This window comes from Paucilactobacillus suebicus DSM 5007 = KCTC 3549 (assembly GCF_001434475.1).
Lineage (GTDB): Bacteria > Bacillota > Bacilli > Lactobacillales > Lactobacillaceae > Paucilactobacillus > Paucilactobacillus suebicus.
The window spans coordinates 57,672-115,342 of record NZ_AZGF01000006.1; the positions used below are offsets into that span (position 1 = coordinate 57,672).

42 protein-coding genes and 1 other annotated feature (2 of these 43 cut by a window edge) are annotated in these 57,671 nt (G+C 41.6%); of the genes, 17 read left to right on the forward strand and 25 right to left on the reverse strand.

The window, feature by feature from the left end; all coding sequences use genetic code 11:
- The 8 genes from ssb to dnaA form a co-directional block, all read right to left on the reverse strand.
- On the reverse strand, window positions 1-503 hold the 5' portion of the coding sequence (gene ssb, locus FD16_RS03920) for a single-stranded DNA-binding protein (protein WP_010620994.1). It extends 52 nt beyond the left edge of the window; 503 of the gene's 555 nt are visible here — the first part of the coding sequence; it begins with the start codon at window positions 501-503; its stop codon lies off the left edge, out of view.
- Window positions 504-544: 41 nt separating this feature from the next.
- Entirely contained in the window at window positions 545-841 is a 297-nt protein-coding gene (rpsF, locus tag FD16_RS03925; RefSeq protein ID WP_010620993.1) for a 30S ribosomal protein S6, read from the reverse strand.
- Between the two features lie 198 nt (window positions 842-1,039).
- Window positions 1,040-3,565, reverse strand: coding sequence for a DNA gyrase subunit A (gene gyrA / locus FD16_RS03930; protein WP_010620992.1), 2,526 nt, complete (start codon window positions 3,563-3,565; stop codon window positions 1,040-1,042).
- A gap of 34 nt (window positions 3,566-3,599) precedes the next feature.
- A complete protein-coding gene (gyrB, locus tag FD16_RS03935; RefSeq protein ID WP_010620991.1) occupies window positions 3,600-5,543 on the reverse strand; it encodes a DNA topoisomerase (ATP-hydrolyzing) subunit B in 1,944 nt (647 codons plus the stop codon).
- Window positions 5,540-6,664, reverse strand: coding sequence for a DNA replication/repair protein RecF (gene recF, locus FD16_RS03940; RefSeq protein ID WP_010620990.1), 1,125 nt, complete (start codon window positions 6,662-6,664; stop codon window positions 5,540-5,542). The genes gyrB and recF overlap by 4 nt, the downstream gene beginning before the upstream one ends.
- Window positions 6,665-6,673: 9 nt before the next feature.
- Window positions 6,674-6,898 carry a S4 domain-containing protein YaaA gene (gene yaaA, locus FD16_RS03945; protein WP_010620989.1) on the reverse strand — a complete coding sequence of 75 codons (225 nt, stop codon included), beginning with the start codon at window positions 6,896-6,898 and terminating at the stop codon, window positions 6,674-6,676.
- Window positions 6,899-7,178: 280 nt separating this feature from the next.
- Window positions 7,179-8,318: a DNA polymerase III subunit beta gene (dnaN, locus tag FD16_RS03950; protein WP_010620988.1), complete on the reverse strand. Its 1,140-nt coding sequence runs from the start codon at window positions 8,316-8,318 to the stop codon at window positions 7,179-7,181.
- Window positions 8,319-8,483: 165 nt separating this feature from the next.
- The gene (gene dnaA / locus FD16_RS03955; protein WP_010620987.1) at window positions 8,484-9,809 is read right to left on the reverse strand and encodes a chromosomal replication initiator protein DnaA; all 1,326 of its coding nucleotides are present in this window, start codon (window positions 9,807-9,809) and stop codon (window positions 8,484-8,486) included.
- 494 nt (window positions 9,810-10,303) lie between these two features.
- On the opposite strand from dnaA, the gene rpmH reads away from it, so the two are divergent.
- The 6 genes from rpmH (at window position 10,304) to mnmG (ending at window position 16,278) form a co-directional block, all read left to right on the forward strand.
- Window positions 10,304-10,438 carry a 50S ribosomal protein L34 gene (gene rpmH / locus FD16_RS03960; protein ID WP_010620986.1) on the forward strand — a complete coding sequence of 45 codons (135 nt, stop codon included), beginning with the start codon at window positions 10,304-10,306 and terminating at the stop codon, window positions 10,436-10,438.
- 57 nt (window positions 10,439-10,495) lie between these two features.
- On the forward strand, window positions 10,496-10,852 hold the full coding sequence (gene rnpA, locus FD16_RS03965) for a ribonuclease P protein component (RefSeq protein WP_010620985.1): 357 nt from the start codon (window positions 10,496-10,498) through the stop codon (window positions 10,850-10,852).
- 3 nt (window positions 10,853-10,855) lie between these two features.
- Window positions 10,856-11,689: a membrane protein insertase YidC gene (gene yidC, locus FD16_RS03970; protein ID WP_010620984.1), complete on the forward strand. Its 834-nt coding sequence runs from the start codon at window positions 10,856-10,858 to the stop codon at window positions 11,687-11,689.
- 307 nt (window positions 11,690-11,996) lie between these two features.
- A complete protein-coding gene (jag, locus tag FD16_RS03975) occupies window positions 11,997-12,812 on the forward strand; it encodes an RNA-binding cell elongation regulator Jag/EloR (RefSeq protein WP_010620983.1) in 816 nt (271 codons plus the stop codon).
- Window positions 12,813-12,966: 154 nt separating this feature from the next.
- Complete coding sequence (gene mnmE / locus FD16_RS03980) at window positions 12,967-14,355, forward strand: tRNA uridine-5-carboxymethylaminomethyl(34) synthesis GTPase MnmE (RefSeq protein WP_010620982.1); 1,389 nt, start codon at window positions 12,967-12,969, stop codon at window positions 14,353-14,355.
- A 12-nt stretch (window positions 14,356-14,367) separates the two neighbouring features.
- On the forward strand, window positions 14,368-16,278 hold the full coding sequence (gene mnmG / locus FD16_RS03985) for a tRNA uridine-5-carboxymethylaminomethyl(34) synthesis enzyme MnmG (RefSeq protein ID WP_010620981.1): 1,911 nt from the start codon (window positions 14,368-14,370) through the stop codon (window positions 16,276-16,278).
- A gap of 215 nt (window positions 16,279-16,493) precedes the next feature.
- Here mnmG and FD16_RS03990 read toward each other — a convergent pair whose 3' ends face one another.
- From FD16_RS03990 to FD16_RS04005, 4 genes are all read right to left on the reverse strand, one after another.
- Window positions 16,494-17,141, reverse strand: a complete 648-nt coding sequence (locus FD16_RS03990; RefSeq protein WP_010620980.1) for a nitroreductase — start codon at window positions 17,139-17,141, stop codon at window positions 16,494-16,496.
- A gap of 298 nt (window positions 17,142-17,439) precedes the next feature.
- Window positions 17,440-18,423 (reverse strand): aldo/keto reductase, encoded by a 984-nt coding sequence (locus tag FD16_RS03995; RefSeq protein WP_010620979.1) that lies wholly within the window; start codon window positions 18,421-18,423, stop codon window positions 17,440-17,442.
- Window positions 18,424-18,449: 26 nt separating this feature from the next.
- Window positions 18,450-19,700, reverse strand: a complete 1,251-nt coding sequence (locus FD16_RS04000) for a dicarboxylate/amino acid:cation symporter (RefSeq protein WP_010620978.1) — start codon at window positions 19,698-19,700, stop codon at window positions 18,450-18,452.
- A gap of 24 nt (window positions 19,701-19,724) precedes the next feature.
- The gene (locus FD16_RS04005; protein ID WP_010620977.1) at window positions 19,725-21,206 is read right to left on the reverse strand and encodes a UDP-N-acetylmuramoyl-L-alanyl-D-glutamate--2,6-diaminopimelate ligase; all 1,482 of its coding nucleotides are present in this window, start codon (window positions 21,204-21,206) and stop codon (window positions 19,725-19,727) included.
- Window positions 21,207-21,448: 242 nt separating this feature from the next.
- Between FD16_RS04005 and lepB the strand changes: the two genes are divergently transcribed.
- Window positions 21,449-22,057 carry a signal peptidase I gene (gene lepB, locus FD16_RS04010; RefSeq protein ID WP_010620976.1) on the forward strand — a complete coding sequence of 203 codons (609 nt, stop codon included), beginning with the start codon at window positions 21,449-21,451 and terminating at the stop codon, window positions 22,055-22,057.
- A gap of 415 nt (window positions 22,058-22,472) precedes the next feature.
- Here lepB and FD16_RS04015 read toward each other — a convergent pair whose 3' ends face one another.
- Window positions 22,473-23,192: an aspartate/glutamate racemase family protein gene (locus tag FD16_RS04015; protein WP_010620975.1), complete on the reverse strand. Its 720-nt coding sequence runs from the start codon at window positions 23,190-23,192 to the stop codon at window positions 22,473-22,475.
- Window positions 23,193-23,338: 146 nt separating this feature from the next.
- On the opposite strand from FD16_RS04015, the gene FD16_RS04020 reads away from it, so the two are divergent.
- Both FD16_RS04020 and FD16_RS04025 read left to right on the forward strand, forming a co-directional pair.
- A complete protein-coding gene (locus FD16_RS04020) occupies window positions 23,339-23,815 on the forward strand; it encodes a MarR family winged helix-turn-helix transcriptional regulator (RefSeq protein ID WP_162097668.1) in 477 nt (158 codons plus the stop codon).
- On the forward strand, window positions 23,805-25,127 hold the full coding sequence (locus FD16_RS04025) for a C1 family peptidase (protein WP_010620973.1): 1,323 nt from the start codon (window positions 23,805-23,807) through the stop codon (window positions 25,125-25,127). Before FD16_RS04020 ends, FD16_RS04025 begins: the two co-directional genes overlap by 11 nt.
- Before the next feature lie 187 nt (window positions 25,128-25,314).
- Here FD16_RS04025 and FD16_RS04030 read toward each other — a convergent pair whose 3' ends face one another.
- From FD16_RS04030 to FD16_RS04040, 3 genes are all read right to left on the reverse strand, one after another.
- Window positions 25,315-25,905 carry a hypothetical protein gene (locus FD16_RS04030; protein WP_010620972.1) on the reverse strand — a complete coding sequence of 197 codons (591 nt, stop codon included), beginning with the start codon at window positions 25,903-25,905 and terminating at the stop codon, window positions 25,315-25,317.
- A gap of 404 nt (window positions 25,906-26,309) precedes the next feature.
- Window positions 26,310-26,553, forward strand: a binding site (T-box leader).
- Between the two features lie 406 nt (window positions 26,554-26,959).
- Complete coding sequence (locus FD16_RS04035) at window positions 26,960-27,199, reverse strand: hypothetical protein (RefSeq protein WP_010620971.1); 240 nt, start codon at window positions 27,197-27,199, stop codon at window positions 26,960-26,962.
- 405 nt (window positions 27,200-27,604) lie between these two features.
- A complete protein-coding gene (locus FD16_RS04040) occupies window positions 27,605-29,269 on the reverse strand; it encodes a malolactic enzyme (protein WP_010620970.1) in 1,665 nt (554 codons plus the stop codon).
- Window positions 29,270-29,384: 115 nt separating this feature from the next.
- Between FD16_RS04040 and FD16_RS04045 the strand changes: the two genes are divergently transcribed.
- Window positions 29,385-30,260 carry a LysR family transcriptional regulator gene (locus tag FD16_RS04045; RefSeq protein ID WP_010620969.1) on the forward strand — a complete coding sequence of 292 codons (876 nt, stop codon included), beginning with the start codon at window positions 29,385-29,387 and terminating at the stop codon, window positions 30,258-30,260.
- Window positions 30,261-30,860: 600 nt separating this feature from the next.
- On the opposite strand, the gene FD16_RS04050 is transcribed toward FD16_RS04045, so the two are convergent.
- Entirely contained in the window at window positions 30,861-32,315 is a 1,455-nt protein-coding gene (locus FD16_RS04050) for a branched-chain amino acid transporter BcaP (RefSeq protein ID WP_076625512.1), read from the reverse strand.
- Window positions 32,316-32,444: 129 nt separating this feature from the next.
- Here FD16_RS04050 and FD16_RS04055 point away from each other — a divergent pair, with 129 nt between their 5' ends.
- Both FD16_RS04055 and cls read left to right on the forward strand, forming a co-directional pair.
- On the forward strand, window positions 32,445-34,037 hold the full coding sequence (locus FD16_RS04055; RefSeq protein ID WP_010620967.1) for a helix-turn-helix domain-containing protein: 1,593 nt from the start codon (window positions 32,445-32,447) through the stop codon (window positions 34,035-34,037).
- A 217-nt stretch (window positions 34,038-34,254) separates the two neighbouring features.
- Window positions 34,255-35,715, forward strand: a complete 1,461-nt coding sequence (gene cls, locus FD16_RS04060) for a cardiolipin synthase (protein WP_010620966.1) — start codon at window positions 34,255-34,257, stop codon at window positions 35,713-35,715.
- A gap of 424 nt (window positions 35,716-36,139) precedes the next feature.
- On the opposite strand, the gene FD16_RS04065 is transcribed toward cls, so the two are convergent.
- Window positions 36,140-37,492, reverse strand: a complete 1,353-nt coding sequence (locus FD16_RS04065) for an aspartate aminotransferase family protein (protein ID WP_010620965.1) — start codon at window positions 37,490-37,492, stop codon at window positions 36,140-36,142.
- Window positions 37,493-37,748: 256 nt separating this feature from the next.
- Here FD16_RS04065 and FD16_RS04070 point away from each other — a divergent pair, with 256 nt between their 5' ends.
- From FD16_RS04070 to addA, 3 genes are all read left to right on the forward strand, one after another.
- Entirely contained in the window at window positions 37,749-38,303 is a 555-nt protein-coding gene (locus tag FD16_RS04070; protein ID WP_010620964.1) for a hypothetical protein, read from the forward strand.
- A gap of 242 nt (window positions 38,304-38,545) precedes the next feature.
- Window positions 38,546-42,085, forward strand: coding sequence for a PD-(D/E)XK nuclease family protein (locus tag FD16_RS04075; protein ID WP_010620963.1), 3,540 nt, complete (start codon window positions 38,546-38,548; stop codon window positions 42,083-42,085).
- Entirely contained in the window at window positions 42,078-45,779 is a 3,702-nt protein-coding gene (addA, locus tag FD16_RS04080) for a helicase-exonuclease AddAB subunit AddA (protein WP_010620962.1), read from the forward strand. The genes FD16_RS04075 and addA overlap by 8 nt, the downstream gene beginning before the upstream one ends.
- A 259-nt stretch (window positions 45,780-46,038) precedes the next feature.
- On the opposite strand, the gene FD16_RS04085 is transcribed toward addA, so the two are convergent.
- The 3 genes from FD16_RS04085 to FD16_RS04095 form a co-directional block, all read right to left on the reverse strand.
- Complete coding sequence (locus tag FD16_RS04085) at window positions 46,039-46,977, reverse strand: AEC family transporter (RefSeq protein ID WP_010620961.1); 939 nt, start codon at window positions 46,975-46,977, stop codon at window positions 46,039-46,041.
- 176 nt (window positions 46,978-47,153) lie between these two features.
- Window positions 47,154-50,327: a mucin-binding protein gene (locus tag FD16_RS04090; protein WP_010620960.1), complete on the reverse strand. Its 3,174-nt coding sequence runs from the start codon at window positions 50,325-50,327 to the stop codon at window positions 47,154-47,156.
- A 36-nt stretch (window positions 50,328-50,363) separates the two neighbouring features.
- The gene (locus FD16_RS04095; RefSeq protein ID WP_010620959.1) at window positions 50,364-51,815 is read right to left on the reverse strand and encodes a hypothetical protein; all 1,452 of its coding nucleotides are present in this window, start codon (window positions 51,813-51,815) and stop codon (window positions 50,364-50,366) included.
- A 561-nt stretch (window positions 51,816-52,376) separates the two neighbouring features.
- Here FD16_RS04095 and FD16_RS04100 point away from each other — a divergent pair.
- Window positions 52,377-52,895, forward strand: coding sequence for a hypothetical protein (locus FD16_RS04100; protein WP_010620958.1), 519 nt, complete (start codon window positions 52,377-52,379; stop codon window positions 52,893-52,895).
- 106 nt (window positions 52,896-53,001) lie between these two features.
- Here FD16_RS04100 and FD16_RS04105 read toward each other — a convergent pair whose 3' ends face one another.
- The 4 genes from FD16_RS04105 to FD16_RS04120 form a co-directional block, all read right to left on the reverse strand.
- Window positions 53,002-53,181, reverse strand: coding sequence for a FeoB-associated Cys-rich membrane protein (locus tag FD16_RS04105; protein WP_029508274.1), 180 nt, complete (start codon window positions 53,179-53,181; stop codon window positions 53,002-53,004).
- 21 nt (window positions 53,182-53,202) lie between these two features.
- Window positions 53,203-55,311 (reverse strand): ferrous iron transport protein B, encoded by a 2,109-nt coding sequence (gene feoB, locus FD16_RS04110; protein WP_010620957.1) that lies wholly within the window; start codon window positions 55,309-55,311, stop codon window positions 53,203-53,205.
- Between the two features lie 11 nt (window positions 55,312-55,322).
- Complete coding sequence (locus tag FD16_RS04115; RefSeq protein WP_010620956.1) at window positions 55,323-55,796, reverse strand: FeoA family protein; 474 nt, start codon at window positions 55,794-55,796, stop codon at window positions 55,323-55,325.
- 279 nt (window positions 55,797-56,075) lie between these two features.
- A complete protein-coding gene (locus FD16_RS04120) occupies window positions 56,076-57,185 on the reverse strand; it encodes an LCP family protein (protein WP_010620955.1) in 1,110 nt (369 codons plus the stop codon).
- 226 nt (window positions 57,186-57,411) lie between these two features.
- On the opposite strand from FD16_RS04120, the gene FD16_RS04125 reads away from it, so the two are divergent.
- On the forward strand, window positions 57,412-57,671 hold the 5' end (the start) of the coding sequence (locus FD16_RS04125; protein WP_010620954.1) for a hypothetical protein. Its footprint extends 496 nt past the window's final position; 260 of the gene's 756 nt are visible here — the first part of the coding sequence; its start codon is at window positions 57,412-57,414; its stop codon lies beyond the right edge, outside the window.

Below are 57,671 nucleotides of genomic sequence, written 5' to 3' on the forward strand. Positions count from 1 at the left end.
AACGGATCGTTTGCACTGCTTGCGGCACTATTTGCAGCACTGTTAGCACTATTATTGCCACCATTGTTGCTAGATGATGCTGGCGAACCGAACGGATTAGCCATTGATGATTGAGGAGCAGCTTGATTGTTATCAAAGCTTGGCGCAGCGTTATTTTGCTGAAAACCAGAGTTTTGATTATGTGACCGAGGTTCAAGCAACGAAAAGTTTTCGACAACTACTTCGGTGACATAAACTCGATTTCCCTGCTGGTTTTCGTAATTTCTGGTCTGAATTCGGCCATCAATACCAACTAAGGATCCCTTATGAGTGAAATTACTGAAGTTCTCCGCTGACTTACGCCAAATAACGCAGTTGATAAAATCAGCTTCACGTTCGCCGGCTTGATTAGTAAACTGACGGTTGACGGCAAGTGAGAAGGTGGCCACAGCAGCTCCACTAGTTGTGTATCGCAACTCAGGATCTCTAGTTAAACGCCCAACAAGAATTGCACGATTAATCATAAACTAAAACTCCTCTCTGACAAGTTATATTCGAATTAATATTAGTCTTCGCGCTTAACGATCATGTGACGAAGAATGTCATCGCTGATCTTAGCTAAACGGTCAAATTCGTTTAAAGCTGCGTCGTCTGTCGCAGTTGCATTGATGATATGGTAAGTACCTTCACTGTAGTTACCAATTTCATAAGCAAAACGACGAGTCGACCAGTCTTTAGAATCAACCACTGTAGCACCATTGTCTGTAACGATCTTGTCGAAGCGTTCTACTAAGGCAGTCTTAGCGGCTTCGTCGATGTCAGGACGAATGATATAAGTAATTTCATACTTTTTTGGTTCCATGAACTGTTACACCTCCTTATGGACTTTGGCCCCTATTCCAAATGATAGGAGCAAGGAGAGCACACTTTTTACTGTATACTCACAAGCTAAAATTATAGCATGCCCACCTTGATAAAACAATGATAAATGAGCGAAAAAATAAAAATCCTGAATTACGATACATATATAAAATACGATCGTAATCAGGATTTTCGTTAATTATTCGTCTGTATTAGTACTTTCAGTAGTCTGATCAGAATCAACAGTTGGTTGGTCATCATTACCATCAGCCGCTTCATCTTCAGGCTCTTCTTTATCAACCTTAGCCATTGTTGCAACCTTAGTCTCATCATCCATCTTAATCAGATGAACACCAACAGTTGCACGACCGGTTTGGGAAACAGTTTCGATACCAAAGCGGATGATAACACCCTTATCGGTAACTAACATGATATCTTCTTCGCCTTCCACAGTGGTCAAACCAACCAGTGGTCCGTTCTTTTCAGTCACGTTAGCAGTCTTAATTCCCTTACCGCCACGACCCTTAATTGGGTACTCACTGGCAGACGTCTGCTTACCAAATCCGTGTTCGCTAATCACGAAAACGTTGCTGTTTTCATTAAGCAAATCAACACCGATTACATAATCATTATCGCGTAAACGAATACCACGAACTCCGGAAGCCGAACGACCCATTGAACGAACATCAGCCGCCTTGAAGCTAACTGCGTAGCCAAGATGTGTCCCAATAATCATGTTTTGTTGATCATCGATAATTGATACACCAATCAGCTCGTCGTCTTCTTTTAAGGTAATCGATTTGAGACCGTTACTGCGAATATTAGTAAACTCAGAAACTGCCGTCCGCTTAACGGTGCCATGCAATGTGGTAAAGAACAGGTACTTATCTGAGTAGTCCTGATCATGTTCTACGTTGATGACCGCCGAGATCTTCTCGTCCGAGTCAACGCCAAGCAGGTTAATGACCGGAATTCCCTTGGCAGTCCGTCCGTATTCAGGAACCTCGTAGCCCTTCATCGAATATACCTTACCGGCACTCGTGAAGAACAGCAAGCGGTCATGCGTTGATGTCGAGATCATTTGTTCAATGAAATCATCATCGTGCACGCCCATTCCTTGAACACCACGGCCACCACGGTGTTGTGCTTTGAATTCATCAACTGGCAACCGTTTGATATAGCCATTGTGAGTCAATGAAACAATCACGTTTTCTTCTTCGATCAAATCTTCGTCTTCGATGCTGGTAACATCACCAACTTGTAATTCGGTTCGACGTTCGTCACCAAATTTAGATTGAATCTCCAATAATTCGTCGTAAATGATCTTATTGATCCGTTCACTATGAGCAAGAATATCCTTGTAGTCAGCGATTGAATCGAGTAAGCCATTGTATTCAGACTCGATCTTTTCACGTTCCAAACCAGTTAAACGAACCAGTCGCATATCAAGAATTGCTTGGGCCTGACGGTCAGATAAACCGTAGTTCTCCATCAATTGTTGTTTTGCAATATCGCTGGTCTGTGAACTACGAATAATGTTGATGATCGCATCAATATGATCAAGAGCAATTCGCAAACCTTCTAGAATATGAGCTCGTGCTTGAGCCTTCTTTAATTCAAACTCAGTCCGACGACGGACAACTTCTTCTTGATGTTCGAGGTAGTACTGCAAGATTTCCTTCAAGCTGAGCACTTTAGGCTTGCCCTTCACAATGGCCAGCATGTTAAAGCCAAATGAAGTTTGCATCAATGTCATCTTGTACAAGTTGTTCAAAATAACTTCTGCACTAGCATCACGACGCACATCAACAACAATCCGCATTCCATCACGATCAGATTCATCATTGACGTCGGTAATACCCTCAATCCGCTTATCACGGGCCAACTCAGCAATCCGTTCAATCAGTTTTGCTTTGTTAACCATGTATGGAATTTCTGTGGCGATAATTCGTTGCTTGCCGTTCTTAGATTCTTCAATATCAACCTTCGCCCTGATAATAATTGAACCACGGCCGGTTTCGTAAGCTTTCCGAATGCCAGATTTTCCCATGACAATTCCACCGGTTGGGAAATCTGGTCCAGGAATTGCTTCCATCAAATCAGCGGTTGTTGCTTCAGGATTATCCATCAAAATATGGATCGCACTGATTACTTCCGCTAAGTTATGCGTCGGAATGCTGGTAGCCATCCCAACGGCAATCCCTGATGCTCCGTTAACAAGCAAGTTTGGGAAACGTGCTGGTAATACTTCAGGTTCTTTTTCAGTTCCATCATAGTTATCGGTGAAATTAACAGTGTCCTTGTTAATATCCCGCAGCATTTCCACGGCAATCTTGCTCATTCGAGCTTCGGTGTAACGCATGGCGGCAGCGCCATCACCATCGACAGAACCAAAGTTTCCGTGTCCATCAACTAACATGTAGCGGTAACTAAAGTCCTGGGCCATCCGCACCATTGACTCGTAAATTGCTGAGTCACCATGGGGATGGAATTTACCCATAACATCCCCAACAATTCTGGCAGACTTCTTGTATGGCTTATCAGGTGTCACGCCTAATTCACTCATGCCGTATAAAATCCGTCGGTGAACTGGTTTCAGTCCATCACGAACATCAGGCAGAGCCCGTGAGACAATAACACTCATGGCATAATCTAGAAACGATGTCCGCATTTGCCTACTCAAATTGACATCGGTAATACGACTTGGCAAGTCTTGTTCAGCCACAGTGATTCCTCCATTTCTTTTCTACTAATAATTTTTATAGATCAAGGTTTTCAACGAACGTTGCGTTTTCTTCAATGAAATTACGACGAGGCATAACTTTGTCACCCATCAGCATTGAGAATACTTGATCTGCTTCAATTGCATCATCCAAGTTAACTCTTAGTAAACGACGCTTCTCTGGATCCATCGTGGTTTCCCAGAGTTGTTCAGCATCCATTTCGCCAAGTCCCTTGTACCGTTGAATAGCAGGTTTTGGACTTGGTTGCAGTGAACTTAGCACTTCATCAAGCTCTTCGTCTGAATCAATGTAGCGAACGTACTTGCCTTGGCGCACTTGATACAGAGGTGGCTGGGCGATATATACGTAGCCTGACTCAATCATTGGCCGCATGAAGCGATAGAACAATGTCAGTAACAATGTTCGAATGTGAGCACCATCGACATCGGCATCAGTCATGATGATCAGCTTGTGGTAGTTAGCTTTAGAAACATCAAAGTCATTGCCAAAACCGGTACCTAAGGCAGTAAATAATGATCGAATTTCTTCGTTGGCCAAAATCTTATCGATGCTGGCCTTTTCAACGTTCAAAATCTTACCACGAATTGGCAGGATTGCTTGAGTCAGACGCGAACGGCCCTGCTTGGCAGAACCACCGGCTGAATCACCCTCGACGATGAATAATTCGGAAATAGCTGGATCTTTACTGGTGTTATCGGCTAACTTACCAGGCAAGTTACTGATATCCAAACCACTCTTCTTACGAGTCACTTCACGCGCACGTTTAGCAGCGATGCGAGCCTTGGAAGCCAACAGCCCCTTATCGACAATCTTGCGGGCAACATCTGGATTTTCCATCATAAACCGGCCAAATGTTTCACTGAAGAGGTGATCAGTAACGGTCCGTGCGTCTGAGTTACCAAGTTTAGTCTTAGTTTGTCCTTCGAATTGTGGATCTGGATGCTTGATTGAGACAACTGCGGTCATTCCTTCACGTACATCATCCCCAGATAGAGCATCTTCGTTAGCCTTAATTTGACCGTTTTTACGCGCATAATCGTTAATCACACGGGTCAAAGCAGTCTTAAACCCAGTTTCGTGAGTTCCACCTTCATACGTGTGAATGTTATTAGTAAAGGTTAAAAGGTTACTGTGGAAGTCATCAGTATATTGCAGCGAAACTTCGACAGTAATGCCCTTTTCCTGGCCTTCAACGTAAACTGGTTCATCAAATAAAACATCTTTATTTTGGTTTAAATACTCAACGTAGTGACGAATTCCGCCTTCGTAGTGGAATTCTTCGTGCGTTGGGGTCTCAGGACGACGATCTTCAATTGTGATCCGTAATCCCTTGTTTAAAAATGACAATTCACGAATTCTCGTTGTCAGAACCTTAATATCGTATTCCGTTGTTTCACGGAAAATATCCGGATCCGGCTTAAAATGAACAATCGTACCATGTTGGCCCTCCGGACGATCACCAATCACCTTCATTGGTGTCTTAACGTGACCGCGGGTGAAGTCCATGTAATATTCCTTGCCACCACGAATAACGTGAACGTCTAATTCGGTGGACAAAGCATTGACGACTGAAGCACCAACACCGTGCAATCCACCAGAAACCTTGTATCCGCCGCCGCCAAACTTACCACCGGCATGGAGGATCGTAAAGACAGTTTCTAGTGCTGGCTTACCGGTCTTTTGTTGAATATCAACTGGGATACCACGACCATTATCGGTAACCGTGACACTATTGTCCTTTTCAACAATCACGTTGATTTCGTCACAAAAACCAGCTAATGCTTCATCAATGCCGTTATCGACAATTTCCCAAACTAAATGGTGGAGGCCTTGTGAACTGGTCGTACCAATATACATTCCGGGACGTTTACGGACAGCTTCAAGACCTTCGAGGACTTGAATTTGGCTGGCATTATATTCTTTTGCCCGCTCTGCTTTTGTTTCGTTTTCTTCGCTCACTTTGTTTCCTCCCTTTCCAAGGTTCCGTGTGCAATGTTAAATATCGTTGGTTCGTTAATCAGTTGGCGTGCAATGCCACTTAAACTAGTGGTGGTTAGAAATGTTTGCACCTTATCTTGGATTGCCGTTAGAAGGTGGGTCTGTCGATCATCATCTAGTTCCGACAACACATCATCAAGCAACAGCACTGGATATTCACCAGTCTGCTCCTTCATCAAATCGATCTCAGCCAGTTTCACAGATAGAGCTGTCGTTCGCTGCTGACCCTGTGATCCATAGGTTTGAACGTTCTTACCATTAACTAAAAAAATCAGATCATCACGATGCGGTCCATACAGGGTTGAACCATGGTCGATTTCTCGATCTTCGTTTTTAGTTAACAATGCGAGTAACGCTTGATATACATCTTCTACGGAAGACAAGGTATCCTCACTAACCTGCGTATCATACTTGAACTTAAGCTCTTCTTTATCGGTCGAAATGTTGCTATGAATGACCTGCGCCCATTTTTCCAATTGTTGTAGAAATCCTGCGCGCGCAACAATCATTTCGGCACCACTGGCAGCAACCTGATCGGACAGTACCTGTAAAAACACACGATCAGACTGCTTACGGGCTCGTAACTGTTTCAAGTACTCGTTACGCTGCCGCAAAGCAGTCCGATACTGTCCAGAGTTATAAAGATACTTACTACTCATCTGACCAAATTCCAGATCCATAAAGTGCCGCCGAACGGCTGGACCGGATTTTACCAATGCTAAGTCTTCTGGCGCAAAGACAATCACGTTCAACTGACCAACATACGATGACAGCTTACTTTGCTCCAAATGATTAACTTTTGCTCGTTTACCCTTCGGTGTGAAGCGCAGCTCTAATGGAATTAGATCCGTTTTTGTCTGTACTTTGCCCGAGAGCAAGGCCTCATGCTGTTTCCAGTTAATTAATTCCCGATCGTTAGATGTTCTGTGACTGCGAGTCAGTGCCAGTGCGTAGACCGCTTCAAGCATATTCGTCTTGCCTTGAGCATTCTCACCGATTAAAACGTTCACGCCTGGTGCAAACTCCACCGTCAAATCCTCATAATTGCGAAAATTATGTAAATGAAGTTCTTTTAGAATCATCTAATATACCTACTTACTTTGAATAACGAAGTCGCCAACGTCAGTCACGGTAATGCGATCATTTGGATACAGTTTTCTACCACGTCGCTGATCCACTTCATCGTTCACCAAAACTTCGTTGTCCTTTAAGAACCATTTGGCAGCTCCACCTGATGGAATAATTGCTTCTTCTTTCAACAATTGTCCGATGGTCATAAACGGGCCACTAATCTGGACAATTTTGGGGTCTTGCATCTCATCACCTACTCTCACTTACCTATCTATTATACCTTTATAGCGATCGAAAAACAAATAAATAGCGCATATATAACCGTTTTTAGGCTTAATTATGTATTTTGACATTTTTATCGAAAATACGTAAAACACGCTTAAAATTTAATTTTTAAAGTTTTAAGCGATTTTAGGCCTTTTTTTATCGTTTGACGAAAATGGAGACGCTTTCACTAAAAATCTGCATAAAAATACCTGACAACACGGTGTGTGAGTCAGGTATTTTGTGTTAATTTACTGATTTCTAATAAGTTCTAACTGGGGTAATTAACTGGACAAAGTTATCTTCGTTTTCAGTTGGTACCAAGATGAATGGACGTAGCGCAGAAGTGAAGGAAATTTTAATTTCACTTTGACCAAATGAACGTAGTGCATCCTTCATATAGTCAGGGTTAAATGAAATTTCAAGTTCTTCGCCGTCTAAACTAGACACAGCAATATCTTCTTCAACATTACCAACGTCGGGTGAATTACCACTGATCTTGGCAACGTTGTCGGCTGGATTCAAACTTAGCTTGACCACATTGTTGCGACTTTCGTGAGACAACAGTGAAGCACGTTCAATTGATGATAGAAATGCTGAGGCATTTAATTCAGCCGTCGTTTCTGAAGAATCTGGGATCAGACGACTAGTTTCCGGATAGTTACCTTCTAGTAATCGTGAATAGAACCAAGTATCACCTAAATTAAACAAGACTTGGTTTTCAGAAATCCGCAATTCGACTGGATCACTGCTATCACCAATCATGCGCGACAATTCAGTTAAACTCTTACCTGGAATAATGACGTCATAACGTTGCTCGATAGCGTCTGGTAATTCAACCTTACGTTGTGCAAGACGGTGACTATCAGTGGCAACTGATAACAGATGGTTGCCTTCCAACACAAAATGAACACCAGTTAGAATTGGACGACTTTCTTGACTTGATACAGCAATGACTGTTTGACCAATGATCTCTTTAAAAACATCGCCAGCCAATTTAACAGTATCAGTCGTTTCAATTTCTGGTAGCCGGGGATAGTTGTTAGCATCCTGACCATTAATAGTAAATGAAGCAGAACCAGAAGTGATTTGTGCCTGGAATCCATCACTGATTTCAATGGTAACTTGATCGTCTGGCAATTTTTTAACAATTTCACTGAAAAAACGAGCTGGTAAAACAATTTCACCAGGTTGTTCGACAGTCAATCCAAACGTATCGTCATTAGAAGAAAGAACTGTCTGAATGGTAATGTCTGCATCACTACCGGTTAACGTAACATCTTGTGGTGTTACAACAATCTTTAGTCCAGTTAATATTGGAATCGTAGTTTTTGAAGAAATAGCACGTAATACATCGTTTAATTTAGCAATGAATGCTGATCGATTAATTGTAAATTTCATCTTGGCAAAAGCTCCTTAGGGGTTATTAATTATTAAGAAATAAAAGTCGTAGTAGTAGGGCCTGTGGATATTGTTAACAAGTGGATAAAATGCTTACGGTAATAAAGTTTTCCACCTGTGGATATCTTGTGGATAACTAGACCAAAAGTATGCCACTTATCCACATCAAGGCTTTAGTTCCATTTTAAGGTTTTGCACATCTTCTTGCAAATGTTGGTCAGAATCGAGTGATTTTTCAATCTTGTCGATCGAATGCAAAACGGTAGTGTGGTCTTTACCGCCAAATTCAGTACCAATCTTAGGCAAAGAATTATCAGTGAGTTCACGCGATAGATACATAGCAACTTGACGCGGGACGACAATCTGCTTAATTCGTTTCTTGCCCTTAAGATCGGATTGAGAAATATGATAATAGGCTGCGACTTTTTCTTGAATCAGGGGGATGGTTAGAGCAGTTGAACCTGATAACTTCAGTCCCTTCAAGGCATCGGAAGCTAGGCTGGTTGTAATTGTTGAACCAGTCAGGCGGTGATACGCTTGAACGCGCGAAAGCGCTCCCTCCAGTTCACGGACATTAGAATCAATCTGGCCCGCGATGTAGGTGAGAGTGTCATTAGGGATGTCAATGCTATCTGCCTGAGCCTTGCTACGCAAAATGGCGATCCTAGTCTCTAAATCTGGTGGGGTGATGTCGACTGATAATCCCCACTTAAACCGTGATACTAAACGATCCTGTAGCTTAGGTATTTCATTAGGTAAGCGATCGGACGTGAGGACAATTTGCTTGTTTTCTTCATATAATGCATTAAAAGTATGGAAGAATTCTTCTTGGGTTCCTTCTTTGTCCGCAAAGAATTGGATATCATCTACCAGTAATAAATCAAGATTACGATATTCTTGCCGGAACTGTTCTTGAGTCCCGGTTTGGATTGCATTAATAAAATCATTGGTAAAAGCTTCACTGGTAACATATTTAACGCGAGTGTCTGGGTTAGTCATCAGCATCTTGTTACCAATAGCATGCATCAAGTGGGTCTTGCCTAGGCCAACGCCACCATAGAAAAACAATGGGTTGTACATATTTCCTGGTTCTTCTGAGACTACTAATGCAGCGGCGTGTGCCATTTGGTTACCCTTGCCAATAACAAAGGTATCAAAGGTATAGCGCTGGTTTAATGCGGTATTAACCTTGAATGAAGGCTTGACTGGGATCGATTCTGGTTCAGGTTGTTCATCTTGTTCCTCTGACTCTACGATAAAACGTGGTTCAATTTTCGTTTGCGTTGCTTCGTAAGCGTATAAACGAAATTTATCAGTCAGCGAATTATTCCAATAGTCCTTGTGAAACTGCGTCGGTAATTCAATCGTCATCTGATTATTGGCAAGCGAAACTGCTTTTGCCTGATCAATCATTGTTGAATAAGTTACCGGAGAAGCTTCTGCTTTAAAGGATTCTTTAATAATTCGCCAAAGTGCTTCTAGATCACTCACAATTACTCCTCCTACAAAATAAATACTTTCATAATTCTAGCATGTTGTTATAGAGTTTTCCACAGGGTGTAAAAAAATTAATCCACAATAAAAACAACTCTGTGTGGAAACAATCCACAAGCTTGTGTAAAAATCTTGTACCACGGGGACTTTCGGAGTTTTCCACACAATAGCGTTTAAAACTAAGCCTATTATGTCGGGGATCATCACAGTTATCCACAGCTAAAGCTGTACTTGTGGATAACATTTTAAACACCCTGTTTCTTTGTGTAAAATCGCGGAAAAACGCTGTGGATAATTTCTGAGCAAAATTTCAAAATAAACAACGCTGTGGATTATTTCGCAAAATTGTGGAAAACTAAAAAAATTTTATTTAAAATTTCTTCTTTATTATCTAGAGTCGGTGTGCTAAAATTTGTAGGTATTGTTTGGAAAGAACGGACTTTTCGACTATAAAAAAATAAATCAATTCTAAATAGGAGGTGCTATATTCAATGAAGCGTACATTTCAACCAAAGAAACGGCATCGTTCACGCGTCCATGGTTTCCGCAAACGCATGAGCACAAGTAACGGCCGTAAAGTATTAGCACGTAGACGTTCAAAGGGCAGAAAAGTATTATCTGCATAAAAAAGGCCACTGACTAAGGTGGTCTTTTTTTCTGAAAAGTTTTGGAGAAAACAGACTATGAGAAAATCATATCGGGTGAAGAAGGAAAGCGAGTTCCAGCGAGTGTTTGAGACTCATAATTCCATCGCCAACCGCAAATTTATCATATATACAATGGACAAGCCTGGGCAAAAACATTTTCGTGTCGGCATTTCTGTCGGTAAGAAGATTGGTAATGCAGTTCATCGTAACTGGGTTAAGCGACGGATCCGTCAAACATTGTTGGAGGTTAAACCGCAACTTAAACCAGATTGCGATTTTCTGGTCATTGCCCGGCCCGCGGCCGATCAAATGAGTATGGCAGATACTAAGAAACATTTGATCCATGCGTTGAAATTGGCCCAAGTTTTAAATGAAGAACAAAGCGAGGAATAAGGTTTGAAAAAACATATCAAGAAGTACCTCTCACTAGCAGGCGTTCTATCACTGGGTCTCTTTTTAGCGGCCTGTTCAAATAAACCAATTAACAGTCATAGTACTGGTCTTTGGGATCACACAATCGTTTATAACTTCTCACGCGCAATTATCTGGCTGTCTCATACCTTTGGCGGGTACGGGATGGGGATTATCATCTTCACGATTATTATCCGAATCATTATTCTTCCATTGATGGTGTATCAAACACGTTCAATGCGTAAGACACAGGAATTGCAGCCAAAGCTGAAGGCTTTACAGAAGAAGTATTCTTCACGGGATATGGAAACTGTTCAGAAGCTACAGGCTGAACAAAAGAAGCTGTATTCTGAAGCTGGTGTTAATCCTTGGGCTTCAATGTTGCCAATGATTGTTCAATTACCAATTATCTATGCACTGTATGCCGCAATTTGGCGGACAGATGTTTTGCGTCACGGATCATTCCTCTGGTTGGAACTTGGTCAGCGTGATCCTTATTACATCTTGCCATTGCTGGCTGCTATCTTCACGTTCTTTAGTTCTTGGTTAGCGATGGCTTCACAGCCGGAAAAGAATGCAATGACAACATCGATGACATACATCATGCCAGTCTTCATTTTCTTCATGGCGATGAATATTTCATCAGCCATCTCGCTGTACTGGGCGGTTACCAACTTGTTCCAAGTAGGACAAACCCTATTAATTCAAAACCCATTCAAGATCAATCGTGAACGTCGTGAAAAAGAAGCAGCAGAAAAAGCACGACAGAAGAAGATCGACAAGGCCAAGCGAAAAGCGGTTAAGAGTAAAAGAAAATAGAGTGATCAAAGGCGCGTTAAGGTGCCGATAAATAAGAGTCCCATGTACGTTGTCTGCGGGTTATGCAGGCGATGGACATGGGACTTTTATTTATTGAGCACCTGCGCCTTTGATCACGTTTAATCCAGAAAAATAAAAAAATCCAAATCATCCAATGTATTGGCTTCATAATTTATCTAGCAATTACGTTGTTAAAGCTAATAATATCAAAAAATTATTAAGCCTCTACCAATATAACCTGACAAATTCAATGGTTCATTGGATCTATGTTATAATCATTTTCGACAAGATAAGAGGAGGCCGCAACATGGCAATATATACGGGTAAAACAATTGATGAGGCGATTCAAAATGCGTTAAATACCCTTCATTTAACCCGAAAAGAAGTCAATATCAACGTTATTAAAGAACCTAGAAAGGGAATTTTAGGGATTAGCCGACGTGAGGCAGAGGTTGAAGTGAAATCCATTTTGCCCCAACATACCGGTGGTGCGTTGCAACATCCAGAATTGGTCAAACAGATTAATGAGCAGGCTGAAGAACAGGTGACAGAGGAAAACGATGGCGTTGAACCTGACAAACCAACTGATGAATTGGAAGATGAGAATGAGGACCAAATTAGTCCGGCTGAGATTCAACGACGTCAAGAGGCTAACCAGGAAAAGATGAGTCGTATGGCAGAGATGGTCGCATATTATTTAAGGGATATCTTAAACAGTATGCAGCTACCAGTTGAAGCTAACTTTAGTGTGACGGGTCGTACCATCACGGTTGATATCATCACAGACAAGCCAGCTAAGGTGATTGGCCGTCATGGGATGACAATTAATGCGTTGCAAACTATGGGATTAACGTTTTTGAACCTGAATGGATTAACTAAGGTGGCCTTTGTGTTGGACACAAATGATTATCGTTCAAAGCGGGCCGAGGTACTGGTTGGGGTTGCTAAGAATGCGGCGACTGAGGTTATTGCTTCTGGTACGGCGGTTTATCTGGATGCAATGCCAGCCAATGAACGTAAACAGATTCACCAGTCACTAGAGGATAATCAGTTCGTGAAGACCTATTCTCACGGTCGTGAACCGCGACGTAGTGTGGTTGTGGCACCGGCCAACGAAATATAATGTTTGACATTTAGGGTGTTAATTTTTATAATGGTGTTCGTTTAAAAGTAAAGACGGGTAAAGTAGTGAAAGTGCTTTGACCACGCTAATTCTTTTGTGAATTAGGCGTGGAGTGGCGCTTTTTTTATTTGTTTGAAGCGAAAGGAGAGCTAACGTGGCAAATTCAGAGTTTGATACAATTGCGGCGATTTCGACCCCGGTTGGTGAAGGCGGCATTTCAATTGTCAGAATCAGTGGTGAAGGAGCACTGGCTGTGGCTAGTGAAATCTACCATGGTAAGGACTTGAACAAGGTTGCAACCCACACAATCAACTACGGTCACATCATTGATCCGGAAACTAATAATGAGGTTGATGAAGTGATGGTGTCAGTGATGAGGGCGCCCAAAACATACACACTCGAAGATGTGATTGAGATTAACTGTCATGGTGGATTAGTAGCCACTAACAGGATATTACAGCTAGCACTTAGTTATGGAGCGCGCCTGGCCGAACCTGGTGAATTTACCAAACGGGCCTTTCTGAATGGCCGCATTGATCTATCTCAGGCTGAAGCCGTGATGGACCTGATTCGTGCCAAGACCGATCGTTCAATGAAGGTGGCGTTGAACCAACTAGATGGCGATTTGTCGCGCTTGATTAAGAGTTTGCGCCAAGATATTTTGGACGTGTTAGCTCAAGTAGAGGTCAACATTGATTACCCAGAGTATGATGCGGTAGAAGAGATGACAACTAAGCTGTTAAAGGAAAAGAGTGCTGAACTGAAGACTCAGATTGACGCACTACTCAAAACAGCTAAACAAGGCAAGGTCCTGCGTGATGGCTTAGCTACTGCGATTATTGGCCGTCCTAACGTTGGTAAGTCCAGCCTATTGAACAATTTATTGCATGAAGATAAGGCAATTGTGACTAACATTGCCGGTACCACTCGAGATGTGATTGAAGAATACGTGAATGTGAATGGCGTACCACTGAAATTAATTGATACGGCGGGGATTCGTAAGACTAATGACCAAATCGAACAAATCGGGGTTGAACGCAGTCATCAAGCGATCGAAACCGCTGATTTAGTCCTGTTACTGTTGGATAACAGCGAGGCATTAACTCAAGAAGACCAAGAATTACTAGGTGAAACCGAAGATAGTCAGCGAATTATTTTATTGAATAAGACCGATTTACCAGCCCAGCTTGATCGTGATCAGTTGCGGCAGTTTGTTAGTGATGATGAGATCATTGAGACCTCAATTGTGCATAACGACGGCATGGATCAATTAGCTGATAAGATCAACCACCTTTTCTTTGAGGAAGGAATTGAGAGTAACCAGAATAATGTAATGGTCACCAATGCACGGCATATTGCATTGTTGCATCAGGCTAGTGATGCACTAAAAGACGTTCAAACGGGGATTGCTGCGGGGATGCCGGTTGATCTGGTTCAGATTGATATGACCAGATGCTGGGATCTACTCGGTGAAATCACCGGTGATAGTTACCAAGATGAGCTGCTCGATCAGCTCTTTAGTCAATTTTGTTTAGGGAAATAGGAGACGAAAAACATGGATCAGGCTTTACCTTATAAGGGAAGAGATTATGACGTAATTGTGGTTGGTGCTGGTCATGCCGGCAGTGAGGCCGCTTTAGCAGCAGCTCGAATGGGCAATAAAACTCTATTAATCACGATTAGTTTGGAAATGGTGGCGTTCATGCCATGTAACCCATCAATTGGTGGACCCGCAAAGGGGATCGTTGTACGTGAAATTGACGCGCTTGGCGGTGAAATGGGTAAAAACATCGACAAGACCTACGTGCAAATGCGGATGCTTAACACGGGTAAAGGTCCGGCCGTTCGCGCTTTGCGCGCTCAGGCAGACAAGCACGCTTACCATGCCGAAATGAAGCATACAATTGAAAAGGAACCTAATTTAACCCTGCGTCAGGGCGTTGTTGATTCACTGATCGTGGAAGATGGTGTCTGCAAGGGCGTTGTTACCAACACCGGTGCGCACTATTCGGCCAAGTCAGTTGTTTTGACTGTCGGGACCGCTGCTCGCGGTAAGATTATTATTGGCGAGCTGCAATATGAATCAGGTCCTAACAATTCGAAGGCGGCCATGAAGTTATCAGGTAACCTCGAGGACCTCGGATTTGAACTGAAGCGTTTCAAGACGGGGACTCCACCACGAGTTGATGGCACCACGATTAACTATGATGAAACAGAAGAGCAGTTGGGGGATGAAGAGCCTAACCACTTTAGTTTTACCACCCCAGACAGCGACTATTTACTGCTTAAGGATCAGCTGTCATGCTGGTTAACTTACACTAACGAAGATACGCATAAGTTGATCCGCGATAATTTGGGACGAGCACCAATGTTTTCCGGCACAATTAAAGGTGTTGGACCTCGTTATTGTCCATCCATTGAAGACAAGATCGTTCGCTTTGCGGATAAGCCACGTCATCAGTTGTTCCTTGAACCAGAAGGTCGTAACACTGAGGAATGGTACGTCCAAGGTTTGTCGACTTCATTACCCGAAGAAATTCAACAGCAGATTGTCCATTCGATTAAGGGACTGGAAAACGCCGAAATGATGCGTCCTGGTTACGCTATCGAATATGATGTTGTTTCACCATATCAATTACGACCAACGCTAGAAACCAAGATTGTTAAGAACCTGTACACTGCTGGTCAAACTAACGGAACTTCAGGCTACGAAGAGGCTGCCGGCCAAGGAATTATTGCCGGTATTAATGCAGGATTGCGTGCCCTTGATCGCGGTCAGTTCACGCTTAAGCGTTCAGATGCGTATATTGGTGTCATGATTGATGATTTGGTCACGAAGGGGACTAACGAACCATACCGTTTGTTAACCAGTCGTGCTGAATACCGTTTGATTTTGCGTCATGATAATGCAGACTTGCGGTTGACCGAAATGGGCCACGAAATTGGTCTGATTAGTGATGAGCGTTTCGAAACTATGAAAGCTAAGAAACAAGCTGTGTCTGATGAAGAAGCTCGGTTAGCAAGCTTGCGGATTAAGCCTAACGACGAAGTAAACGCCTTTCTTGCCAGCAAGGGTCAAAAGCCGTTGAAAGATGGTGTATTGGCCAGCGAATTTTTGCGTCGTCCAGAAGTTAAATACGCTGACTTATTGAAGTTTGTACCAGCACCCGATGTTGAACTTGATCACCGGATCATCGAGCAGGTCGAAATTCAGATTAAGTATGCCGGTTATATTAAAAAGGCCGAAGAAAAAGTTGAGCGTCTGAAGAGGATGGAAGCCAAAAAGATCCCAGATAAGATTGACTATGACGCAATTGATGGTCTAGCAACAGAAGCTCATCAGAAGCTAGACAAAATCAGACCAGAAACGATTGCGCAGGCATCACGGATTAGTGGTGTTAACCCAGCTGATATTGCGATTTTAAGTGTCTACATTCAGCAGGGGCGGATTGCAAAAATAAGCTAGAGAGAATCTGGCTTGCGGAGCTCATTTCGACTAGATTGACTAAGAGGCTAGGTCTAAAAATATTATGGTTCACTTTTCCATCCGTATAGATAGGGACGGCCCCGAAAGTACTGAGACCTAATGTGTAATAAACTATTATGAATCAATCGCCAAAACCGCGGTTAATCCCTAAAAATTGCTTACACACCAGTCTCAAACCGGACTTCCTCCGTTCACTAGTCCTTAATAGTTAAAATACTACTCAAATCCGATCTATTCGAACGATACTGATTTAAAATTGAATCCGATTGGTATCCCAAAGCGATACCGATAAAAATGGTTTCATCTGTCGGAATATCTAATGCTACGCGGGATAATTCTGGGTATTTTACCAATGAATACGATGGAATTGAATCAATACCTTTGTCTGAAGCTGCCAGCATTAACGTTGAGGCAAACATGCCAAGATCAAATTTTGACCAGTCAGTTGAATCCTTGGCGATGGTTAAATAGGCGACTGCTGGTGCGTTATATAGATATTTTTGATAGCGATCGTAATCGTCATTATGCTCGGTGGCCCAGTCAGCCTTACGGACTGAATTTTCAGCCATGTTTGCGCGAGGCATTTTTGCCCAGTCGTCACGGTGACGAACCGGAATTTCTGGATGACTGGCAGTGCCCTTATCTTCGAGATCGGCTTGTTGTTGGGCTAGCTTTTTAACTATTTCTCCCGTGGCAATGTAAATTTTCCACGGCTGTGAATCTACCCATGATGGGCTTTTTTGAGCCTTAGTGACGATATCTTTGAGATCGTCAATTGAAATTGGCTTGTCGCTGTACGACCTGATCGAGTGGCGACGTGTTAGTGCTTTGTTGAATTCCATTTTTAGTTGCCTTCTTTTTGGTTGTTTATTGGATAGTATAGCATTGTGGGTGATAGGGGGGGTGGTTTTTTTGCTGAAACGTGCCAAAACATGCAGGCATCCATGATATAACGAATAACTGGTTTTCTCGTTATATCACAATGCCTGGGCGTGTTGTTGGGGCACTCTGATTTGAAACGTGTAGAAATGCACAGATATCCATGACATAAGAAAACGGCACGCCAATCGTAAAATTCAACGATTAACGCGCCGTTCTCTTATGTCACCGATATCTAACCGTGCATTTCTACACTCTGATCTACCATTCATACTTAACCACTGGTTCAAAGTACTTCTGGTAAATATCCTTGCAAATGCCCATCTGTTCATTGTTGAGTGCTGGTAAATCGGCCGCTCCCGTGTTTGATGCGATTTGATTGGCGTTGCTTGCTCCGGGGATGATTGTTGATACCTCATCGAACATTAAAATCCAACGGAGTGCTGTTTGGGCTAAGTTGTCACTGCCGAGTTTTTCCTTGAGTTCATTAGCAGCCTTGACACCCGTTTCGTAGTCGACACCGGCAAATGTTTCACCCTTGTCGAATGCTTCGCCATGACGGTTGAAGTTACGGTGATCATTCTTGCCAAATTTCGTGTCTAACGTGTACTTACCGGTTAATAGACCACTGGCTAGTGGTACCCGAATGATGGTGCCAACGTTATGTTCCTTAGCTAGCTTGAAGAACAGATCAGCTGGTTTCTGACGGAAAATGTTGAAGATAATTTCAACGGCAGAAATATCGTAATCAAGTGCTTTGATGGCTTCTTCAATCCGTTCAACACTGACACCGTAATTCTTAATCTTACCCTGCGCCTTCAGTTCATCAAGAGTATCAAAGATCTCCTTGTGATAGTATGCCTGCATTGGTGGACAATGTAACAAGATCAGATCTAGACTGTCGGTACCCAGGTTTTTCAGTGATGAATTAACAAAGTTGATCAAGTTTTCTTTTGTGTAGTTTTCGATAGTATGAGGTTCCAAGCCACGACCACACTTAGTTGATACGTAGATTTGACGATCTGGGTGTTCCTTTAAAAAACGACCGATTGCTTTTTCGCTGTTACCATCTTGGTAGATATCAGCGGTATCAAAGAAGTTAACACCAGCCTGGTAGGCTGCTTCAAGAGTTTGTTGAGCGTCATCTTCGTCAAATGGATCTCCCCATTTTGAACCTAGTTGCCAAGTACCTAGTGAAACTTCACTAATTTTAAAACCTGTTTTTCCCAATGTTCTGTATTCCATTATTCAATCACTCCTCATAATTAAATCTATGCTGATAAATGACCCTGTAACCAATTTTTACCTTCTACAAACCGTGAAACAAGCATGGCGGAGGTTGTGTTACTTGATGAATTTAGTAATGTTGCCGGAATATCAATAATTTCACTGATGATCAAAATGAGCGGTAACGCCGTCATCGGAAAACCAAAGACAGTAATAATGACAGTTTCGGCAACGAAGCCACCACCAGGGATGGCGCTCATCACAACACCAACGAGAAAGCCGACACAGATAATCAAAACGGCATTTTCGAATGTGGCGATGTTTCTACCAAATAACACAAACAAAAAGGTTGCCTTCATGATACCACCAACTACGGAACCATCCTTATGAGTGTTAGCACCCAAAGGGATCACCGTTTCGGCGATATCGTCTTTTACACCCATTTTTTTCGTGTATTCAATGTTAACAGGAATAGAGGCCGCCGAAGAGCTGGTGGCAATAGCTGTAATTGCTGGAGCACCAATGTTCTTCCAAAAAATCTTTAGACCAGCTCTTCCACCAGCAATGAGTGCGTAACAGCTCATCACGATGAAGAAGTAGAAGATTGAGTACCCAAGGTAGACCAGCCAAGTTCTAAGGTAAGTTGCGACCATTTGAGATCCCAGATTACCAATGATGTTCGCGAAGAAACAACCAAGACCGATGGGAGCATAATACATTATAATGCGGACAATTTTCATGACCACGATATTTCCCGCCGCTAAGACTTTGGCAAATGGTTGAGCATCTTTACCGGATAACGACGTTGCAATCCCGGTTAAAATAGCGACCACAATTAGTGAAAGCATATTATCCTTAGTCAATATCTTGTTAAAATCATCGACCGTAAAAGTTTTGACTAGCTGATCGAGCCAATACGTACTTTTACCTCCAGCACCTTTAACATGGCCCATAAGGTGCTGAACACTAGCCATATCAACATTATTAATTGGTCGAAAGATTAGAATGGCTAGATAGCCCAAAATGGCTGAGATGAGTGACGTTGCCAAAAAGACTAGCAACGTTGTGACTAGGATTTTTCCCAGTCGTTTCATTTCCGTCATATTGGCAATGGCTGAAGAAATGCTGAAAAAAACCAACGGAATCAGAATCATGTACATCAAGTTTAAGAATAAATCACCAAGTGGTTTTACGACGGCAACTTTTGGTCCATAAACAACACCGGCAATACCACCAATAATTAGGCCGGTTAGTAAGAAGATCGTTCCTCGGTAGTTATACCAAAAAGAGCGCATATGCTGAGTTGCACCTCCTATATGTTACTTTTCGTCATCGGCGTAGAAATCGTTGACAACCTCGACGTCATCGAAATGATGTTTAGTAGTGCCAATGATTTGATAGTCTTCGTGGCCTTTGCCCGCGATTAACACAACGTCACCTGCTTGTGCTTTTGATAGCGCATAGTAGATGGCTTCACGACGATCTGAGTTACGAGTGTAAGAATCCTTTGGCACTTTTGCGACCATTTCATCGAGGATTGCCTCGGGGTCTTCAGTTCGAGGGTTGTCAGAGGTAAAGATCGCATCAGTTGAATTATTTAAGGCAATATCTGCCATAATTGGGCGTTTCTCGGTTTCACGATCGCCACCACAACCAACAACACAGAAGACACGTTTTTCTGCGAAGGCATTAATCGTGTTCAAGACGTTCTTCAATCCATCCGGAGTATGTGCGTAGTCAACAATGACGGTAACATCTTGGTCATTAGGAACTACTTGGAAACGTCCGCGAACCCCTTCAACAGATTCGAGAGACTTAATAATTTCCTCAGGCTCAAGACCATGCTCGTAAGTTGCACCAAATGCAGACAGTGCGTTATAAACGTTAAAATCACCCATCAACTTCAAATGAACCGGGTATTCATGGCCGTAAATGCTAAGGTCAAACTTAGTGCCATGACTAGTTACTTGAATGTTTTTAGCTTGCAACAGTCCTTGACCATGAGTGCCATATGTCAAAACGTTAGCGGCAGTTTTGTCGATCAGACGGCGGCCATAAGGATCATCAATGTTGATAACGGCAGTTTTGGGCTTGCTAGTCTTGTGATAGCTGTTGCCCAATTGAGAAAACAGCAATGCTTTAGCATCAAAGTAGTTTTCGACCGTCTTATGGAAATCGAGGTGATCTTCCGTAAGATTGGTGAAAACAGCCGTATCAAAATCGATTCCCCAGGCGCGTCCCTGCACTAGCGCAATAGAAGAGACCTCCATTGCACATTCCATTACATCTTCATCATCCATTTGACGAAGCAGTTTTTGAACGGTATGTGGGTCAGGAGTAGTGTTAATGGTTGGTAACTTTTTATCACCAATCTTGTTGTACATGGTACCGATAATGCCAGTCTTACTACCATGGTCGTCTAGAATCTTGCTGATGAGGTGGGTAATGGTAGTTTTACCATTAGTCCCGGTAACACCAAACATGGTCATTTCGGCACTGGGATCGCCAAAGAAACGGGCGCTTAACTGTGCCAACGCTTTTTGTGTGTCGGGGACAGTCACAACAACCGCATCACCAGTGATACTTACTGGCTCGCTTGCAACGATTAGTCGCGCACCAGCGTCCGCGGCCTCTTGAACATGTTCGTTACCATTAAAATGAAGTCCTTTGATGGCAACAAAACAGCACCCATCAGATAGTTGACGGGTATCTTGAGTCACATCAGTAATCTCAATATCTTGTATTTTTTTCTGATCTTCGTGGCTTAATTGAAGGAGTTCTGCAAATTCTGCGGCCTTCATATCCTCATCTCCAGTAAAAGTTTTGTTAAACCCCATTTTATCATTGTTAGAGGGGTGAGTGAAGAAAATAACTGATCAAGTATTTTACATCGACAAACATTAAGCAATTCATAATTTTGTCTTATTATTGAAATAAAAAGGACAAATTAGAATTCTTTACGATTTGTTTGTTTGCTTATCAAGCGAATTGTATTACAATTGCACTAATAGAATCCGGATAATATGTAAGCGAGGACTTCAATATGAAAGCACTTAGGGAAATAATAAGCTGGATTGTCCCCATCGTCATTGGACTTTTAGCGGCATTACTGATTAAAAATTATGTGTTCCAGCTAGTTCGAGTTGACGGACCGTCAATGCAGCCTAACTTGGAAAATAATGAGCGGGTGCTGGTCACCAAGCGTTCAACAATTCACCGTGGTAGCGTGGTTGTGTTTGAGGCTCAAGGAGTTGATCCACAAGTCACGGAATCAACCGATTACGTTAAGCGTGTCATCGCATTGCCTGGCGATACAGTAACATCAAAGAATGGTCAAATTTACGTTAATGGTAAGAAGACCAATCAAAGCTATATTAGTAACAGCGAAAGAACTACTGGTACTGGGAATTGGAATCTGAAGAGTATTTCAATTCAAAACCAGTGGGAGAAACATCAAGGATCAACCAAAGTACCAAAGGGCGAGTATTATGTACTTGGGGACCACAGAAGCGTATCAAACGACAGTCGGTACTACGGATTCGTACCGAAGAGCAAGATTATGGGTGTCGTGAAGGTACCATTCTGGAACCGCAATGCTACGAAGAAAGCTAATATTAACACGTTCTGGAAGAAGTATTTTACAGACAACTAGAGAGCGTAACAAGCACGGGTTGAGACCGGTGTATAAGAGCACTACGGGTATTAATTGTCGGGGTTATGACAATTGGTGCCCGTAGTGCTCTTATACGTTAGGTCTCAGTGCTTGTGGAGCTCATTTCAGCCAGAGAGTGGAGCAGACCGGTTAGCCTTCGAGCATTAACTGAATAACGAACGTAATTCTCTGATCTTTGGGAATTACGCTCGTTATTTTGTTAAGCACAGAAGGCTGGTCTGTGAAACTAGTTTCAGCAAAATTGCCTTAGACAAAACTTTCCTATAAAATTGATATCTTTCAGCTTACCAGCCAAAATGAGCTCCGCAGACCGATTAGATCATTCCGCTTAACCCAATAAAAATAGAATTCCCAAGTTCAGGAATTCCATTTTTATTATGTTAATGCTCAAAATCTAATCGGCTTGCTCCGCTCTCTGGTTTAGTGCCAGTGCAATTGCCTGGTCTGCTAAAATTGATTGCGCATCCGAGATTGAATAGTTGTGATCGGGGGCCTGTTCTTCCGCTAGTGATAACTCCGTGCATCCGAGAATGGTTGTGTCACAGTGCATGTCTTCTTGCATGCGACGCAGGACTTCATGGTAGCGTTCGGCGTTAACCTGTCCCTTTTGTTTGATATCTTCAAAAATTAGAGCTTCAGTCTCATCAAGAATGTCTTGAGTTGGCTTTACTAATTCGTAGCCGGCATCTTTAATAAATTGGTCATAGATACCAGTTTTGACTGTTCCTGGCGTTCCAAGAATACCGACACGTTTAGCTTTTGGATTAATTGTCTTAATTTCCGCGACAGCGAGCTTTGGCATGTGTAAAATAGGAACGGTGGTGGCATTGATCATGTCGTCGTAAAAGTAGTGCGCCGAGTTGCAGGTCAGCACGAAAAAATTGGGGTTCAAGGTACTGAACTGTTTGACGTCTTCTACTAGTTTAGGACCGGGGTTTGGTTGCGAGTGGTCTAAGATGTAGGCCGAACGATCAGGAATCGTCGCATGATTAACGACCAGATAGTCTAAGTAATCCTGATCGGCGTTAGTTGGAGTTCGCTTATTAATTAAACGAACAAAGCTTTCGGTGGCTAATGATCCCATGCCGCCTAAGATGACGAAGAAATTTTTCATGATGTGCCTCCCACAGTTAATTAAAGTAATTATAACCCAAGGTTTGTGGGTTGATCACGTTGCTTGACTAATAAAATAAAAAGATATATGCTTTCGCACATGATTAACAGAATTGTAGTGCTCGAGAGAGAAAGCAGGAGATGCAATTGACAGATAATAAAGAAAGAACTTCATTAATAAAATGGATCTCGGTAGCCGATCGTTACATAAAAATTCAGCTTGATCGAGAATTAAAACAGTATCAACTCAGCTCAAGTACCTATTATTATTTACTAAGACTGCAAGAACGTCCTGGAATCACGCAAGAAGGGCTGATTGATTTAATGTATTTAAATCGCAGTAACGTTACGCGTTCCATCAATCAATTAGTTGATTTGGGAATTGTACGCAAGGAGATTGTGCAATCTGATCGAAGGGTTTCAAAATTATACTTGACTGATCGTGGCGAAGAACTATGCCCGATTATCGCTCAAATTCGTGCTGATGCGATTGATCGAGTTGCTGAGGATGCGGGCGAGCACCTCGACGAGTTTGCTACAGCAATTAAATCAGTTGCCATGGGAACTGTTGATAGAGAACAAAAATTTGATGAGCGGGAGTTGAATAATAAAAATGACAAGTAAACAACCAATTACTGCGGAGCAAATTAAACAATTTCACCAAGACTTTGTTTCACGTGAAACGGCACCGGTTATTGCTCGTGCAGTTATGAAAAATGGTGTTAAGGCTAGTAGTGAGGATCCAAAGGCATCGCAGCGATTGAATCGCGTTTTTTCATTAGAATTAGATACTGGTGCCGTTTCAAATCAAAAACATAGTGGACGCTGTTGGCTATTTTCAACGCTTAACACATTACGGCATCAGTTTGCCGCCGACAATAAGGTTAAGAATTTTGAATTATCTCAAAATTACCTGTTTTTCTGGGATCGTGTCGAAAGAGCCAACACGTTTTTGCAAAATATTTTAAATACTGCGGATCGTGATTTGAAGGATCGCGAAGTGTCATTTTATTTAAGTATGGCCGGTAGTGATGGTGGTCAATGGGATATGGCTGCTAGTCTGGTGGAAAAATATGGCCTTGTGCCTAACTATGCAATGCCAGAAACGTACAACACCAATAACACGACTGAAATTGACGATGTCATGAACTATAAACTTCGTCAGGATGCGCTGCAATTACGTCAAATGGTAGCCGATCAGGCTAGTGAGCGCGAGATTGCAGACGTTAAAAATCAAATGATTAGTGAAGTATACCGACTATCTGCGTATGCTTTTGGTGAACCGCCGGTGAAATTTGATTTAGAGTATAAGGATGATGATAAAAAGTACCATCGTGAAGCTGATTTGACACCGCAACAATTTTATCAAGACTACTTTACGTTGAATTTACGCAATTATGTGGTATTAACGAACGCCCCAGACCACGCCTATAACAAGTTATATGCATTACCAAGTCAAGACAATGTCGAGGGTGGCATTCCAATTGAATTTTTGAACGTCCCGATTGAATATTTGAAGAAATCAACGATTGCACAATTAAAAGATGGCGAGACCGTCTGGTTTGGTAACGATGTATTGCAACAAACGGATCGCAAACGAGGGCTACTGGACGCTAACCTCTACCATCGTGAAGAGTTGTTGGACATTGATATGACAATGACAAAGGCGCAACGATTGGCTTCAGGACAAGCAGAAGTCACACATGCAATGACCTTTACGGGAGTTGATTTGGTAGACGATAAACCAAACCGCTGGAAGGTTGAAAACAGTTGGGGTGCTGAAAATGGCGAAAAGGGATATTTTGTCATGACTGATGACTGGTTTGATGATTATACCTATGAAGTCGTTGTAAATAAGAAGTACTTAACTGAGGAACAACAAGAGATTGCAGAGTCAAAGGCAGAGAAGCTGGAGGCCTGGGATTCACTAATGTAGAGTGCGTTCGAGCACGCTATGAGGCTGTGGAATAAGAGGATCCTATGGATTAATCGTGATTTGTACGATTGATTCATAGGATCCTCTTATTCGTCAGGCCTCAGTGCTCGATAAGCACGTTTCAGCTATAAAAATTAAAACGGATCACGTTCTTGTTAGAATGAAATCCGCGTTTGAAGATAGTTTATTATTTTGTATTGGCTGTGGGACTTGAGTTAGATGTTGTAGTACTTTGAGTAGATGTAGAATTAGATGTTGGTGACGTGCTGCTACTGGTACTATAAGTTGATTGGCTATTTTCAGAACTGGAACTCATTGTTGGTGAATAATTAGAATAGTCACTACTATATGTTTCCTGAACCTTTGCGGAACTACTACTTGAAGGTGAACTATTATAGGTCGACTGAACCTCAGTAGTACTTGAGCTCGACGAACTAGAGCTCTTCTTTTTATGATGATGCTTCTTCTTACTTGAAGAACTGGTATAAGTAGACACATTAGAGTCGTTATTATTTGTTTCGACAGGATCCCGTTGCTTGATCACAAAGATAATAATCATGATGACCAAAACGGCAGCGAGGGCTATTAAGATAATTCTAAATAGATGTTTCGGTCTGCGCGGACCCTTGGTACCATTTTTTTTCGGTTTTTGTCCCTTTGGTGCCTTAGGAGTTTTATTTTTTTTAGAGCCTCGTAAATTGAGACCTTTTTTACCAGTGCTTTTTTGTTGTTTCTTGTCGTATCGAGCGACACGGCTATTTGGTTCTTGATTGTTCAAAAGACCACCTCAAAAATTGCGTTACGTAATATCGTGATATCATTGTCATATTATACACTCTTGCGTAGATAGACAAAAGCCGATTAACTCGAAAGATAATCGGCTTTTGCTATAGGAGTAGAATTATATGATAGCTGCTTGGGAGGACAGCTACCCAGTTTCATTACTTGGGAGGAGTAAATGAAAGAGGTTTAATTGGTATGTTTATATAGTACATGGCAGGTATGAATTAATTGTGAAGTAATCTTTGTCTTTTGTTGAAGTAAATAATATCAACCATTAGAATTGTTTAATAAAAAATAACGATCGGTCAATTAAACCTAGTTTTATTGAATTCCAAGGTTGACAATCAGATAATATGGCATTAAACTAACAACATAATTAAATTTGAATGAGAAAACATTAAAAACACGTTGAGAGGAAAGAGTAGTTCATCCTCGTTGAGTTAGAGAGCCTCAGTTGTGGTGAGATGAGGTAGAGACGAAATGAACGAAAATCATCCTTGAGTGATTTCTTGAAAGGCTCAGCCGAGTAAAGTAGATTGGAAAGCACCCATTACAGTGCCGGCGTATGAATGTACGTTGCGAGATCTAGTTAGTGATAGTTAGATGAACATAGGTGGTAACACGGTGTTTTTCCGTCCTATTGATAGTCCAAGTAAATTGGGTTATCGATAGGGCGTTTTTTTATTCAAATTAACAAAAGAAGAGGTGGTGGCGATGAAATCGGACATTTCTGACATTAGTCAGATTAGAAACTTAAATCAGTGGGCAAAAAGCAAACACATATTTTTAACATCTCACCACACACATAGAAATACACATAGTTTTAGTGAAGTATAGATTTCGTACACATAGCAACACATATTAAGTAACACACATAGAACACATATCCCGCACTCGCGGACACATAATTTTTATAGATTTAAGAAACCAAATAGCGTATAATCGTTTATGTTTTAAGACATAGAGCACATATATAATTAAGTGTAGAGTTCCCGGACAGTAACCAGCTGTCATAACGGGAACTTTTTTTGTAAAAAAAGCCATTCAGTTTATAGCTGAATGGTTGTTGATTGATTATTAATCAAGTGTACTGTGACTCTGTCCGTTTTGACGATGGTCTTCATGAGCTTTTCATGCGTGAATTCTTTTAAAGAGTTCAGCGAAAAGTTTGTTCCATCATTCAAAGTAAAATCGTATTTTTCAACGAAAGTGTCATCTGCGTACTTAGTAATCATTTCAAGTCGTGCCTCTGCATGATCATGTCTATTAAATAGATTGAGTAGTGACATTCAAATATCCCCCGAGATGTATTGTATATACGTTTAACAGTGTAACCGATTACAATGGCAAAAATCAATACAATTATATAATATTGGTTAATTATTTCACCTGTATAATTTTTATATCGAACTTTTACGTATGCGGTACAACCAATTATATAATAAAAAAGCCTCAGGATCACCCTGAGGTTATTTCTCTATTCAATTTTCTGCCACGGACGATCATTCAAATTGTTTCTGTCGTTGTAAAAACAATTTGAGTGATCGTCCTTAGATAGTTCCCATATTTGGGAGTGTCGCGCTATTAAATATGGGTTCCAAGTGCAGTCGATCAATTAGATATTCCCGCCCAACCATTAAATGGTTCACATTCAGCTCGTTCCGTGTGTGAGCTGAGCCCCAAAATTGCTAGATTTAAAGTGTAACAATCTCAATATCATTAGGCAAGTCCCGATATGCTGGAACCCACGTGTTATCTTTAACTACTTGTTTGACATCGTCGATTGGTTGTTGGTTAAGTCCCTGCGCCACGGCTTGCTTTGCCACCGCCACAGCGACTGTCTGACTGAATTCATTTAACTTAGACACTGGAGGCAACACTGCTGCCCCTGGTTGATCAGGATCCACAATGCCACCGAGACTATGAGCGGCGGCGGAAATCATTTCTTCACTTAACAGTTTTGCGCTAGCAGCAATAGTCCCTAACCCCAGTCCAGGATAGACGAGCGCATTGTTGGCCTGTCCAATGTTGTAATCAACGCCTTTGTAATTGACTGGTTCGCTGGAAATACCCGTAGCAACTAATGCGTGACCATCTGACCATTTGATTAAATCGGCTGCTTTTGCTTCAGCCAGCTTGGTAGGATTGGATAATGGGAAAATAACGGGTCGCTCAGTGTGAGCAGTCATTTCTTTAACAATCTCTTCCGTAAATGTATCTGGCTGGGTTGATGTACCTACTAAAATCGTAGGATGAACTGCCTTAACTGCGGCGGCCAGGCTGGTTAGCTCATCAGCGTTGGCGAACTCACTGCGCTGGCGCGCAAATGGTCGTTGCTGAGGGGTTAAATCGTCCATATCATCGAACAAAAGCCCCTGTTTATCAACAAGATAGAAATGTTTCTTTGCCTCTTCAGGGCTCATGCCATGGGCGATAAATTCGTCATAAACACGTTTGGCAATTCCCGCACCAGCTGTTCCTGCACCAAAACTCATGTAAGTTTGATCTTCTAGCTTTTGCTTTGAAATGTTTAGGGCACCAAGCACTCCAGCTAGCACGATAATCCCGGTTCCTTGGATGTCATCGTTGAACGTGGTGATTTGATCCTTGTATTGATTCAAAATATCATCGGCGTTATCGCGACCAAAATCTTCAAAATGGAGGTACAGTTCAGGGAATAATTCACGTGAAGCTGCGACAAATTGATCTACGAATTCATGGTACTTTTTACCAGTAACTCGCTTGTGATGATTACCAAGGTACAGATCATCATTTAGTAATTTATCGTTATTAGTCCCAACATCTAAGACAACCGGGAGAACCTGACTAGGATCAATACCGGCAGCTGCAGTGTAAACCATTAGCTTACCAACTGCGATATCTACACCTTGAGTCCCCCAGTCACCAATTCCCAAGATTCCTTCGGCGTCAGTGACAACAACTAGCCGAATGTCACGACCGTCGGCACTGTGTTTCAGGGCTTGCTTAATGTTATCTGGATCATCGATTGATAGGTAAGTGGCATTTTGCGGGTCAGTGTAAAGAGCACTATAGTTTTCGATTGAATCAGCAATGGTCGGATCATAGACGATCGGCATAAATTCATAAACATGTTCCGAAAATAGTTTGTAAAAGAGGACATGATTTTCGTTAAACAGCTGCATTAAAAATTGACGTTTATCGAGGTCACTATTTTTAGTTGAATATTGAGCGTATGCCTGCTTAACTTGTTGGTCTAGAGTTTGAATTGCGGGTGGTAAGATCCCATTTAAACCATATTGATCACGTTCTTCTTTTGTAAAAGCGGTGCCTTTGTTTAAAAATGGATTATGAATTAATTGTTCGGGTGTAATTTTCATGGTTAATCCTCCGGGTTTGATTGTTAATGGTGCCATCATAAATGATAGAAAAACTTATAGTCAAACTCAGAAACTATGATAAAATAAATTTATATGAGTGGCTAGGAGGCGGGTTATGAATACTCGGGACTTAGAATATTTTGCTAAATTAGTAGAAATAAAAAATTTTTCTCAGGTTGCTGATGAATTTTCGGTTACCCAGCCAACAATTACCATGTCTTTAAAACGGTTGGAAGATCATTTTGGTATTCAGTTGATTCACCGTGATCAAAGCCATGGACAATTAACAGTAACGACCGCTGGTAAGCAGTTGAATGCACGGGCAAAGGTGATTATTGAACAAATGCAGTTAGCTGAGGCCGAATTGGCACGAACCCGACAGTCTAAGATCAAAATCGGGTTACCACCAATCCTGGGTAATAACTATCTGCCTCAAATTGCTAGCGAATTGATTAAACATGGCTTAATGAATAATGTTGAAACGGTAGAAAGCGGATCAGATGATTTGTTGGAGCAAATTATGTCTGGCAAGCTAGACATTGCACTACTGGGGTCAGTCGGACCGATGAATGAAACTAACATGGATGTGACCCAAATTGGTAGTTATCCATTCACGATCGTGACACCACCGGAGCACCGACTGGCACAATGCGACCATGTTGCATTTAATGAACTTGGCAATGATGCTTTTGTTTTATTATCTGCTGGATTTGTCCACGTCAAAGCATTTGAGTGGTTCAAGAAAGAAAGTCAGACGGAACCGGAAGTAATTTATAGAACGCCCGATGTTAGTATTTTAAAGAAAATGATCACCCAACATGTCGGCATCGGTTTTTTAACTAATATTGCAATTACGGACGAGGATAATCTAGTAGCGACAAGGATCACAGATGCGGACCAGCCATTATTTACCATTTCGGTCGTGACTAGAAAGAATCAAATCTTGACGCCTGAGATGAAGATTGTGAAGGAGATTTTACTGCAAAATTAGAGTGTGTAAAAAACCGGGTTAGATCATGAGCATTAACGTGATAAATCGAATTATTCCTGGGCTTGGAATTATTTGATTTGTCGGGTTAAGCGGAGTGATCTGGTTTTTGGAACACGTTTTAAAATTAGAGTGCGGAGCACCACGGTTAGATGCTGGCAGATAAGGGTCAATCATTATTGATCGCGGGTTTGGCGGTCAGTGATGATTGACCCTTATCTGATGGGCATCTGTGGTGTGTAGCACGTTTAAAATTAGAGTGCGGAGCCAAGCGGTTAGGCATTGTGAGATAGTGGAGAAAATAATTAATCATTCGTACTTTGAATGATTGGTTATTCTCTCCGTTATCTCATGGATGCCTGCTTGGTGTAGCACGTTTCGACTGTTCAGAATATTTAAGCGGGCAGAAACGTGTCAAAACATGCAGACATCCATGATATATCGAAAGAAGCTGTAAACCGTTCCGTTCAAAATTTATAGATGAAACGTGTCAAAAAGCACAGACATCCATAACATAACAACACAGCACGCCAATCGTCCCAATTCAACGATTAACGTGCTGTGTTGTTATGTTACCGATGTCTAAGCGTACTTTTTGACACTCTACAAGTCTTTATTAACATCATTTCTAACCTTATACATATTTTTAGTCATTTCCTCAATTCCAACCTTCGAATGTTTTCTAGAATATGAGAAGTAGACGATCATGCCAATAATCAGCCAAACTACAAAGCGGATCCACGTTAGCGGATTGAGGTTCAAGATTAGAAATCCGCAGAAGAGAATTGACATGATTGGAACGAATGGGACCCACGGCGTTTTGAATACTCGCTTAACGTCTGGCCTTGTTTTACGGAGTCTCAATACTGAATATGAAACGAGAATGAAGGCGGTCAGCGTTCCAATGTTGACCAACTCTGCCAAGGTTGTGAGGGGCACGAATCCTGCGATGGCAGCAGCGATGATTCCAAATAGCCATGTGGCCTTAAACGGTGTCCCAGTTTTTTTATTAACATTGCTAAAGAATTTAGGCATAAGTCCATCACGTGACATTGAGAAGGTAATTCGAGTTTGGCCGTAAAACATTACCAGCATGACGGTGGACATACCGAGTATTGCTCCTAAGTCAACAATCCCGGCCATCCAGTTTTGACCTGACATTTTAAGGACGGCTGAAACGGGCCGATCGATAAAGTTGGCAAACAATGAATAGTGAACAACACCGGTCATAATTGCTGTGACAACCACATAAAGGATTGTGCAAATACCTAAGGCAAGCAACATTGCTCTGGGCAGTGTCTTGGACGGATTAACCGTCTCTTCGGCAGAAGATGAAATGGCATCGAAGCCGATGAAGGCGAAGAATACGCTGGCAGAAGCTGCAAAAACTCCTTTAAAGCCAAATGGCAGTAATGGTGACCAATTTGACGGCTTCACGTAGCGAACTGCCACAACGATAAACAAGATCACAACAGCAATTTTAATAACCACCATAATGTTATTAACCCGCTTAGTTTCTTTAATGCCAATTGAAATCAAAGTGGCAATGGCAAGGATTACTAGTGCTGCCGGTAAATTGAAATAGGATACAGCACCATGACTGAGGCTACCTGGTGCCGCGGAAATAACTGTGGGTATGTGAATTCCTAATCCGTCCAACATTGATTGGAAGTACCCAGACCAGCCGACCGCGACCGTACAAACTGACAAAAGATATTCTAGCATTAGATCCCAGCCAATAATAAAGGCAATGATCTCGCCAAGGGTGGTGTACGAATAAGTGTAGGCTGACCCCGCAATGGGAACTAGAGAAGCAAATTCTGCGTAACAAAGCGAAGCAAATAAACAAGCCAAAGCAGCGATGACAAATGAAATCATTAAACCAGGGCCGGCAGTTAAAGCACCGGTTCCGGTAAGAACGAAAATTCCAGTGCCAATAATGGCACCAATACCGAGCATCGTTAAATCAAAAGTCTTGAGTTCCTTTTTCAATGGACTTGAATAGCTGCCATCGATAATTGATGTTAAATCCTTTTTTCTTAATAGATCCAAATTCATCCGCCCCTTTTTTTGATCTTGAAAGTATTGTATGATTTAAATAATTTTTAATCATTGTCTAATTTGTCAAAAATGGACGGGTAATTTAGTCGATATATCTAAAACAGATCAGTATCAGGAGGCTTGTGAATGACCATTGAGCAGTTACTAGCAGAAGATTTACTGAGTCAGGTGGACTATATCGCGGGCGATAATGGACGCTTTCGCACGATTGATACGGTTCAAACAATTGAAACCGAGCGGGTCGAAAAATATCACCAGGCGGGGATGCTATACCTACTTGATAACCTGAAGTTATTAAAAAACACCGACAAGATGGAAGCGTTAATTAACCAGTTGGCGCAAAACGGTGCTGCTGGGTTGGTGATCATGGCTAATCAGGCCACGCTATTTGGAAATCACTTAAAGGATCTGGCAGATAAAGTTCAGTTAGCGATTATAAAAATTCCACATTTACCTTCATTCAGTGATGGCATGCAGCTGTTTTTTGAGGCAATGTTGCAACAAAAAACTAAAAAACTGCGCCACATTATTAAAAGCAATCAGGAATTGGCGGATCTAGTGATCAAGCATCCCAAGGTCGAAAGCGTACTGGATCTTGGTGCTGAAATTCTTGGTACACCAGTCCTTTTGTTGGATAGCCATTTTAACGTGGCGATTGCTTCAAATGAACTACGAAATGAAAAACAGTCACTGACCGAATTTTTTCGTCAAACAAGAATTGATTATTTTCAGCTTGAGCAGAGTATTACGATCCCTAAGGGCAAAGATACCTTTACCCTGTTCCCGTTATTTCCCGCATTTAAGGAAAACAAAGCGTTTGTGGCCGTCAGAAATTATCATGATGACGATGAATATAAGATTATTTTGCAACAGTTATTAATGAACACGCTGAGTTTTGTGAATAGTCGGATTGATATGTTGCATGAAAGTGATTTTCGTAATCGATCCGGGTTCTTCTTAAACGTGTTGGACGGCGGAATTTCGACCAATCTGCTTGATAAACGATTAATTGACATGAAGTTGGATCCGGCAGCACAGTACAGTTGCATCATGACGAATGTAATTTCAACTGACAATAAAAAAATGGTGAACTACAACGTGCTAGAACAGGTCCAGCAACTTTTGATGTGGTTCATCAATGAATATGATACGGATGCAATTTTATTTTCGTGGCGACAACGATTGGTACTACTACTCAATTCGAATTCCAACGCAGAGCATTTTGTGAAAGCCTTACAACTTTTTATCAGTGATAAAATCCCTCAAGCGTACTCGTTTTTAATTGGTTATAGTAACAGTCAAGCTTCAATTGCGGGACTGAGTGGCATTTTCAAAGAGGCACTAGAAGCTTCGCGAAGTGTTGAACAAAATCCAGACTTGAAGATTCATAAATATCAGCCCAAGTACGTTGAAGAGTTGGTTTCACTGATTCCCAGTGATGAAGCAAGTGCCTTTACGCAGAAATTTTTAGCGCCATTATTATCAATGGAGAGCAATGAGGAACGTGCGGCACTGCTAGAAACACTGGAAAAATATTTTTATTTTCACCAACAGCTTGCTAATGTGGCTCGTAGCTTGTATGTTCATCGTAATACGATTATTTATCGTATCAAAAAAATTGAGGATCTCCTCGGTGTTGACCTCAGTGATCCTCAGACTGCACAAAATGTGCAATTTGCATTATTGTTACATGAAAGTAATCGTCGTTTGGGCGATTAACGTTTACGATTGAAGTAGAATGCCAGTACAATGAGCAGTAGTACGATGCAGACGGCTAAACCAGGATTTTTTTCGATTAGCATGTGAAGAGCATGGTATTGCCCGATAGCAATGGGTAGTTGAATTGGCATAAGCACACCTACTTTCGTATCATTTTTTCTTTATTTTACGCTTCAACAAATTTAATTTAAATAATAAGACAAAACGAGGTAGATTTTTGGAAACTTGGGAAATTATTAAAACCATTATTGTGATTATCGTGGCATTGAACATTATCGCCGCAATTATTACCGTCTTTCGTGAAAAACGAGAAATTGCTGCCACTTGGGCATGGTTACTGGTGCTCATTTTACTCCCTGTCGTCGGGTTTATCATCTATTCTTTCTTGGGTAGAAAGCTGTCTCATCGGCGGTTGGATAAAATTAGGGCGCAGTCGCCGCTGCAGTTAAAGGATTCACTCGATGCGCAACGTGAGGCTGTTGGGGCCACAGAGACCCCTAACGATCGCCTGCTGGCGGCCGTTCGCAGTATGACACTGTTGTTTCAAAATATTGATCACGCGTTCTTAACCAGGAAAAATAAGGTTGAAGTGTTTGCTGACGGCAATAAGTTATTCAAACAAATGATCAAAGATTTTGATCAGGCTAAGCAGAGTATTCACATTGAGTTCTACACTTTTTATAGTGACAATATTGGAAAAGAGATCTTGGCTGAACTTGAAAAAAAGGCGGCTGAAGGCGTTGAAGTGCGGGTAATTTACGATTCTTGGGGATCGATGGGAACGACACGTCGCTTTTTTGAAAGGTTACGTGAATTAGGCGGCATGGCTGAACCATTCTTGGGCGTTGGATCCAATCTACGTGATTTCCGGTTGAACTTCCGTGATCACCGTAAAATTGTGGTTGTTGACGGTCAAATTAGTTATGTTGGTGGTTTTAATATTGGTGATCAATATCTGGGTCGTGATGAAAAATTTGGCAATTGGCGTGATACCCATTTGAAGATCATTGGTGGTGGAACGTACTCATTACAACAACGGTTCGTTCGTGATTGGAATGCTACAAGTGCCAAGAAGAAAATTACACAGTATCGACAGTATTTTCCAATTAATAAGACTGCAAGAGAAGGCAACACTAGACTTCAAATTATATCTAGTGGACCTGAAAGTGGCACTGAACAAATTAAGTTGGGTTATTTGAAGTTAATTAACTCCGCCAAGGAGCGTTTATGGATTCAAAGCCCATATTTGATACCTGATGACAGTATTATTGATGCTCTTAGGGTAGCAATTAAATCAGGTGTGGATGTTCGTATTATGATTCCGAACAAACCTGATCATGCCTTTGTTTATCGGGCTTCGCAATATTATGCTCGTCTAATGGCGGATGCCGGTGCGGTCATTTATTTCTATGATAATGGATTCATCCACGCCAAAACGTTGGTTGCGGATGGGATGTTATCATCGGTCGGATCTGCGAATATGGACTATCGTAGTTTCAAATTAAATTTCGAAATTAACTCATTTATGTATGACGAAAAGATTGCTAAGCAATTAGAAGATTTATATCTAGACGACATTAAGCACAGTACAGTTGTGACCTCACAAATGTTCAAAGAACAGGGGGCATGGTTGAGGTTTAAACAGACCTTTTCTAGGTTGTTGTCGCCGATTTTGTAAAACTAGAGTGCGGAAGGTCACGGGTTGAGACCATATAATAAGGGGACGATGGTGATTGATTACCGGTTTTTAGTAATCGATTACCATCGTCCCCTTATTATTTGGGTCTCAGTGACCTGGAGCATGTTTATACTATTTAGTTGAGAATTGTGAATTGATCGTGGGTTTGGCGATCGATTCACATAGTCCTCTTACACGTTAGGCCTCAGTGCTTCCGGAGCATGTTTAGGCTCGTAAGATTTAACGAGATGTTTATTTTAAATTAGGGAATTTGTTTTACTATCTTAATGGTCTAAACTCGTTCCGAAACACTGAGACCTAACATATAAGGACACTATGATCATCAACCGGAAACCCACCGGCCAATAATCATAGCGCCCTTATATATCGGTCTCAAAGCGTGTTTCTCCACGCTCTGATTTATTTACCACACCATATTCTTCAATTCATCAGGCAACTCAATTCTACCGTGTTCCAAATCTGCGAAGACTTCATCCATTGTTGTGAAAACCTGGTCTAACTGGTCTCTTGTGATGACCAGCGGTGGTTGGAATCTTAGTACGTTGCCGTTTAATTTAACTAGAATTAAGCCCTTTTGGAAGGCGCGGAAAATAATTTTTGCTGCTGCGTCATTATCTGGTTCTTTGGTTTCTCGATCCTTGACGATTTCGATACCACCGTTTAGGCCAAACATCCGCACGTCGCCAATGAACTCATATTTGTCCATTAATTTGAGGAAATTTTCCTTGGCGTATTCGCCATCTTTGGCTGATTTTTCTGGTAAATGCCCGTCTTCCAGCACGTCAAGCACGGCCATTGAAGCTGCTGCAACCAGCGGATTTCCACCAGCAGTGAATACGTGAGCCGAAGTACCCAGTGAATCCATGACATCCGCATTGCCAATGACGGCACTGAGTGGTAGCCCTCCGGCTAATGATTTACCGGTCGAAATAAGGTCCGGTTCAATCCCAAAATGTTCAATCGACCACATTTTACCGGCGCGGCCAAGCCCTTGGTTAATTTCATCAACCGCAAATAAAATACCATGATCTTGGCAGAATTGATAAACAAGCTCCACATATTCAGCGGGTGGTTTGATAATCCCAGCATCGCCTTGAATTGGTTCCATTAATACACATGCAACTTCGTCTGCCGGCAGGTAAGTTTCAAATGGTCGTTTGAATGCCGCAAAGTAACGTTGAGCAATATCGTGTGGGGTTTCATCCTTTAAGTGACGGTACAGATCAGGGTATGGGACGTGAACGATTCCAGGTACTAGCGGGCCAACCTTATGTACCATCGCTGTGTCACAAGCTCCCGCAGTTAGTGCACCGAAAGTGGAGCCGTGATATGCTCCTTCGTATGACACGATGTACTGACGGCCAGTTGCAGCACGGGCAAACTTGATCACACCATCATTAGCGTCTGAGCCTGAAGTACCAAATGACACCTTACGCGCTCTACTACCAGGGGCAATCTTAGTTAAACGTTCACCAAGTTTGAGGCTAGTAGGATTAGTGAAGTAACCACAATCGTAGCTGACAATTTTGCTGATTTGATCTTGAAGTGCTTCTACTAAATGGGGATGATTATGACCGATATTTGCCGCCGATGCGCTACCCAATAAGTCGATATATTGTTTTCCTTCTACATCGGTGATGGTGGCACCAGAGCCCGATTGAATCACCAAATTGTAGTACTGAATAATGCCAGTCGGTGCGACATTTTGCATATTTTCGCGAAACAGCTTGTCTCCCAACTCGTTTTCCCAAGCCATGCTGATACCTCATTTCTTAAATTAAAAATCAATTAAATTGCTACCAGCATACCGATTAACGGCGGTGGTTGTCAAGCATGTGAGCATTGCTGATCAATTGATATGGTTAAAGGTTGATTAAGATGAATAAAAAATTAGAACTCACATGGCAATGTTGAGCTTAACAAGTGGTTGTTTGGTGATTAAATGGTAGATTATAATTAATGTATTATTTTAATGACACAAGTAAAATTCTGTTTTTAGTGTGGTGAAAAAAATGAAGAATCATTCTAAAACACAAACTACAGGCCAAAAGGAAGAGAATCAATCTGTTACATATAAACCAAAGCACTATCAATTAATACTGAGAATCTTAATTGTGATAGTGGTCATACTTGCAATTATGAGTGGTGTCTACCAGTATAAAATTCAACCCAAACACGCTTTAGTTGGTAAGACATTTGTCGGGGTTGCCAAAGTGACGAATAGCGACGGGACAACCGCTAGTGGCAATGGTAGTAATGTTGTGATGTATTTAAACAAAAAGCCCAATTTTTTTGTACTACGTTCAGATAAGAGTGCGACTGAAGCAGTCAGTGATTTCAACGCTTATTATAAATATACAGCGAAGCATCCATCGTTAATTACGTACACTATTAATAATGGGATAATCACATTAAAGGTAAATGGATCAACTAATTCATTAAAAATCAAGAAAATATCGAACTGGGGCAACCGGGTTGAAGTTACCAATACGGATGAATATAACGGTAAAACGATGGATGTCGTGATGCACCGAACCGGAGATGAGAGGTTTGATAGCAATAAATAGAGTGTGTTAAGGGCGTTTAGATGCCAGAATGTAAGCAGAAAATCACGATATTCTGAGCTTGAATATTGTGATTTTCTGCTTACATGGCAGGCGTCTGCCCTCTAAAAGCACGTTTCATCAAAACCGCAGCAAAAAAACTGCAACAAGAAATCAAAATCTAAACACACACATCCAACACCCAATCCCCAATCGGCACGTGTTAGAATAGATTTCATATATAACGATAAAAATAGGAGGCGCCCATGAGCTTAGGATTTATATTAGGCACGGCCGCAATGGATCACCGGTCCGTAATGGTTAACCAATTAGCTCGTGACATGCACGAACACCCAACGGATCAATTTTTTTACTTGGTACCAAACCATATTAAGTTTGAGTCTGAAATTAATATTATGGATGAACTGTCTAAGTCTGATGGTGATGATCATCAGGAGGGATTCGCTCAGTCACAGCTGCAAGTGCTGTCATTTAGTCGACTAGCGTGGTATTTACTGCGCAACACGCCAGCCTGTCAAGTGCCAAGAATCTCGACAACGGGGATGTCGATGCTGGTCTATCAAATCATCAGCGACCACGCCGGAGAACTCCGGTTATTTGCGGGAGAAGTGCATCATCCAGGGTTTGTTGCTCAATTAGTGGGGCAACTTGAACAATTGAAACAGGCTAATATTACCGCTGATGATTTGGCACACATGGCTCAACAGATTACGTCAGCTAACCCGACGTTTTCGTCCAAGTTGCACGATTTAACGTTGGTATACCATGAATATGAGCAGGCGCTACTTGGTCGCTATTTGGGTAACGCTGAAGTTTATGACCAATTGGTAAAATACCTGCAAGAAAATGATTTTGGCCAGGCTCATTTTTATTTAGCTCGTTTTTCACAATTCACTGCTAATGAGCAAAAGATTGTGTCTGCAATTATCAAAAATGCGAGTTCTGTCATTGTATCTTTGGACCTTGATCAGGCGTCACCGCATGAAGATCCTGACGTTAATAGTCTCTTCTTTGAATCAGGCAAGGTTTATCATCATCTGTACGAGCAGGCGGTTGATCAAAACGTCGAGTTTTTAGGAGATCAATATGCCAATCAAGTACGAGTGAGCCATGAAATACAGGCCCTCGATAAGTTTTGGATAGCTGATACCAAAATGGCGATGATTGATCGCGTACCTGTTACTCACCCTGAAAATTTGCAGATTTTCACTGGCGATAGTCGCTTAACTGAATTGCAACAAGTTGCACGTCAAATTAGACAGTTGGTTGCTAGCGGTAAGTACCGTTATCGCGATTTTTTGGTACTGGCACGGCGGTTAGACGCATATTCATCGTTTTTAGAGCCGGTATTTGAACAATACAATATTCCAGCGTTCAATGACCATGAAAAGATGATGGATGACCATCCACTGGTCTTATTTTTGGATGCACTATTTGCGGTTAAACAGCACTACTATCGTTATGATGATTTAATGCAGTTGCTAAAAACAGGTCTGTTACTTCCTAGGAAAAATGGTGAGTTTATTGCCCGTTCTGAGTTTGAATCCAGCTTATTTTTAACTGAAAATTGGTTACTTAAAACCGGATTGCATGGTGATGACTGGTTACGTGATGATGACTGGCAGTATTACCAATTTAGCAATAACGACACCGGCACGACCCAAAGTCAGAAAGTAGAGCGAGTTACCAAGCAAATTAACATGATTCGCCACTTTGTGAAGAATAGTTTGCCACCATTGTTTGACCAACTTGAAAATGCCACAACCGGTCGTGAAGCAGCCTTGGCGTTATATCAGTTCATGGTTGAAACTGGTGTGACCGAGCAATTAAATGTTTGGCAAAACCGTCAACTAGAAGCTGGTGAACTTGATGCTGCCTCGCAACCCCAGCAAGTTTGGCAAACATTTTGCAATATTTTAGATGAATATGTCACGATTTTGGGAGATCGGCCGTTTAATCCTGACGATTTTCGTGAATTATTGCAGGCAGGATTTAGTGCGGCCAGTTATTCGCAGATTCCATCAACTTTGGATCAGGTCACAGTTTCTGAAACTGGTATCGTGCAAAGTGACAGACGTAAAATTACGTTTATGATTGGCGCCACTGATTCGGCAATGCCAACTGTTAGTACGAGCCAAAGTTTATTAACGGATGCTGATAAAGAGGCGTTACAGCCACAATTAACTGATGATCAATTCTTACCTGCAGATAACGTGGAACAACTGGCTAATGAACCATTTGTCAATTATCTCGGATTTATGAGTGGCTGTGAACGACTCTATCTATCATATCCACAGCTGGACGATGATGGAGAAGCGGTCCAGGCTTCACCATATGTTACTTCGATTGCGAGCTATTTTGGAATAACCACAAGGCATTACTACCAAGTGCCACAACTGGATGACGGCAAAATTGCACCATACGTTGGATCGGCTGATGCAACGCTTAGCTCACTGGTTCAGGTTAGTCGACAAGCTGCCGATTTGCATGAAACCGTGCCATTAAAATGGAGATTCATTTACCAACAACTGGCAAACGATCCACAAACTTTCGATAAAGTCCAAACGGTGATGGCCAGTCTGCATTATCAGAATCAGCCGGTTAAGTTACGTCCTGAAATTGTGAAGGGACTGTACGGGGACGTTATTAATACATCGGTTTCCAAGCTGGAAGAATTTTATCAAAATCAGTATGAATACTTTCTTGAATTTGGTCTGAAATTGAAAGAGCGTGATATGTTTGAGCTGACACCGGCTAATACCGGAGAGTTCTTCCACTCGTCGTTAGACCAATTAATTAAGCGGATTAATCAGCAACACCTGACTTTGAACGAGATCACTAATGATCAGCTTGATGATTTAATCAATCAGGTTGTTGATAATATTAGTCAGGCGCCGCAATTTATGATTTTGGCTAGTTCGGCTCGGATGAAGTATTTAACTAAGCAATTGAGGCAAACAATTCACCAAATGGGTCGTACTTTAAAGCAACAAAGTGCATACACTCCTGCTAAACCGGTTCAAACTGAAGTGTTATTTGGTCAAATTCAGGATCAAAAGGAACTAGATGCACTGATTTTCGATTTAGCTGATAATCGACAAGTTAGGGTTCGTGGTAAGATTGATCGAATTGACCAGTTGAGTACTCAAAACGGTGATTATCTTGGCGTGGTTGATTATAAATCAAGCGATCATTCATTTAATTTTGGTGATGCCTACTATGGTTTAGCAATGCAAATGCTGACGTACTTAAACGCTGTCCAAAAGAATATCACCAAACTGGACACTAGTGAAAAAGCTCAGTTAGCCGGCGCACTATATATGCATATTTTTGATCCCAAGCTGTCGCTGGATAAAATTGGTGACGATATTGATCAAGCGAGAATGAAGGAACATAAGTACAAGGGGATTTTGTTAAATGATCAAGATTTACTTGATGATTTAGATCGCCAATTAGAAGATGATTACGGTTTTTCAGCTATCTATCCGTTTAGAAAAACCAAGAAAGGTTTCAGCAGTGAATACTTGGTAACCGATGAACAGCTGGACATGTTGCTTAAACGGAATAAGGAACGGATTATTAATGCCGCCAATCAAATTTTTGACGGCCAAGTTAGCTTGAATCCGGTGAAGTGGCCGGACCAACGAACAGCACTGCAAATGTCACCCTATCTGGATGTATTCCAGTTTGATAACATGCTTAAAGAAAATAATTATCGACAGCTAGACAGCCTGAAGCCAAAGGACGTCTTCGATAAACTTGCAGAGGAGGATGACGATGAGTAGCACACAATTTACCGAGAAGCAGCAACAAGCGATCGATGATCAGGGTCAAAATATTCTCGTGTCCGCATCTGCCGGTTCAGGTAAGACTTCAGTATTAGTTGAACGCGTGATTCAAAAAATTTTGCGTGGTGAGAGTATTGATCGACTGCTGGTTGTGACATTTACGGATGCTGCGGCTAAAGGAATGCGAGATCGAATCGCCCAGGCGTTGAAGGATGCGATTAATAGTACTAATGATGCGAAAATTAAAAAGCATCTGAAGAAACAACTTAATCGCTTGGCAGTTGCTGATATCAGTACGTTACACGCATTTTGTCTGCATTTAATTAAGGAATATTATTACCTCATTGATTTAGATCCGCAGTTTCGCTTACTGACTGACAGCACGGAAGGAATCCTCCTGCGTGAGGCAGTTTGGGACGATGTGCGAGAAGAACGATATGCAAGTAACGACGAGTCGTTTGAACAGTTAACACGTAATTTTTCCAGTGATCGTAGCGATGATGGACTTACCGATGTCGTTAACATGCTCGACGGTTATGCGACTGCGACACCCAAACCACAGGAATGGCTGGATCAATTACCAAATGATTACGACTTAGGGAACGAACCGTTCACTCAGTCTGACTTATATCGGCAACAGCTGTTGCCAATTATCGACAGTACAATGTCTCAAATTCAAGCAGATTTGGATGATGCGATCAGTGCCGCCGGCGGGGATGCGTTTGCCAAAGTTATTAAGGTGCTGGACGCTGAGTATCAGCAGGCTAAACATGTTCAATCTGTTGCTAGTGATGGCACTTGGGATGATTTACGTACCTTGATGATTCATCCAGAATTCAAACGGTTAACTGGCCCAAAGGGTGAAGATGCAGCTGATTTCGAGTCAATTAAAGCATTGAGAAAAACGGCTAAGGACGCTTTTACCGATTTAGCTAAGTCATACTTTGCTTTGAGTGAAGATGAACTTCGCAATATTTCAAGTCAGGTCAAACCGATTATCGAAACGTTGGTTGACGTAGTGAAGCAGTACCGTGAAGCCTACCAGGCTGAGAAGCAGCAACGTCATGTGCTGGATTTCAGTGATTTAGAGCACTATGCTCTGCAGATTTTGACTACTCAGAGTGAAAATGGCCAGGCAGTAGTGGCTCAACTGAAGGATCACTACTATGAAATCATGGTTGATGAATATCAAGATACCAACCAGTTACAGGAAAGCATTTTGCAGACACTTGTGACAGATAATCCTGGCAACATGTTTATGGTCGGTGATGTTAAGCAATCAATTTACCAGTTCCGGCAAGCAGATCCAAGTTTGTTTATGGGAAAATACAATCGGTATCGGGCTAATACTGCGAGCGATGGTGAAGCAATTGTGCTAGCTGAAAATTTCCGCTCAGTTAATAATGTGACCGATTTTACTAACCTAATTTTTGAACAACTAATGGATGAACAGGTTGGTGAAATGAATTACGATGACGATGCTCATCTGAAATTTGGTGCTCAGTACTACCCAAAACGAGGGGTTCCCGCAGAAGTAATGCTGTTTGATTCCGAACATAAGGAGGAATCTGCACTGGAACAAAAGCTGCCACACCTAGAACCAGACGATAAATTAACTGGTGAAATTCAAATGGTGGCCTTGCGCATTAAAAAAATGGTCGATAATCAGGAACAAATTTATGATCGTAAGACCAAAGAAAAGCGCGCGATCACGTACGGTGATATTACGTTACTAGCGGCCACAAAACATAATAATAATCTAATTATCGAACAGTTTAGCAACCTTGATATCCCGGTTACGGTTCATGATGCTCAGAATTATTTTCAAGCAACCGAAGTACGAATTATGATGGCCTTGCTACGGATTATTGATAATCCCTATCAAGATATTCCGTTGGCTGCCGTTTTGCGCTCACCAATGGTTGGCTTGGACGAAAACGAATTAGCCTACTTGCGAATTCAGGATAAAACTGATGACTATTATGGTGCAATTAAGCGTTTCGCTAACAGCGAACCAGAAGATGAATTTGCTTCACAATTACACGATAAAATTGTCCGCTTTCTGGAGCGACTTAAGAGATTCCGATTGATTGCTAATCAGAATCGATTGGTAGAATTGATTTGGACGATTTACAACGAAACTGGTTTTCTTGACTATGTCGGGGGGATGCCTGGTGGTAAACAGCGGCAGGCAAACTTGCACGCGCTATACCAGCGGGCGGCGTCATATGAACAGAGTAGTTTTAAGGGTGTCTTCCAGTTTGTCCGATTTATTGAACAGATGCAAAAAAAAGACAAGGATTTGGCGGAGGCACCATCGCAAACTTCAAGTAACACGGTATCCGTTATGACGATTCACGGTAGTAAAGGATTGGAATTTCCAGTCGTTTTCCTAATTGATGCAACTCATCGATTTAACCGTGAAAATTCCAAGCGTAGTTGTTTAGTAGATGCTCATAATGGTATTGGTATTACCTATTTGCGTGATGATAATGTCCGCATTCCAACACTGCAACGACAAATCTTGCAGGATACGATTAATAAAAAAGCACAGGCTGAAGAAATGCGACTACTCTATGTGGCACTAACTCGGGCTGAACAAAGATTAATTGTGACTGGTTCCTATGACGGAGCACGGGCGGCCATTGAAAAATGGCAGCGAGCATTCCAAAGCCAGCGATTGCTATTACCGGATCAGCTTCGTGAAAAATCTAATAACTTTATGGATTGGATCGGTATGAGTTTAATTCGTCATCCTCAGTTTGATAGTGAGCTGATGGACAATGATGAACCATGGTACGGACTAGGAAAAGATTCCACCACGTTCAACGTATCCGTGATGACAGCCGAGGATTTGGTAACTGGTGAACTGGGGAAACAAGATGATGACACCTCAGTTGATGATCAGTTTGAAAAAGTTGATGCATCTAAATTGTCTGGTGAAGAGAGAGATGCGATAACGCAAGTTATGCAGTTTGAGTATCCTCATCAGGCAGCCACAATGACCACTGCGTACCAATCTGTATCTGAAATTAAGCGATTATTTGAGGATCCAGATAATCATGAATTGATTCAGTTGGAGCTAAATCCGCAGGCTCGTTCCAAGGGCCGTTACGTGAAGAGTGATTTTGGCCAGCCGCAGTTTGTTCATCATGATGAAACCGCATCTCCAACCGAGATTGGGACGGCTACGCATTTGGTATTACAGACTTTAGATGTTGAACAGCGTCCGACTTCTGATGATATTGAACAGGTAATTGCGGGGCTGCAATTATCTGGTGTCATCTCCAATGCGGTTGCTACTAAAATAAATCGTGATGAAGTATCAAGATTCTTCGACACACCGCTGGGGAAACAAGTGGTTGAACACCATGATAGCCTGTATCGCGAGGCACCATTTTCAATGTTGTTAAATGGTAATCAGTTATTTACACAGTTAACGTCTGAAGATGAAAAAATATTGATTCATGGGATTATCGATGGTTATTTTGATACGGATGAGGGGCTGGTGTTGTTTGATTACAAGACTGATCACGTTATTCCAGATAACCCAATTTCGATTCAGAAGGTAGTAGATAGATATCGTGGCCAAGTTAATTTATATGCTAGGGCACTGAAAAATATGACGGGCAAGCCCGTGGTACACAAGTATTTGTATTTGTTGGAGGCGGGAACCGTAGAACTAGAGTGAGACGCATCTGTGGTTCGTTTCACGTTTCGGCCACAAAGATGGAGTGTCAGAGAAGCAATAAAACTATACCATTGATGTATTTTATTTCTTTATGTAAATTTCAGCAGATTAAGGCTGCCGTTACTATCTAGATAGTCGAAATGCGTTCCGAAACACTGAGACTTAAAGAATAAGGAGATATTGAAAATCAACCGCCAACCCCGCGATTAATCTTCAATATCTCCTTATTCTACAGTCTCACCCCGTGTTTCTCCACGCTCTAATTCATTATCAGCATCAATACCGGAATTACAATCAAACTTAAAATGGTGGTTTCCGCGACCATAATGGCGGCGTAGTCTGAATCTGCTCCATACAATTTGGCAACCACTGGCGCATTGGTCATTGCCGGCATTGCAGACTGCAAGATGAAAACTTGTTTCATTAATATCGGCATGGATGATGGAATAACCAGCAAGCTCATCAGGGCTGGCGCAAGGAGAAAACGACCAAACAGAACTCCTAAATTATCTCTGTTAAATTTAACATGACTGATGCCAGCGCTTTGGACAGCAATTCCAATGAAAATCATCGACAATGGAATGGTTAAACCGCCAATGTAACGGAAATCTGACATTAAAAATGTTGGTAGTTTCACGTGGAACAGTACCAAAACGACCGCCAGCATAAAGCCTAATAATGGTGGCGAAAAGATTTGTTTTAACGTTTGCCTAACATCTAAGTGGCCTGTTTTACCACCATCTCGGCCAATTAAATAAACGCCAAGAGTCCAGAAAAAGGTGGTATTAGCCATGTAATAAACTAAGACATATGGCAAACTACGCTCACCAAACAAGGCAACGTTTACTGCTAATCCAACGAAAACTGTGTTGGAAATGAAGAACATTGATTCAAAGAGACCACGATGGTTTTGCTTGATTTTTAGGATACGCGAAACAATTACCGCAACGACAAACAGTACAGACATTGAGATAATTGGAAACTTTAAATCTGGGAGCAGCGCTTTTAGTTCTTTGGTTGTAAAGTCTGACATGATAGTGCTTAACATGTAGCATGGCAATGCTAGTTGGGTCACCAATTTCGCAATTAAGGTTTTACTGTGTTCGTCAAACCAACCTGCTCGTGATAAAAAGTAACCAACGACGATCATGCCCAAAATCACAAACACACCGCTGACGGCATGAAGAAATATATCCACGATTGCTGACTCCTTTCTATAAAATACTTGATGATGCTATTGTAGAGATTCACTAAACTCATAGTCAAATCAATCAGGATGATAAGTTTTATTTATATGAGTGAAGGTTATACATTAATTGTATCTGAAAAAGTTCCTTCACCTATTCGGAGAAGGAACTTTTTGTGCTGTTCGAATTACTTGATGTCCGAGTTATATCCGAAATTAATCTTGCCGGATAAACTAATGAAGAATTGGCCAAGTTCAGATGAGAAGTCTGAACCGCCGCCGGGAGCCACTGTGCCAGAATGTTGACTATCATCGGATCCTGATGGAACGACTTTTTGGTGACTAGCCATGGAAGCCATTCTTGCTGCATCAAGTGCCTCGGTGCTTTCACTTGTTTTGTCTGATTTACCACGGTTTTGTTTGTTCTTACTATCACTTGAGTTTGTCTTGTCAGCTGTTTTACTTGCGGCTGCTTGTTGTTGAGGCTTAGCGGCAGGGAAGAAACGACTGTAGCGGTTCATTGAAGTAGCAGCAGTTGCAACCCTAGCAGCTTGTTGCTTAACCCGAACTGTAAATTGCTGTGGCGCAACAGTGAAGTTAATTGGACGTGCAGTTTCGTCACTTACAACCCTGAATCCGTTACGAACAAGCATTACTTGTTGGTTAATTGAGTTAAATGAAATTGGTGCATCAACTTCACCGGTAACAGTATGTGAGAGAACCTTTTGACCATTTTGATCAACGTAATCCACAGTTGCTTGAGGATTGTCGTTGTTACTGGTTGTTGGGTTGCTATCATTATCCTGTCCTGGCTCAGATGTGCTTGTGTTTCCGTTTCCCTGATCATTATCGCCAGGTGTTGTCGATGTATCAGTCCCACCGTTATTAGTACTGGTACCGGAATTATTATCCGAGCCAGAATTGTTGGTTGATGAGGCTAGTTCAATACTGAGAGTTCCATTGTTATTGGTAGAATTTGCGAGGAAGTCATTGATTACGCTACTGATAGTTTGACCATCTGTAGTCTCGTAGTCACCACTGACAGTCGTTGTACCAACAACCATTGGCATTAGTGAACTTTCAGCCTCCCAGGCGCCGTATGTGACGTTGCCAGTAACTAAATCAGTGGTCATTGAACGGTCAAATAGTAAAGTTTCAGTGGCAGTATGGTTATTACCATCGCTGACTTGAACGGTGAATTCCTTTTTCTGTGCTGCAGTTGCATCGGCTGAAGTACCGCTAACTGTAGTAGTTTGGTGAATGAGGTGGACCACAACATTGCCAGTTTCATTGAGAATGCCACGGAAAGATAGTGATGTGCCACCCAGATCAGTTACCGTGCTTGGTAATGTTGACGCATCAACTGTATATCCCTTAGGAATACTAATTGTCTGGCTGGTATTGTGACCATAGTTACCAGTGATTGTGTATGAATTGATGGTGCTACCATTTTCATCATCGTCAACCAACGTTAACTGGGCAGTGACCTCTTCATAATCAAAACTAACTGATACTTCTGAATTACTTGGTAGGCTAGTCGTTTCGGTGACACCACTTTGACCAACTGTGACCGTACCGTCTGTAGACGTTAGATTAGCGTCATTGGAACTAGCAGTATATCCAGTTGGCAGGCTGAATGAGTAATCGCCGTAGCTGCTACTTTCGGGAATGTAAGTTGTGATGCCGGTTGTCAAATCGGTATCTGTGGCCCAACGGATTGTTTCGGTGACGTCTGCTAAATCAGAGTCAGCGGGAACATTTGTAAAATGAATGGTGCGTTGAGTCGTGATTCCAGATTCATCAAAATCTTTGTACACGTGCTGATCTAGCTCTGCAGCAAAACTAACTGAAACTTGAGTGTTGCTAGGTAAGCTTGTTGTTGCACCAATTCCGGTAGCGTCAATCGTAGCAACGCCATTAGCAATTGTCAGATTAGCGCCAGTCAAAGTGATTGTGTAACCAGTGGGTAAATTAAACGAATATGCTGGATAACTAGTAGTTTCTGGGGTGTAGGTTGTTACACCGGTGGTAAGGTCAGTATCTGATGACCAGCGAATTGTTTCCACTTCGTCGGTCAGATTTGATCCATCAGGGGCATTAGTAAAATGAATTACCAATTGAGAAGTAATTCCTGATTCATCAAAGTCTTTGTAGACGTGATCAGAGGTCTGACCAGATGAGCTATCGTTGTTATCCGAACTCGAACTTGAGTTATTGCTGGTGCCTGTGAAGCTAATCGTCACAACACTGCTAGTTGGCAGAGTGGTGGTCGAACTCAGAGATTCTACAGGAACCACATAACTATTTGATGCTATTTCATCGATCAGATTAGTGTCTGATGAAGATGCCGTGTAGCCGGTAACAGCATTGAAAAGATACTGATGGTATTCCGTTGCTTGAGGAATGTAGGTTGTGATTCCAGTGGTGCTATCAGTTTGGATTTCCCACTTAACGACCTGATCTTGTTCAACAACTGTATCGTCAGATCCAGTAGGAACATTTTCAAATTTAATCACTCTTTCCGTGGTGATGTAAGACTGATCAGATGAACTATCGGAGTCAGATGAGTCTTCATCTGACTTAAACGTGATATTGATGTTCTCATCGGCTGGTAAAGTTGTGACAGCGTTGAGATCTTCGGCTGGCACAATATCGTTACTGCCAGAAGAGGTTAAAACGACACCGGATGATGTGGCCGAGTAGCCTGCAGGTGGATTAAATGCGTACTGGACATAGTCTTGTTGCGGTGTGTAGGTGGTAACACCAGTGCTTGCATCATAATCACTGGACCATTTAGTGGTTTCGACTTGATCAACTATCGTGCTGTCGGCGCCCTCTGGAACGTCTTCAAAGTGAATTACTCGCTGGGTAGTAATGCCGGATTCGTCGAAATTTTTATAGACATGGCTATCGCTAGATGAACTGGCCGAGGCTGCAGCTTGTGATTCACCACCAATGGCTGAAGATGCAGAGTCTGAACTAGTCGAAGTAGAGGAACTGGCGACTGCACTGCTGTTGGTAGCTGTTACGTTACTTGATCCAACGTTTGACACTTGGGTGGCCACACTACTTGAATCATTAGCGGCCGGTGTTGCACTTGAGGAAGTTTGTGATGCTGAACTCTCACTTGTAGAACTTCCATTTTGTGGTACTGAAACCTTGGTTGTGACGGTCAGGTTTGAACCGTAATTAGTTGTTGTTGTGATCACGCTACTGTTTGTAGCACTGTTATTATCTGAAGTATCAGCAAGCACGGGTTGGGCTAAAACGAGCGCACTAAGGGTCGAAACAGTAATCAATCCACTTGTTAGCCAAGCGGGAATATGATTGTCAGATTGTGGTAATTGATGTTGATGATTCATAATAAACCTCCCCCTAAGAGTGCTGCTGATGCCTAACTAGTTTTTGTTTTTCTTAATGGCAATTATCGTGTCAGCCAGTTGTGACCAGTCAGTTGGCGTTGGCGGATCTAGCCATGTGATCTGCGTTTGCGAAATGAAACTGGAGTAAAAGTCTGATAAGTATATATCAGTATCCTCAGTAATATGATCCTCAATCTTAATATTGGCATTGCTGAATGAATTCAAAGTCTTAACGATATAGTTCGTATACAAGTTCCCTTGTGAGAAATCAACGCAAATATGAACGCGGCTTGCCATCCAATCCATTGGAATGGAATTGATCATCGCAAACATGTAACTGAAGTACAAATTAACTGAGTCTTTATCAGAAATGATTGCAGTTTGTTTGTTATGGACGGTTTTGATGAACCTACTGATAATGCCGTCAAAAATTGGATAAGATTCTTGAAAAAAGCTTACCTGACTAGGATCAACAAAGGTTGTTGGCTCAACGTAAAATGTCGTAAATTGAACGTTGATTTTGAAAATTTCGTCTCGTAACGGCGAAACGTCTAGTTTGTCAGGATCGGCCAGGAACTTTTCCTGGTGGGCAATTTCCATGAAATGATCAGTCAACTTGTGAGCGGTGGGCATTGCTTCTCTGCTGAATGTCGCAGGTTGGGCCGTCATGTAACCCTGAATCAACAAGAATGTGTACAGATAGTCTAGTTCATCATCGCTTGCTGTAATCAAATATTCACTGGCAATGATTGATCTGACACTTTCAAAGCGTTCAGCAGATTCATTTTTTGATAGTGTTAGAAGCGTTGTCCCAATTTCATGTTCACCGTTCATTCGTAAAATCCAAATTTTTAGGAATATTGACAGTTTATTCAATTGCGTTGGTGTGTAGCGAATATCGCACACTGATTGCAACTCATCTACCAGCATTTCAATTAATGAATCGAGATCCGCAAAGGGACTTTCGATGCCGTTATATGCTGGGTAGTAGAGCTGAAACAGATGTAATCTAACACGGTACTCTGGACTCGTATTCGGATTATTGATCTGCCCGAAGTCAATATGCTTCAAGACTTTTTTCATGCGACCTTCAGCATGGTAAAAAGTTGCGTTGCTAATATAGTTTTCCTTCATGTAGTCGGTTTTTGAATACTGATGATCATAAATGTAGTTGTATTCAAAAGCGGAAAAAATGTTGGAACGTTGTAAGTAGATTAGACCTATTTTTTGGATCACCACTGTTGTGAGATGGTTACCGCGTAAAAGGCCTTTCTCTGGTTCGTCAAGATATACTGGATGCTGAGTTGATGAAATGCTCATTAAGTCATTGTTGATCGTCGTAATCGCTTTATGCAATTTGTAAGCGGTTAAAGACATTTGCTCAAGGAGCTGTGGCTCAGATATTTTCTGTTCGTTACTATGAACAAGCTGTTGCAAAATATCGTAATAGAGCGAATCATCCTCCTCAAAAAACAAATTATAGTTCATTTAATCACCTATTCAGTCGAATTACATAAAATGCTAATAATAGCTTTAATACCACCATTGTACCTTGTTTTATACAATGAATAAACATCACTTTTAAAATTATAGAGATAATTTTTCTCTATTTTTTTCAAATTATTGAAAATTACGATAGATGGGGAGTATCGACATACATCTGTATATGATTTAGTCTTAATGCATAAGCTTGTTGATGCTTATTTTGCAATCGCTAACAGTCGAATTACATAATATGTAAAATGCGAAAACAAAAAAGACCATCGGCAAGAACCGAATGATCCTGCTTTAATGAAGTTGATTGTTACTGTACAGAGAACTGTAAGCTATCAACGTTTGATATTAGATATCAGAATAAAAGACAGAGATCTGGGGAGCCGTCCGTTTTGTAAAATGGACACCGGTTTGCGATTTGCTAGTCTCGTTGTGGGGATGAGAAAAATCGCCAACTCGGATTTTCGATTGAGGAATTGGTATTTTACGGTTATAAAAATTAGGCGTGTCATGGGAGGCATGCATTTAAAGCAGTTAGTAAAGGAGTAAGCGCGTATGTTAAGTAATAATGATGAAGGTCAAAATAGATTTAAGTTTAAAAAATATCGTGGTATTTTAATGGGCCAATTGTTAGATATTATGAATATGCATGATAGCCAGCAAGGCAAACACCATGTTGGTAGCCAAGCTGATACCTGCGATTTATGCAGTCAATTTAATGAAATGCACCAAGAGTTAGACCAGGTCAATAAGTTATTATCTGCATACAAACGTCCAGTTTTGGTTGCTGATGATCCAGATGCATCACAGCGTCACTTCTATTACATCTGTTCAGATGCGATAGGTAATATGTATGTTGTTCGAGCCCGCAACAAGGACGAAGCAAGTAATTTATTGCACGCCACGCAAGCAGATTGTGGTCGCGAACACGTTAAACACATTTCACGCCGAGAAGCCTTCCAAACGATTGAGAATTTTGAAGGTGCACGGGCACAACAAACGATCCACTATCTCCAACACGATGATTACTATTTAGGTGTCGTTTCACAGTTAAATTCTTCGGAAGTTGGTTAAAGTGGAGTGCTTTTAAAGAATGGGTTTCTTTAAGGCTTCACGTAATCAAATAGGACAGATCCCCGATTTGGAGATCTGTCCTATTTTTTATTTCTAAATTAACTCACTACTGTGCGGTTTTATCCTTAGTAAGAGCCTTAATGGCCTTTTGTTGCTGAACTAACGGGCAACCGACTTCGGAACACTCGTGGCAGCTGGCAGCCGCATGTCCTTTTTTGAAGAACCGGTTATAAACAACGAATCCAACTAACCCAAAAACAATAACGGCAATGATGATGGTTGACATGATGGAACTTCCTTTCTGTTATTAAAGACTGACTACAGCTTCACTATCACTTTGTGCGTGTTTAACGAATAATCCGTAGAAGATTAAAGCGATCACGATTGCGGCGAGAACCACGCCAACTGGTGAAAAGACGTGGTTTACCCACAATGAACTTTGGTAAATAATCAAGGCTGCCATGTAGGCAACAGAAGTTTGATAAATAACGGCACGCCATGTTGATTTGGCATCCCCAAATTCCTTATACATTGTTCCAATTGATGCGAAACAAGGAGCACAAAGCATGTTGAATGCTAGGAATGCATAACCAGCCATTGCCGAGTAGTTAGCTCGCAAAACTTCGTGAAAGGCGGTGGCACTGCCGGCACCGGCAAATGTAATATGCAACGTACCAACGCAGTTTTCTTTGGCAATCAAGCCAGCCAAGACGGCAACTGTGGCGTGCCAGTCACCGAATCCAAGTGGTGCGAAAATAGGTGAAATGAATGCGCCCATTGCTTGCAGAATGCTACTATTCTCGCCGACCATTTGTAATTTAAAGTTAAAGCTGGAAAGAAACCAGATGGCCACGCAGGATAGAAAAATAATTGTGCCAGCCTTATAAACAAAGGCATATGCTCGTTGCCCAACACTACGGAGTGTGTTATCTAATCGTGGTAAATGATAGGCCGGTAATTCCATGACAAACGGTGAATGGTCGCCAGAAAACATCTTGGTTTTTTTAAGGAAAATACCCGAGCAGACAACTGCTAACGCGCCAAGAAAGTATGCGGATGGAGCAACCCATGAGTTATTCGGGAAGAATGTTCCAGAAACCAATGCGATAATGGTTAGCTTCGCGGAGCATGGCATGAAAGTGGTCAACATAATTGTCATTCTGCGGTCACGATCATTTTCAATGGTTCGGGTGGCCATAATACCTGGCACCCCACAACCAGTGGAAATCAACATTGGAATGAATGATTTACCTGATAAATTAAAGTGATGGAACAATCGATCCATGACGAATGCAATGCGCGCCATGTAGCCACAATCTTCAAGAATTCCCAAGCAAAGAAATAGCATAATGATTTGCGGTAGGAAGCCCAGCACTGAACCAATCCCGCCGATAATGCCATCGACGATCAGGCCTTTTAACCAGGGTGCCACGTGGAGGAAAGTTAAAAAGTTGGTAGCAGCCGTGGGAAGGATGGTGCCAAACAAGTGGTCATTAATCCAATCGCTCCCAATTGTGCCAACAGTTTGAATTGAGAGGTAGTAAACGCCCCACATTACCAACACGAAGATTGGCAAAGCGAGCCAACGGTTGGTAACAATTCGATCAACTCTATCACTGACTGACATACTGAAGTCACCATTGTCGATGACACACATATTGATAATCCGAGCAATGTAGTCGTATCGTGCGTTAACAACGATACTGTCGCTTTCGTCATCGAAAATATTTTCAGCCGTTTTGATAATGTCATCAATGTCAGATAATTGTTTGTCACTAAATTCAAATTGATCAGTAATATCTTGATCACGTTCAAAAATTTTAATGGCATAAAAACGAGTTTGGTCTTCATCAACCCGATCTTTAATCAGGTTTTTGATCATTTCAATCGCTGATTCCAGCCGGGGATCGTACGTTGGCATCGCATATGTTTTTTCATCATCGTGAATTTTATCAACCAGTTTATCAATGTTGTTGTGCTTGAGGGCACTGATACCCACGACGGGCATATCAAGCATGTAGGCCAGCTTTTTTAAATTAATTTTGCGGTTATGCTGTTTTTCTAGTAGATCCATCATGTTTAAAATGAGGACCATTGGTGTGCCAGTTTCCATCACTTGCAGTGTCAAGTAGAGGTTACGCTCTAAGTTGGTCGCGTCAACAACGTCCAGCACCTTGCGTGGCCGGTTATTGATTAGAAAATTTCGAGTAACCACTTCTTCAGAACTGTAAGGTGATAGTGAATAACTACCTGGCAGATCTTGAATAATGTATGTATGATCTTGTTTTAACTGGCCTTCTTTTCGTTCAACCGTGACGCCGGGCCAGTTGCCGACATGCTGGTTGGAGCCGGTTAGTGTGTTGAATAGGGTGGTTTTACCACTATTCGGATTTCCCACAAGGGCGAGTGTTGTCATAAAAAATCACCTCAGACTTTCTCGATCATGATGCTTTGCGCATCAGCTTTACGCAGGCTGAGTTTGTACCCGCGAATTAATAATTCAATTGGATCGCCTAATGGCGCAATTTGGTTAATCTTGAGCATCGTGCCCCGAGTCAGTCCCATATCCAGCAATCGTTTCCGCAATTGCTTTGAACCAACAAGTTTAACCACAATTCCCGATTCACCAACGTGTAACTCGGCAAGTTCCTGAAGTTCGACGTCGTCGTCATCAGATATGTTGCGAACGCTGATCTTTTCAGCGACCTCTTTACTAATGGCCAAACGTTGTCCTTGAAAATAGATCATCATGCCCATGGGGCCAGAAGATGTTGCGATGACGGTCACACTTTTACCGGCGATGATGCCCATTTCTGACAGTCGTTTAGTGAGCTTGTGATCACCTTTAACGCCAATAATTATGTAGTTACCACGGCGGTTAAGTTCTGCGAGTGTCTTCAAAGTGCGGCCTCCAATCACTTAGTTCTATGTATTGTAATGCTAATTTCTCATTATTTTCTCATTTATACTGTAATGCGTCAATGTCAATAACGGTCTAAGTGTTGATTTAGCAAGGCTTTAGCCAATACCTGATACTAAATCTCAACAAATGAATACATGAACAAGCGCGATATGAATGAAACTAAATATTTAGTTTGGAATGATTCTAAAACACTATCTAAACTAAAAAAATTACATTGCAAACTTTTTTTGCAATGTAATTTCAATATAATTTTGGAATTATTGATCCAGAACCTCTTCAATATCGTACGGCACAGTGACTTTTGATTTGTCACCAGCAAGAATTGGTCCAGTTTTGGCGTGACTCAATTCAAGGTCTGAACGTAACTGATTAGTGGCCTTTTGTTTTTCAGACTTCGAGAAGACTTGGTATGAAACGCCGTTATGCATCACGGTATTTTCAGTTGCAGACTTTGTGGAAACGTTGTTCTTAGCTTGATAGTACGATGCAGCGATTGACATCATTTGTTTGAAGGTTAGATTGGTTCGGACGTTGCTGGAAATTGACTTCATGAATGCTTTATTGAATAGCATCTTAGGACTAGCCGACTGTTTTAAAATAGCGGTAATCACCATGCGTTGCCGCTTAGTCCGACCGTAGTCCCCCTCTGGATCCATGTAACGCATCCGAGAGAATGCTAGTGCAGCTTGGCCGTTCATTTTGTGATAGGTTTTAAAATGAACCCCATCTTTGGCGTACTTGAATGTGGATGATCCCTTGTAGAATTTGTAGCGGTGTTTCCCGGTTTCGTGGGCCGTATCGTTACTGAACGTGAAGGTCAGTGGTGATTTAATCGTGACACCACCGACTTCATTAACTAGCTTTTCCAATCCACCCATGTTGACAAGGGCATAAAAATCAATTGGGACGTTCATGTACTTAGAAATGGTGTTGACCGTATCACTAATATTAGTATAGGTATAAACGGAATTGATTTTCTCGGGGAAATCATTTTCGTAACCCGGAATAGCAACCATTGTGTCACGCGGAATTGAAAATAGTGACGTTTTCTTTTCTTTCGGGTTGACGGTCACTAGCATAATTGTATCAGTTCGCCCCTTATAGCTACGGTCAAGCGACCCAGTGTCTGTTCCTAGTAACAGAATTGAGATGGGCTTTTTGTTTTTAATTAGTTTAGACACGTTGCGCCGATTTTTAATGTTGGCACCCTTGTAAGAATTCTGAACAGTGTTATTCAGTGAACTGTATGTACTGTACGCAATTTTGATGACACCAAAAAGAACAATGATGATGATAAATAAGATAATGCCTCGATTTTGCTTTGGAGGACGATGATTATAGCGCTGTTGCCGCGTTTCTTGTTCCATGAATCGATGACCTATGCTTTCGTTCGTAATTTCAATTAAGATTAATTATACAACTGATGGTATGCGCATGGAATACGATTACAAGATGAATTGTCAAGAAAGTGCTTAGAAATTGTTAATGTATTATAATACATAGTATAAGAATCAGATTTAACCAAAATTGTTTAAAATAATCGTCATAAATAGAAGACGAAATGATCGCTGCTTGCCCATTAGGAAAGGTTAGATGATAAAGATGATCACGAACTATGTGCTGCTAAGTGCCAATCGAAAGTATGGCATTAATCTCAACCAGTTATTGGCTCACCATCTGCTCAAATACGGCAAGATGAACGATAATAATTTGTTGGGAGTTGATTTTGATGCACTTGTGAATGATATCCGGACTAACCTGACGTTCGTTATTTTCTATCATCCAGAACAGGCACTTAAGGGTATCGATGCGACCATTAAAAATCAGCCATTGCCAAAGGATTCGATTTTAGG

What these genes read in the sequence shown, in the direction of transcription:
- FD16_RS04090 (WP_010620960.1), bottom strand. Translation starts at nt 50,327, where the DNA reads ATGAATCATCAACATCAATTACCACAATCTGACAATCATATTCCCGCT.
- FD16_RS04105 (WP_029508274.1), bottom strand. Translation starts at nt 53,181, where the DNA reads ATGTCAACCATCATCATTGCCGTTATTGTTTTTGGGTTAGTTGGATTC.
- FD16_RS04035 (WP_010620971.1), bottom strand. Translation starts at nt 27,199, where the DNA reads ATGTCACTACTCAATCTATTTAATAGACATGATCATGCAGAGGCACGA.
- mnmG (WP_010620981.1), top strand. Translation starts at nt 14,368, where the DNA reads ATGGATCAGGCTTTACCTTATAAGGGAAGAGATTATGACGTAATTGTG.
- rpmH (WP_010620986.1), top strand. Translation starts at nt 10,304, where the DNA reads ATGAAGCGTACATTTCAACCAAAGAAACGGCATCGTTCACGCGTCCAT.
- FD16_RS03990 (WP_010620980.1), bottom strand. Translation starts at nt 17,141, where the DNA reads ATGGAATTCAACAAAGCACTAACACGTCGCCACTCGATCAGGTCGTAC.
- FD16_RS04040 (WP_010620970.1), bottom strand. Translation starts at nt 29,269, where the DNA reads ATGAAAATTACACCCGAACAATTAATTCATAATCCATTTTTAAACAAA.
- FD16_RS04055 (WP_010620967.1), top strand. Translation starts at nt 32,445, where the DNA reads ATGACCATTGAGCAGTTACTAGCAGAAGATTTACTGAGTCAGGTGGAC.
- FD16_RS04015 (WP_010620975.1), bottom strand. Translation starts at nt 23,192, where the DNA reads ATGAAAAATTTCTTCGTCATCTTAGGCGGCATGGGATCATTAGCCACC.
- addA (WP_010620962.1), top strand. Translation starts at nt 42,078, where the DNA reads ATGAGTAGCACACAATTTACCGAGAAGCAGCAACAAGCGATCGATGAT.
- recF (WP_010620990.1), bottom strand. Translation starts at nt 6,664, where the DNA reads ATGATTCTAAAAGAACTTCATTTACATAATTTTCGCAATTATGAGGAT.
- lepB (WP_010620976.1), top strand. Translation starts at nt 21,449, where the DNA reads ATGAAAGCACTTAGGGAAATAATAAGCTGGATTGTCCCCATCGTCATT.
- dnaN (WP_010620988.1), bottom strand. Translation starts at nt 8,318, where the DNA reads ATGAAATTTACAATTAATCGATCAGCATTCATTGCTAAATTAAACGAT.
- feoB (WP_010620957.1), bottom strand. Translation starts at nt 55,311, where the DNA reads ATGACAACACTCGCCCTTGTGGGAAATCCGAATAGTGGTAAAACCACC.
- yaaA (WP_010620989.1), bottom strand. Translation starts at nt 6,898, where the DNA reads ATGCAAGACCCCAAAATTGTCCAGATTAGTGGCCCGTTTATGACCATC.
- FD16_RS04095 (WP_010620959.1), bottom strand. Translation starts at nt 51,815, where the DNA reads ATGAACTATAATTTGTTTTTTGAGGAGGATGATTCGCTCTATTACGAT.
- FD16_RS04075 (WP_010620963.1), top strand. Translation starts at nt 38,546, where the DNA reads ATGAGCTTAGGATTTATATTAGGCACGGCCGCAATGGATCACCGGTCC.
- FD16_RS04050 (WP_076625512.1), bottom strand. Translation starts at nt 32,315, where the DNA reads ATGAATTTGGATCTATTAAGAAAAAAGGATTTAACATCAATTATCGAT.
- FD16_RS03995 (WP_010620979.1), bottom strand. Translation starts at nt 18,423, where the DNA reads ATGGAATACAGAACATTGGGAAAAACAGGTTTTAAAATTAGTGAAGTT.
- FD16_RS04120 (WP_010620955.1), bottom strand. Translation starts at nt 57,185, where the DNA reads ATGGAACAAGAAACGCGGCAACAGCGCTATAATCATCGTCCTCCAAAG.
- rpsF (WP_010620993.1), bottom strand. Translation starts at nt 841, where the DNA reads ATGGAACCAAAAAAGTATGAAATTACTTATATCATTCGTCCTGACATC.
- FD16_RS04025 (WP_010620973.1), top strand. Translation starts at nt 23,805, where the DNA reads ATGACAAGTAAACAACCAATTACTGCGGAGCAAATTAAACAATTTCAC.
- FD16_RS04065 (WP_010620965.1), bottom strand. Translation starts at nt 37,492, where the DNA reads ATGGCTTGGGAAAACGAGTTGGGAGACAAGCTGTTTCGCGAAAATATG.
- jag (WP_010620983.1), top strand. Translation starts at nt 11,997, where the DNA reads ATGGCAATATATACGGGTAAAACAATTGATGAGGCGATTCAAAATGCG.
- FD16_RS04005 (WP_010620977.1), bottom strand. Translation starts at nt 21,206, where the DNA reads ATGAAGGCCGCAGAATTTGCAGAACTCCTTCAATTAAGCCACGAAGAT.
- FD16_RS04045 (WP_010620969.1), top strand. Translation starts at nt 29,385, where the DNA reads ATGAATACTCGGGACTTAGAATATTTTGCTAAATTAGTAGAAATAAAA.
- FD16_RS04100 (WP_010620958.1), top strand. Translation starts at nt 52,377, where the DNA reads ATGTTAAGTAATAATGATGAAGGTCAAAATAGATTTAAGTTTAAAAAA.
- FD16_RS04000 (WP_010620978.1), bottom strand. Translation starts at nt 19,700, where the DNA reads ATGCGCTCTTTTTGGTATAACTACCGAGGAACGATCTTCTTACTAACC.
- rnpA (WP_010620985.1), top strand. Translation starts at nt 10,496, where the DNA reads ATGAGAAAATCATATCGGGTGAAGAAGGAAAGCGAGTTCCAGCGAGTG.
- FD16_RS04070 (WP_010620964.1), top strand. Translation starts at nt 37,749, where the DNA reads ATGAAGAATCATTCTAAAACACAAACTACAGGCCAAAAGGAAGAGAAT.